Source organism: Bradyrhizobium sp. AS23.2 (genome assembly GCF_001908185.1).
GTDB lineage: Bacteria > Pseudomonadota > Alphaproteobacteria > Rhizobiales > Xanthobacteraceae > Bradyrhizobium.
The window spans coordinates 1-57,671 of record NZ_LGHM01000006.1 but is presented as its reverse complement, the minus strand read 5'-3'; the positions used below and the strand labels follow the sequence as shown (position 1 = coordinate 57,671).

Sequence of the window (57,671 nt, the reverse complement as noted above, 5' to 3'; positions counted from 1 at the left end):
GAACATCGGGATGACGCCGAAGGTGTAGTCCGTGACCGTGCGCATCGAGGTCTGGCCGACCAGCTTCAGCGCCGGCGTCGTGCCGACGATATAGGAGAAGCCGGACACGCCGACGAGGCCCATGGCCATGCCGACGGGCACGCGCAGCAGCATGAGGGCAAACAGGGAAACGAAGCCGATAACGGCGACGGCATCGGTGCTCATGATTACTCCGTCGCCTTCAGCTTGGGGTCGTGCATGTCTTCCGGGTGGAAGATCAGCCGGTAGGTGCGGATCGCGATCAGCAGCACGGCGGAGACGTCGCCGATCCAGGCGATCGCGAAGAACGGCCAGGTCGGCATGTGCATGTCGAAGGTCTGGACGTTGTCGTTGTAGGTTCCGCGCACCTTGTCGAACAGCGTCCAGGTCTGCACCGTGACGACGAACAGCAGCACCAGTGTCGCGAACACGTCGATCCAGCGCTGATAGCGCGGCCCGACATTGCCCCAGACCAGGTCGACCGTGATGTGGGTGCCGCGATAGGAGGTCGCCGCGATGCCCCAGAAAATGAGGATGCCGAGCAGCATACGGCCGATGTCGAAACTGTCGGGGATCGAATAGTTCAGCGTATTGCGCAGCAGCACCGACAGAAAAATGTCGAGTGCGACAATGCCGACGAAGCCGGCCGCGATCCACTCGATCGTGTCGATGACGCGATCCATCCAGGAGCGCTTCATGGGAGTTTCCTGCCTGATGTCATTCTCGCTCTCGATTCCAGCGGCGGTTCTTCGCCTCTCCCCGCGTGCGGGGAGAGGCCGGAATTCGCGCGCAGCGCGGATTCCGGGTGAGGGGGACTCTCCGCGCGTCGAACTGCCACCGCCCTTGCGGAGACTCCCCCCTCACCCCAACCCTCTCCCCGCAGGCGGGGAGAGGGAGAGGAAGCGTCGTGCGCACCTCATATCTCGGCCCGCTTGCAGAACAACGGCGGCGAGATGCTTCCCGCCGCCGTGTTTCCTTCGATGCGAGGCTACTCCGCCAGCGCGTTGTACTTCTTCAGCGAGGCCTTCAGATCCACGAGCGCGGCGTCCGGATCGGCGCCCGCTTTCTTGGCGCCGTCGGCCCAGGTCTTGACCAGCGGTTCGGCGGCCTTCTTCCAGGCGGCGGTCTGCTCCGGCGTCAGCTTGTAGACATCGTGGCCTGCCTCCGCCTTTATCTTGTCGATACCGGCATCCTCGAACTTGCCCCAGTGCTCGCCGACCACGCCGGCCATCTCGACCGAGCAGTTCTTGTCGATCGCGGCCTTCTGCTTGTCGGACATCGCGTTGTACTTGTCCTTGTTCATCACGAACACGAACGTCGTTGTGTAGAGCGGCGCCTCCATGTCGTACTTGGTCACCTTGTCGATGCCGAACAGCACCAGCGAGCCCCAGGGAAAAGTGACGCCGTCGGCGACGCCGCGCTCGATGATGTCGCGTACTTCGGGCGCGGAGGACTGCACATTGGTGCCGCCGAGCGAGGTGACGAAATTCGCCATGGTGGCGTGGGCCGGGCGGATCTTCAGGCCCTTCACGTCCTCCGGCATCACGATCTTCTTGGTGCGGGAGTGGAAGGAGGAGGGCGAGTGGACGAAGGCGAGGCAGTACTTGACGTCCTTCATCTCCTTCTCGGCATATTTGCGGTACCAGGCGTCCAAGCCCATCGAGCCGCCCTTGGCGTCCGAGATCAGGAACGGCAGCTCGCCGGCGCCGACGATCGGGAAGCGGCCGGGCTGGTAGCCGGGATTGACGTAGGTGACGTCGGCGATGCCGTCGCGTGCCATGTCGTAATGGTCGAAGGCCTTGCCGAGCTGCTGGGCCGGAAACACCTTGCCCTTGATGGTGCCGCCGGAATCCTTCTCCACCGCGGCCGCCCAGTCTTCCAGCGATTTTTGCAGCGGATGCGAGGCCGGCACCCAGTGCGAGATCTTCAGGTCGAAGGTCTTGTCCTGCGCGAACGCGGGCGTCACGCTTGCTGCCAGCAGCAAAGCCAGACAGGCTTTCCTCATCGGTCGTCTCTCCCTCTTTCTGACGGCGGGCTTCGATGGCCCGGTCTCGTTAGTTAACATGTTATATAATCGGCTGGCGGGTTCAAGCCGGAACCGGCGCGGCGCGCCACTGCCGTCATCTACGACAGCCATGGTGCATGGATTTGTCGCGCTGCGGCAGCGAGCACTCCCCTTTTGCCAAACCGTTATATGATATAATTATCCTGCGCGGGCCGACACGACAAGCGAGCCGCTACGAACCCTACAGGATCGGGAGGAGCAAGTATTGCGGACAAAAGTCGCAATCATCGGGGCCGGGCCGGCCGGATTGTTGCTTGGGCAACTGCTGCATCAATACGGCATCGACAACGTCATTCTTGAGCGGCAGAGCCCGGACTACGTGCTCGGGCGCATCCGCGCCGGCCTCCTGGAAGAGGGAACCGTCGCGCTGCTCGACCAGGTCGGCGCCGGCGCGCGTGCGCATGCCGAAGGTCTGGTTCATGAGGGCATCGAGCTCGCCTTTTCCGGCCGCCGTCATCGCATCGATATGAAAGGCGCGACCGGCAAGACGGTCATGATCTATGGCCAGACCGAGGTCACGCTCGACCTGATGAATGCGCGCAAGGCCGCCGGTCTCACCTCGATTTATGAAGCCAAGGACGTGCAGCCGCATGATTTCGACGGCAGTCACCCGCGCGTAACCTATGTCAAGGATGGTGTCACCCACGAGATCGATTGCGACTTCATCGCCGGCTGCGACGGCTTTCACGGCGTCAGCCGCGCCAGCGTCCCGGCGTCGGCGATCGAGGAGTTCGAGCGGGTCTATCCGTTCGGCTGGCTCGGTATTCTGTCCGAGACGCCGCCTGTCAGCCACGAGCTGATCTATTCCAACCACGCCCGCGGCTTTGCACTCTGCACCATGCGCTCGATGAAGCGCAGCCGGCATTACGTCCAGTGCTCGCTCGATGATCATGTCGACCAGTGGCCGGATGACCGCTTCTGGGACGAGTTGAAGCGCAGGCTCGACCAGGAGGCCGCCGACAGCCTCGTCACGGGTCCCTCGATCGAGAAGAGCATCGCGCCGCTGCGCAGCTTCGTCGCCGAGCCGATGCGCTTCGGCAGGATGTTCCTGTGCGGCGATGCCGCGCACATCGTGCCGCCGACCGGCGCCAAGGGGCTGAACTTAGCTGCGAGCGACGCGCATTACCTCGCGAGCGCCTTCCGCGAATTCTACGACGAGAAAACGAATGCCGGGATCGACGCCTATTCCGCCAAGGCGCTGGCGCGGGTCTGGAAGGCCGTGCGCTTCTCCTGGTGGATGACCTCGATGCTGCACAAATTCCCCGACACCGGCACCATCGGCGCGCGCATCCAGCTCGCCGAGCTCGACTACGTCACGCAATCACAGGCCGCAATGACATCGCTGTCGGAGAATTACGTGGGGCTGCCGTTCTAGGACGGTCTCGTAGGGTGGGCAAAGCGTAGCGTGCCCACCAACTTTCTGAATGGTGGAGAGACGGTGGGCACGGCGCTACGCGCCTTTGCCCACCCTACGGCATCGCGCGCCGCCTCCACACCGTCTTTGCGAGCGCAGCGAAGCAATCCAGACTGTCTCTGCGGAAAGACTCTGGATTGCTTCGTCGCTTCGCTCCTCGCAATGACGGGAGTGACCGTTTCAAACACCCGCGCAAATTCCGTTTAAAACTTTGTAGGCAGTGAAACTGTCATCCGCATCGCGTTCAATGCTGGCGACCAGCAACGCGAGACGCGCATGACCGACACCGACATCCCCGGCGGCTTCGAGCCGCTTTCCCGCAAGAGCCCCCTCACCGAACCCTGGGAGCCGCTCTACGCGAAGAAAACCGACAAGGCCGTCATCATCGGCCTGCGGCTGGCAAAGCCGCACACCAACGGCCGCGGCCTGATCCATGGCGGCCTCATTGCGGCGCTCTCCGACAACGCCATGGGCTATAGCTGCGCGCAGGCGACGAACTGGACCACATCATTCGTGACCATCTCGCTCACGGTCGATTTCGTCGGCTCCGCCGAGATCGGCCAGTGGCTCGCGATCGAGAGCGACGTCATCAAGACCGGCAAGACGATCTGTTTTGCGCAGAGCCTGATCAAGGCCGACGATGCTGTGATCGCGAGAGCCAGCGGAACCTTCCGGGTGGTGCCGAGAAAGGGATGATGCTTTCGTGCCCCGGACGCGCTGCAGCGCTTGCGCTGCTGCGCAGAGCCGGGGCCCATGCGTCGACGTGAGACCCAGCCGCCTTCTGGGTCCCGGCTCTGCGGAGCGGCATTCCATGCCGCGCCGCGTCCGGGACATGCACGACTACCCGAACCTCCACTGCGTCGTCTCCACCACGAGATCGATGAACGCGCGCACCTTGGCCGAGAGCAGGCGTGAGGTCGGGTAGACGATGTGGATCGGTAGCGCCGGCTGCTCGTATTCCGCCAGCAGGATCTTCAGCCGCCCGCGCTTCAAGCCCTCGGCGGCCTGATAGGCCAGCACGCGCGTCACGCCGCCGCCGGCCTCGGCATATTGCAGCGATGCATCGGCGCTGTTGCTGATGAATCGGGGAGAGGGCGTCACCTCGATGTCGCGGCCGTCCTGCACGAAGCGCCAGTTGGCGGATGGACCGAACTGGATCGTCTGATGCGCGCGCAGCGCTTCCGGCGTCTTCGGCTCGCCGTGACGCTTCAGATAGCCGGGCGCGGCCACCACGATCCGTCGCATCTCGCCGACCTGCCGCGCCACCAGCGAGGAATCGGGGAGATGGCCGATCCGCACTGCGGCGTCGACGGCGTCTTCCACCAGGTTCACCAGATGATCCGATAGCCTGAGTTCGCAGGCAACCTCGGGATAGCGCTTGAGATAGGCGGTCATGACCGGGCCGACATGGAGCCGGCCGAAGCCGACCGGCGCCGACACCACCAGGCGTCCGCTCGGCCGGTTGCGCTCCGCCCGCGCGGAGCCGTCGGCCTCCTCGACATCGGCGAGAATGCGCCGTGCGCGCTCAAGATACCGCGTGCCGACATCGGTCAGCGTCACCTGCCGGGTGGTCCGCTGCAGCAGCCGCGCGCCGAGATGCTCCTCCAGCGCTGCGATCAGCCGCGTCACGGCCGAAGCCGACAGGCGCAGCTTGCGGGCCGCCGGCGCAAAGCCGCGCAGATCGGCGACGGTGACGAAGACTTGCATGGCCTCAAGGCGATCCATGGACATTATTGCATATATCGCAATGATGAAGTGTCAAGACGGTCGATTGTTTTGAACGACGAAAGGTCCATTTTGGCGGGTGAAAGACGCAGCGAATGCGCCGGAATTCCAGGAGATATTCCGATGACGACAGCAGTCCGCACCTATGCCAGCGCTGTGGCCTTCACGCCCGCAGTGAAGGCGATCCAGGCGCGCAAGGGTTCGCGTGAGGCCTATGGCCGCGTCGAGCAGCGCGGCTGGCGCACCGAGGTCGACGATGACCTCGCCGCGCGCCTGGCCGATGCCAGCAGCTTCTATTTCGCCACGGCCTCCGCCGACGGCCAGCCCTATATCCAGCACCGCGGCGGGCCGAAGGGCTTTTTGAAGGTGCTGGACAAGCAGACGCTCGCCTTCGCGGATTACGCCGGCAACCAGCAATATCTGACGCAAGGCAATCTCTCGGAGAATCCCAAGGCGTACATCTTCGTGATGGACTACGCCCATCGCCGCCGGGTGAAGATCTGGGGAGAGGCGCGCGTGGTCGAGGACGACGAGGCGCTGACGCAGTCGCTGATGCCCAGGGGATATCGTGCGCGGTCCGAGCAGGTGATCGTGTTCAAGATCGCGGCCTGGGACACGAACTGCGCGCAGCATATTCCGCAGAAGTTCGATGCGGCGGATGTTGCGGCCGCGCTGGCAGCCCGGGACCAGCGCATCGCGGAGCTGGAGGCAGAAGTGGCGGCGCTGAAGGGCGAGAACGCGGCGACGTACTGACTTCAAGCGACGGAAAGTGCCACACGCCGGTGCGCGCCGCTCCATGCTTGGCCGGCGGGTGGATGGTCGCAAAAAATGGGACAGCCGTTAAGATTTCGGACCGCAATGGCGTCGCATTCGAGGCGAAGGATACATCCTCCGCAAAACGCGACCGTGTGCACAAGATCAGAGACGCGTGCGGATGCCGAAGGGCTGAAAATCGTGAAAGGGAGCCAGAGCCATGAAACCGTCGTCTCTGCTGGTTTCCGCTTTGGCCGCGGCTGCCCTCACCTCAGCCCATGCAACCGAGCGGCCCCAAGTCCGCGATATCATCACGTTGCAGGGCCAAACGCTCGTCTGCTTCGATCTGGAGAACACCAAGGAGCTGGAACGCACGCACGCCATGGAGGGCCTCTCGGCGGCGCTGCGTTTTGTCGACCGTCATCCCCTGCCGGACAAGCCCGCGGCGGGGACCGGCATGTTCACCAACGTCTGCAGCCGCTTCGGGCCAAGCGGAACGATGTACCGGGTCAAAAAGATCTACGACTGGACGAGCGGCGGGATGACGCTGTTCTGTATTGACCTGGCGACAAAATGGAATCTCGGCCCGCCAGCCGAGGAGAAAGGACCGCGGGCTGAGTCAGCCGACAATTGCTGGTGGGGGCGGCTCGATTATTGAGCAGATTACTTATTGAGCAGATTACTCACGATCCGCACTGGCGCGCTTGGGGCTAGTGTCCACTCCAGCATCCTCAGATTTCGCCAACAGCGGAGCCACGCCTGCGCGCAATAACATGATCAAACTGACCTGGATGAGTCCTTCCTGAACTTCAAGAAGTCAAATGGAGGAATTGAAATGTCGGTCCCTTGCAAGTTCGAACGCAGCCTCCTCAGCCACGAAGAATATGAGACGATCCGCCTCACGCACCACCCCGCCATCTATGGCGTCGAGGTGGTTGAGCTTGAGGCCATGCGCCCCCCGCTTGCGCAAGATGCACGATAAGGAGCGAACGTTCGACCGACAAAGGCGGCGAGAGAGGCGTGGAAAGGCTGAGACACGCGGAGCAAGCTTTCCAGGAACCGCCGAACATGCATCAGAGCGCAAGCAGGTTTTCGCCGCGGCGCTGAAGCGGCTGAACAAGGAGCTCAGGCGTCTTCGCGACCTGACAGTTCGGACCGCACATATCGAAGCGGCTCGGAAGGCTCTCGCGCTGCATCGCGCCACGAACTTCACAACTTATCCCCCTGCCGGCGCGACCGCGAACGAAGGCATGATGCCGAAGGCGAGCACACGTCGAAGAAAGATCATTACAGGCGCAAAAATCGGTCGAGTGTCCCAAGCGACGAAGGTCGCCCAGGCGGTGCGCGACGCGCGAGGTGCATGAGTGCGGCCTTGAGGCAATGGTCGCTACCTCGGCCATTGTCTCAACGCACGTGGTGGCTCCTAGAACGTTTTCGAGCGAAGTGGATACCGGTTCGCGTCAAGAAAACGCGTCAAAAAAGAATCTAGAGCCCCGTTCCGATTCCATCGGAACGGAAATGGCTCTAGCTTCGGCGAAATGCCTGCACTGTCGTTGATCCTCCCCCCGCTTCCCCCACGACGAGCGGCGGTAGCGGGCAGTCGAGCGTATCGCAAATGGCGCGGAGCAGCTCCGCTTCGCGGACGGTGACCTGCTGGTTTGCCAGGATGCAGGCCGCGCAGGCGACGACGATCCGGCGCTTGATGGCCGGGACGGATTGATTGAGCGTTTGCAGCGCCGCGTCGAACTCGGCGAGAGAGCATTCCTCTCGTGGCGGCAGACGGTGGGTGTGGTCACCGCCGATGTAGCTGCGCATGCCCGTATCGAAGGCCGGGGCGGCCTGGTCGCGTTCCGACTGACCTTCCCAGGCCAATAGCGCCAACACCGCCGCCACCGGGTGCGCCAGTTTTTCCGGCGAGTTGTGCACTGGGCGCGTCTTACGCTGCGGCAAGAACTGGGAGTCGAGATGGCGATGCAGCACACAGCGGAGGGTGTACTCGAACAGGCTTAGCCGCTGGTCGGCGATCATGAGCCTCTCGACTTCGGCGCGGAAAGACCGGTGCTGGCCGGGCGACATCTGCCGCAGGGCTGGCATGGCCAGGTCCAGAAGGGGCAGCCGGTGCGTGTCCGGCAGGGCCTGGACAGGGGCGAGCAGCCGCAAGGTTTCGGCGAAGTCGTGCGGCCCAGTGCCGGCCTTCAGCCGGGTCAGCTGGAGGTCCCGCAGGTCCGCCCGCCGGTCCAGGAGAAGGGCGTAGACCAGGGCGCGAGCACTGAATGGCTCTTGAGCGGCGACCCGGAGCACGTCGGGCATGCCGTCGCGCAGCGCGTTCGCGCGGCTGATTTCTTCCGGGTCGACCTGGCCGACCCGGGACGCCGCTTCGTCGGCAAACCTCAAAATCGGCAACGGCACCTGTGGCAACCCCGGTAACCTCGGCATCCCGGCGAACGGCGGGACACGGCTGCGGCGGGCACCTTCGAGTTCTTCCCGATCGACACTGACCGGCCGCACCTCCAGGAATTGGCCGTCGAACTGGGGATCGAGCCGGCGGATGCGCTCGACGAGGGGCGGGTGGGTGGCCAGCAGTCCGGCGAGCCCCCCGCCGGCGAAGGCGTTGGCGAAAAACATGTGGCCGACCTCGGCCGCCTGTGGGTTGGCGATGCGCGACCCCTCGGCCAGCCCGCCGATCTTCTTGAGCGCTCCGCCAATGCCATCGGGATTGCGCGTGAACTGGACGGCGCTGGCGTCGGCCAGGTACTCGCGCTGCCGAGACACCGCCGCCATGATCAGCCGACCGAAGAACGCTCCCACCAGGCCCAGCACAAACACGCCCAGGCCCAGCAGCATCAGGCCGCCACGGGAATCATTCCTTCCCGAAGAGCGTCCGGACGTGAACATGAGCATACGGCCCATGATGGACAACGCCATGATCCCGAAGATCAGGCCGATCAGCCGGATGTTGAGCCGCATGTCGCCGTTGAGGATGTGGCTGAACTCGTGGGCCACCACCCCCTGCAGCTCGTCGCGGGTCAAATAGTTGAGGCAGCCCTGGGAGACGGCGACCACGGCATCGCCCGGGGCGTAACCGGCCGCGAAGGCATTGATGCCGGGCTCCGCCAGAACATAGACGGGGGGCACCGGCACTCCCGCGGCAAGCGCCATTTCCTCGACGACGTTGAGCAGTCGCTTCTCCCGCGCGTCGGTGGTCGTGCCGGGCACCTCCACACCACCCAGCATCAGGGCGACGGCCTGGCCGCCGGACGAGAGCTGGGCCACCTTGAACACGCTCGCAGCCCCGACCACGAGGCCCACCCCCGGCGCCGCGAGCAGGAGCAGCTCCGGCTGCCACCAGGACACCGGCTCGGGGCCGCTATCCAAGCTGACCGCGACCAACAGCCCATACACCAGGGCGATCAGAATCAGGATCGCCAGGACGAAATAGACCACCAGCTGGAGGGTCTTGCGTCGGGCCGAATCCTGCTGCTGAAAGAAATTTGTGGCCATGGTCAGAGACGACTTTGCGAGCGTGGAACCGGAAGCACGGGACGCATCGGAACGGCGGACGTTCCGGGTTAGAACGACACCTTGGGCGCTGAGCGCTCGGTCTCTGGGGCTTCGAGCAGCGCCGCCTCCTTGAAGCCGAACACGCCGGCCACCGTGTTGGCCGGGAAGACCTCGCGCCGGATGTTGTAGGTGGCGGCGGCGTCGTTGAACGCTTGCCGGGCGAAGGCGATCTTGTTCTCGGTCGAGCTCAGCTCCTCCTGCAGGGCGAGCATGTTCTGGTTGGCCTTGAGGTCCGGGTACGCCTCGGACAGGGCAAAGAGCCGGCCCAGGATGCCGCCCAGCTGGGCCTCGGCCTGGTTATGCTCCCTCACGGCCGCCGGGTCGCTGGGGTTGGCGGCAACTTTCTGCTCGGCCGCCATCGCGGTGTTGCGGGCCTTGATGACGGCGTCGAGCGTCTCCCGCTCGTGGGCCATGTAGCCCTTGACGGCTTCTACCAGGTTCGGAATCAGCTCGTAGCGGCGTTTGAGTTGCACGTCGATCTGGGCGAAGGCGTTCTTGAAGCGGTTCGCGGCGACCACCAGTCCGTTGTAGATGCCCATGAGCCAGAGGGCGAACAGCAGCACGACGCCCAGAAGCACGATCAGCGCAATTGTGACGGGACTCATGAGCCATGACCTCCGACGAGAGGACTGTTGGTCTGGTCAATCGCACGATCACCGGCGCCACGCCGGCGCAACACTTGTCTGACGGAACCCGGCCGAAAACTTGGCAAAATCCCAAGGGCGACCGGTCGAGGACGGTACTATCTTTGTCGTGTGTCGCCGCTCTGCGCGCAGTTACCTACGAACTTTCTGGACGGGAGGCCGGCCTGCGCGGCAACCTACAATACACCAGTGCCTTCGTGCTGGAAACCAAGATAGCTTGCCGCGACCCGTTCGTTGGCCGCGATGTCACTGGCCTTGCCGCTCAGCACGAACTCGCCGAGTTCCATCACGTAGGCCTGGTCCGCGATCTTCAGCGCGGCCTGCGCATTCTGCTCGACCAGCAGCACGGAGACGCCGCTGGCGCGCAGTTCGGTGATGATCCGGAAAATGTCGGCGACGATGATGGGGGCGAGGCCGAGACTGGGCTCGTCCAGCATCAGCAATTTCGGCTCGCCCATCAGCGCGCGGCCCATCGCGAGCATCTGCTGCTCGCCGCCGGAGAGTGTGCCGGCGAGCTGCTTGCGTCGCTCCTTCAGCCGCGGAAACAGCGTGTAGACGCGCTCCATCGAGGCTTTCGCCTTGCTCCTCTCGATGCGGAAGGCACCAAGCTCGAGATTGTCCTCGACATTCATGGTCACGAACAGCTCGCGGTGCTCCGGCACGAGCCCGAGCCCCATCGCGACGCGATCCTCGATGTCGAGCCGCGCGAGATCCTGGCCGGCAAAAGCGACGCGGCCTTTCAGCGGCAAAATGCCCATGATGGCAGAGAGCAGCGTGGTCTTGCCTGCGCCGTTGGCGCCGACGATGGTGACGATCTCGTTTTGGCCGATCTCGAGCGAAACCGAGCGCACCGCCTCGACCTTGCCGTAGGCGACGTGGGCGTCGGTGACGGATAACAGCGCGCTCATGCCGCCACTCCGAGATAGGCCTTGATCACTTCGGGATTGGTCTTGATCGTGGCCGGCGTACCCTCCGCGATCTTGGTGCCGAAATCGAGCACTACGATGCGGTCAGCGAGGTTCATCACAAAGCCCATGTCGTGCTCGACCAGCAGCACGCTCATGCCGCCGTCGCGCAGCTCACGCAAAAGCGTCGCGAGCCGCTGCTTCTCCATGTGGCGCAGGCCCGCGGCCGGCTCGTCGAGCAGCAGCAGCGTCGGGTCGACGCACAGGGCGCGCGCGATCTCGACGATGCGCTGCTGGCCGAGCGAGAGACTGCCTGCGAGCTGATGCATCTGGTCGGCGAGGCCGACGCGCTCGATCTGGCGGGCGGCCTCGGCGAGCAGCTTGGCCTCATCAGTGCGGTCGAGCCGCAGCATCGAGGCGAGCGGCCCCGAATGGCCGCGCAGATGCGCGCCGATCGCGACATTCTCCAGCACGGTCATGTCAGGCACGAGCTTGACGTGCTGGAAGGTGCGCGAGATGCCGAGCTTGACGATCTCCTGCGGCGGCGCCTTGTCGACCTTCTTCCCGAGCACCGAGATCGAGCCTGAGGTCGCCGACAGCACGCCGGTGATGAGGTTGAACGTCGTGCTCTTGCCGGCGCCGTTCGGCCCGATCAGCGCGACGATCTCGCGGGCCTGGACGTCGAAGGAGACGTTGTTGACCGCAACCACGCCGCCGAACTGCTTTCGCGCCTTCTCCACCTGGAGCAGCACGCCGGACTGGCCTGCCGGGCGGCTGCGCTGCTCCAGCTTCAGCGAGGTGTCCGGCTTCTTGCCACTGGTGCGCTCGGGCAGGAACGACATCAGCCATGGCCAGACGCCGCCGGGCGCGAGCTGCAACAGCGCCACCAGCATGATGCCGAACACGATGGTCTCGACCTGGCCGGAGCCGGGCAGGATCAGCGGCAGGTAGCTTTGCAGCACCTCCTTGAGGATCACGACGATCGCCGCGCCCAGCACGCCGCCCCAGACATAGCCGGCGCCGCCGACCACCGCGATGAAGAGATATTCGATGCCGGCGTGCGCGCCGAACGGCGTCGGGGTCACCGCGCGCTGAAGATGCGCGTAGAGCCAGCCGGAGAGGCCGGCGAGCACCGCGGCATGGATGAACACCAGGAGCTTTGCGCGCGGCGTGTGCACGCCGAACGCCTCGGCCGCGACATGGCCGCGCCGGAGCGCGCGGATGGCGCGGCCGGTGCGGGAATCCAGCAGGTTCATCGTGAGCAGGGCCGAGACGAGCACGGCGACCCAGATCGCGTAATAGATCGAGCCGGGCGAGAGCATCTTGAACGAGCCGATCGACAGCGGCGGGATCGCCGAGATGCCGTCGTTTCTCCCCAAAAATTCCAGCTTGCTGAAGAGGTAGAACAGGCCGAGCCCCCAGGCGAGCGTGCCGAGCGGCAGATAATGGCCGGAGAGGCGGACGGTGATCAGGCCGAGCAGCACCGCGAACAGGCCGCTGACCGCGAGCGACAGCGGCAGCGTCAGCCAGGGCGACAGGCCGTAGGCCGTCGACAGCACCGCGGTGGTATAGGCGCCGAAGCCGACGAAAGCTGCCTGTCCAAAAGAGGTCAGCCCGCCGACGCCGGTGAGCAGCACGAGGCCCATCGCGACGAGAGCCGCGAGGCCGATATTGTCGAGCAGCACGATCCAGAACGGCGGCACGCCCGGTACGAACGGGATCGCTGCCATCAGAAGCGCGAAGATGAGGATGGGAAGCCGGCTCTGCATCGCGCGTCAGTCCTTCTCTTCCTCGACCGCGGGCGCGGCGAGCGAGCGCAGCAGCAGCACGGGGATCAAGAGCATGAAAACGATGACCTCCTTGTAATTGGAGGCATAGAAGGACGAGAACGCCTCGACGATGCCTACGACGAGCGCCGCGACGGCGGTTAAGGGGTAGCTGACGAGTCCGCCGATGATAGCAGCGACAAAACCCTTCAGGCCGATCAGGAAGCCGGAGTCATAGTAGAGCGTCGTGATCGGCACGATCATGATGCCCGACAGCGCGCCGATGACGGACGCCAGCAGGAACGCGATCTGCCCCGACAACGTGGTGCGGATGCCGGCCAGCCGCGCGCCGAGCCGGTTCACGGCGGTCGCACGCAGCGCCTTGCCGTAGAGCGTCAGCCCGAAGAACAGCCAGAGCCCGACGATGAAGGCGATCGTGATGGCGTAGACCGTGATGCTCTGGCCGGTGAAGCGCAGCGAGCCCGCGGTGAAGGCGGTGGACAGCACGGCCGGTCCGCGCTGGCCTTCGGCGCCGAAGAACAAGAGGCCCAGTCCCTGGAGCGCGAGGTGGACGCCGACCGAGGCGATCAGCAGCACCAGCACGGAGGTGTGCGCCAGCGGCTGGAACGCGATGCGGTAGAGATACAGGCCGATCATCGCGACGATCACCAGCGACAGCGCGATGCAGATCGCCACCGGCGGCTTCTGGGCGGCGAAGTAAATGGTCAGCGCCAGTACGATGGCCGGCAGCACGATGTTGGTGAGGAAGCTGCGCACGATCAGCCGTGTGTGCATCGCCTTGCGCGCCACGAACAGGTCGAACGCGAAGGCGCCGATGCCGAGGGCGAGGGCGAGTTTTGCCGTCCCCGGCATCTGGCCCGCGGCCAGCGAGGCATAGGTCAGCGCGCCATAGGTGACGAATTCGCCCTGGGGGATGAGGATCACGCGGGTGACGGCGAACACCAGCACCAGCGCCAGGCCGAGCAACGCGTAGATCGCGCCATTGGTGATGCCGTCCTGCAGCAGGAACAGCATGATGGTGGTGTTCAAGACCGGACGCTCCCCTCAAAGATCCGGGCCGGTCTCCGCGGTTGCGGTGGACGGTCCGCTCACAGCCATTGAAAAACGCTGACGATATTTGATATGGTCAATAACAATTATCAAATATAATCTCAAGGGTGATGGGCGACCCATCCCGAGCTTAGCGGGATTACGAGCACGAGGCGATGACCGTTTCCAAAGCCGCTGAAAAGTCCTCCGAAAAGCCCGGCGACGCGGCCAAGGGCCGCAAGGACGCGACGGAGGCGCAGCCTGAGGCGCTTCAGCTCGGCGAGCTCTCGGAACAGCTCGGTTACGTGCTGAAGCGGGCGCAGCTCAAGGTGTTCGAGAACTTTCTGCGCTGCATGGCCTCGCTCCAGCTCACGCCCGCACAGTTCTCCGTGCTGCTGCTGGTCGAGAAGAATCCGGGCCGCAACCAGACCGAGGTCGCTTCGACGCTCGGCATCCTGCGCCCGAACTTCGTGGCCATGCTCGACAATCTCGAGAGCCGAGACCTTTGCGCGCGGATCCGCTCCACCAACGACCGCCGCTCGCACATCCTGGTGCTGACCGACAAGGGCAAGGCCGTGCTGGCCCGTGCCAAGAAGCTCGTCGCCACCAAGCACGAGGCGCGGCTGAACGATCTGCTCGGGCAGGCCAACCGCGAAGCCCTGATCGAGATGCTCTCGAAGATCGCCAACGAGTTTTGAGGACAGTCATTCTTAGGTGCGCGCGAGCGCGAGCCCGGAAGCTCGCGCCGACGAGCCTGATGGCGGAGTGCGAGGGCGTGAGTTCCGAGGACGTCGAACGGAATGATGCGTCGCATATAGAAAACGATGCTTGAAACGTCATTTCGCGCGCCCTAAGCTTGGTAAATCAATCACTGTAACTGCCACGGACATTCGCCCCGTGATCACCGCCGCGCAGCTTCGAGCCGCCCGTGCCTTGCTCAGGATTGACCAGCGCGAACTCGCGCAGCGCTGTTCGCTGTCGCTGCCAACGATCCAGCGCATGGAGGCCTCCGAAGGGGTGATCCGCGGCAATGTCGATTCCCTGGTGAAGCTGGTCGAGGCGCTGTCGGTTGCCGGCATCGAGCTGATCGCCGAGGGGGCGGCGTCGAGCTCCGGGGGCCGCGGTGTGCGGCTGAAGTCTCCACCCCCGAGCGCAGGCGGCCAATAGCGATGGCGACGCGCGCGCAAATCATGATCGAGGAGCGGCCATGATCGCCGTGGCGCTATGGTCGGTGGCGGCTCTGCTGGCGCTGGCGCCTGCGGGAGTCGTGCTGTCGACGCGCCCGCGCGGCTCGACCATCCTTTATGGCGGATGCCTGATCGCCACATCGACGCTATGTGTCACGGCGCTGTCCGATCTGCTCTATTTCCCCCATCTGACGCCGACCGCGACACTGCCGATCGGCCTGCCTTGGCTCGGTGCCCATTTCCGGCTCGATGCACTGTCCGCCTTCTTCCTCGTCGTCGTCAATCTCGGCGGCGCCGCTGCGAGCCTGTTCGCGCTCGGCTACGGCCAGCACGAGGACTCCCCCGGCCGCGTGCTGCCGTTCTATCCTGCCTATCTCGCAGGGATGAACGTCGTCGTGCTGGCAAACGATGCCTTCAGCTTCCTGGTCGCCTGGGAATTCATGTCGGTGACCTCCTGGGCGATGGTGGTGTCGCATCACCGGGAGGACGGGAATGTCCGCGCCGGCTATGTCTATCTTCTGATGGCAAGTTTCGGCACGCTGGCGCTGCTGCTCGCCTTCGGCCTGCTCGCGAGCGGCGCCGGTTACGATTTCGATGCGATCCGAGCCTCGCATCCTTCCGCTGCGCTGACCGGCATGGTGGTGATCCTCACGCTGCTGGGCGCCGGCTCCAAGGCTGGCCTGGTGCCGCTGCACGCTTGGCTGCCGCTTGCCCATCCCGCCGCGCCCAGCCACGTCTCCGGCCTCATGAGCGGCGTCATGACCAAGGTCGCCGTCTACGGCTTCGTGCGTATCGTCTTTGATCTTCTGCCCGAACCGGTGTGGTGGTGGAGCATTGTGGTGCTCTTGGTCGGCGGGCCGACCGCGACGCTGGGTGTGCTCTATGCGCTCATGCAGCGCGACATCAAGCGCGTGCTCGCTTATTCGACCATCGAGAATATCGGCATCATCTTCACCGGCCTCGGGCTGGCGCTCGCCTTCAAGGCGCAGGGGCTCGATTGGGTGGCCGCGCTCGCCTTCACTGCGGCGCTGCTGCACGTCTTCAATCACGCGCTGTTCAAGAGCCTGTTGTTCTTCGGCGCTGGCGCGGTGCTGGAAGTCACCGGCGAGCGCGACATGGAGAAGCTCGGCGGGCTGATCCATCGCATGCCGAAGACGGCGTTCGCAGTGCTGGTCGGCTGCGTCGCGATCTCGGCATTGCCGCCGTTCAACGGCTTCGTTTCGGAATGGCTGACCTTTCAGGCCATCCTGCTCTCACCGCAACTGCCGAACTGGGGATTGAAGCTGATCATCCCGGCGGTGGGCGGACTGCTGGCGCTCGCCGCTGCCTTCGCCGCGGCGTGTTTCGTCAAACTCTACGGCATCAGCTTCCTCGGCCGTCCCCGTTCGGATGTCGCAGCGTCCGCGCACGAGACGGATCGCTTCTCGCTCTCCGCGATGTTCGCGCTAGCCGCTCTCTGCCTCGTCGCCGGCATCCTGCCCGGCCTCTTCATCGACGCGCTTGCGCCGGTGAGCAAGGCCATGGTCGGCAACGTCATGCCGCACCAGACCGGACTGGAGTGGATGACTATCGTGCCGATCGCGGAGAGTCGCAGCTCCTATAACGGCCTCTTGGTGTTTCTGTTCGCGGCGCTCAGCGGCATGGCCGCATCCTCCGCCATTCATCGCCTGGCGTCCGATCGCTTGCGTCGCGCACCGGCCTGGGATTGCGGCTATCCGGATCCGAACCCCGCGATCCAGTACTCCGCCTCCAGCTTCTCGCAGCCGATCCGCCGCGTGTTCGGCAGCGTGATCTTCGCTGCGCACGAGATCGGCGAGATGCCGCAGCCCTTGTCGCCCGCGCCGGCCCGGCTCACCGTCGACATGCGCGACCTGATCTGGGATGCGCTCTACGCGCCGATCGCCAAGGTGATCGGCGTCGCGACCGAGCGCATCAATATGCTGCAGTTCCTCACCATCCGCCGCTATCTGACGCTCGTCTTCGCCGCGTTGATCGTGCTGCTCTTGGTGGTGGCGCTATGACCGCGCTTCGCGACATCCTCTCGCAAGGCGTCCAGATGAGCCTCGTGCTGCTGCTTGCGCCATTGCTCACCGGCTTCGTCCGCAAGGTGAAGGCGCGGCTGTTGCGCCGGCGCGGTCCGCCGCTCTTGCAGCCCTATCGCGATCTCATCCGCCTGATGCGCAAGGACGTCGTGCTGGCGGATAACGCCTCCTGGCTGTTCCGCGTCATTCCCTATCTGATGTTCGCAGGCACCTGGGTCGCGGCCTCGCTGGTGCCGACCTTCGGCAACGGGCTCTTGTTCTCCTGGACCGCCGACCTCATCGCCATCATCGCACTGCTCGGCAGCGCGCGTTTCTTCCAGGCGCTCGCCGGCATGGACGTCGGCACCGCCTTCGGCGGCATCGGCTCCAGTCGCGAGGTGATGATCGCCTCGCTCGCCGAGCCTGCGATGCTGATCACCGTCTTCTCCGTCGCGATGATCGCGGGCTCGACCCAGCTCTCCTACGTCGCCGAATTCATGGGATCGGACGCGGTCGGCCTGCGCGTGTCGCTTGGCATGGCCTTCGTCGCGCTGACCATCGTGGCGCTGGCGGAGAATGCCCGCATCCCCGTCGACAATCCGGCCACCCATCTCGAACTCACCATGGTGCACGAGGCCATGGTACTGGAATATTCGGGGCGGCATCTCGCGCTGGTCGACCTGTCGTCGCAGCTCAAGCTCCTGCTCTATGTTTCACTGATCGCCTGCGTGTTCCTGCCCTGGGGCACGGCGACAGCGGATGCAAGCGTTGCGAGGTTGGGCCTCGGTGCGCTGCTCTATCTCGGCAAGCTCGCGGTCCTCGGCTTCCTGCTCGCCCTCTTCGAGACGTCGATCGCCAAGATGCGGGTATTCAGGATCCCCGAGTTCCTCGGCGCGGCGCTGATGTTGGCGCTGCTTGCCACCCTGTTGCGCTTCGTGTCCGGGAGCCTCTAGCGATGAGCAGCCTGCAATTCGACATCGCCCATCTGCTCGCCGGCTCCCTCGTGCTGGCGAGTTTCATGATGCTCTACCAGGACCGGCTCTATGCGCTCCTGAACGTCTATGCGCTGCACGCCGGCGTGCTGGCGCTGTCGGTCGCCTGGCAGGCCTATGTGCAGCACGCGCCACATCTCTACGTGACGGCGCTGATCGCACTGGTCTTCAAGGCCATCATCATCCCGGTGGCGCTGCACCGGATCATCAAGCGGCTCGGCATCCACCGCGAGATCGAGAACGTGATCGGCATCGGGCTGACCATGATGGCCGGCATCGGCCTCGTCGCGTTGTCGATGGTGGTGATGCTGCGCGTGACCCCGGGCGCCGACGCGCTGGCGCGTGAAGACCTTGCCTTCGCGCTGTCGGTGGTGCTGCTCGGGCTCCTGATCATGGTGACGCGACGCAACGCCGTGAGCCAAGTCGTCGGCTTCATGTCGCTGGAGAACGGGTTGGTGCTGGCGGCAACCGGAGCCAAGGGCATGCCGCTGGTGGTCGAGATCAGCGTCGCCTTCTCGGTGCTGATCGCCTTCATCGTGATCGGCATCTTCCTGTTCCGCATCCGCGAGCGTTTTGACAGCGTGGACGTGCAGGCACTCGATCGCTTCAGGGGAGAGCGGCGATGACGATCGATGCGCTCGGTGCGATCCTGCTGATCCCGGCCATCTCGGCCACGCTGCTCGCGATCCTGCCCGGCTACCTGCTGACGGCGAAGCTCAACGTCGTTGCGGCGCTCGCGACCTTCCTCACCTCGCTGTTGCTGTTCGTGATCGAGCCGACGTCGGGGCAATATCTGCTGCTTGACGACCTCAACAAGGTCTTCATCGTGCTGACGACCTTCGTCGGCTTCACGACATCGGTGTTCAGCGCGAGCTACATCCACCACGAGATCGAGATCGGGCGGCTGACGCCGGCCTTCCTGCGCTTCTATCATGCGATGTACCAGATACTGATGTTCGCGATGAACCTCGCGCTCATCGCCAACAATATCGGCCTGATGTGGGTCGCGGTCGAGATGGCGACGCTGACGACCGTGCTGATGGTCGGCATCTACCGCACCCATGAGGCGCTGGAAGCCGCCTGGAAATATTTCATCCTCGGTAGCGTCGGCATCGCGCTCGCGCTGTTCGGCACGATCCTGGTCTATATGGCGGCGCGCCCCGTGGTGGGCGAGGGGATGGACGGCATGGTGTGGACGGTGCTGGTGAAGCACGCCGCACAGTTCGACCCGGCGTTGCTCAACGTCGCCTTCGTCTTCCTCCTGCTCGGCTACGGCACCAAGGTCGGCCTCGCACCGCTGCACGCCTGGCTGCCGGATGCGCATGCCGAGGGCCCGACGCCGATCTCGGCGGTGCTGTCCGGCCTGTTGCTCAATGTCGCGCTCTATGCGCTCCTGCGCTTCAAGATGATGCTCGCGGTCAACTCGGCGGCGATCACGCCGGGTCCGCTGATGGTGACCATGGGCCTGATCTCGGTGATCTTCGCCGCGCTGATGCTGTACCGGCGCCGCGACATCAAACGGATGTTCGCCTATTCCTCGATCGAGCATATGGGCATCATCGTCTTCGCCTTCGGCATGGGCGGGCCGCTCGCGAATTTCGCAGGGCTGTTGCACATGACCATGCATTCGCTGACCAAGTCGGCAATCTTCTTCGCGGTGGGCCATATCGCACAGGTCAAGGGCACACAGAAGATCGCCGATATCGGTGGGCTCACGGCGACCAACCCCGCGCTCGGCTGGGGCCTGATGCTCGGCGTCGTCGCCATCGTCGGGCTGCCGCCGCTCGGCATCTTCATGAGCGAGTTTCTAGTAGTGAGCTCGACCTTCGCCCGCGCGCCCTGGCTGACGGTGATCCTGGTGCTCGGCATCATCATCGCGCTCGGCGGGCTGTTCTTGCGGATCGGCCCGGTGATGTTCGGCGAGCCCAAGGGCAAGACCGCGCCCGCGGAAGCCTCCTACGTGCCGATGTTCACGCACCTCGGATTGGTGCTGATGGCCGGCATCTATCTGCCGCCGGTGCTGGTCACCAGCTTCCAGAACGTCGCGAAGCTCCTGGGGTAAGCGATGGGCATCCTCGACAGCATCCCCCATGTCACTGCGGAGATGCCGCACCGGCCCTGGCCGCGCGCGGTCGTGACGGAGGCGGGCTGGCAGGCGGCGATCGAACGACTGGTCGAGGGAGGCCTCACACTGCTTGGCTTCTGGGGCGAGCCGACCGCGGTGCATATGGCGATGCTCGATGGAGTCTCGGCCGAGATCGCGGTCGTCACCTACGAGTGTGGGGCCGGCACATTTCCAAGCGTCGCCAGCCGTCATCCGCCGGCGCTTCGGCTGGAGCGGACCATCCATGATCTGTTCGGGCTTGTTCCTGCCGTCGCTGACGATCTGCGGCCATGGCTCGATCACTATGCCTGGGGCAAACCCTATCCGCTCTCCGGCCGCAACGCATCGCGCGACGTGCGGCCATACCAGTTCCTGCCGGCCGAGGGCGAGGCGTTGCACCAGGTGGCGGTCGGCCCGGTCCATGCCGGGATCATCGAGCCCGGCCATTTCCGCTTCACCGCCAATGGCGAGCATGTGGTGCGGCTGGAGCAGTGGCTCGGCTACACCCACAAGGGCATCGAGTCGCTGATGCAGGGCGCGAGCCTCGAGGCTGCGGCAAAGCTCGCCAACCGCACCTCCGGCGACAGCGCCGTCGCCTATGCCTTCGCCTTTGCTTGTGCCGTGGAATCGGCGCTGCAGATCGAGGTTCCGAGGCAAGCGACCCTTTTGCGAGCGCTGATGGCGGAGCTAGAGCGGCTCGCCAATCATTTGGGCGACATCGGCGCCATCTGCAACGACGCTTCGTTCGCGCTGATGCATGCCCAGACCGGCATTTTGCGTGAGCGCTGTTTGCGCGCTGCGAATGTCGCGTTCGGCCATCGCCTGATGATGGACGTCATCGTGCCCGGTGGTGTGACGCGAGGCATCGCGCCGGACGGCGTTTCCGCGCTACGCGCGCTGCTCGCGGAGCTACGAAAGGTCTTTCCGCGCTTGATCGAGCTCTATGACAACACGGCGTCCTTGCAGGACCGCACCGTCACCACGGGCATCGTGAAGGCGGAGTATGCGCGCCAGTTTGGCGCCGGCGGTTATGTCGGCCGCGCCTCGGGCCGCGATTTTGATGCGCGGCGGGCGATTGCCTATGCGCCTTACGATTCGTTGTCGTTCGAGGTGCCGGTACTGCAGGCCGGTGACGTGAACGCGCGGGTCTGGATCCGGATCCGCGAGGTCGAGCAGAGCGTCGAGTTGATCGAGCAGATCCTCCATCAACTTGGGCCGGGAGGGCTCGAAACTGCGCTGCCTCCCAGGATCGGCCGCGGTGCCTGTGAAGGCATGGCGCTCACCGAGACCTTCCGCGGCGACGTTCTGGTGTGGCTGCGGCTCGATGGCGAGTTGCGCGTCGAACGCTGCCACCTGCGCGATGCGTCGTGGTTCCAGTGGCCGCTGCTGGAAACCGCGATCGAGGGCAACATCATTGCCGACTTCCCGCTCTGCAATAAGTCGTTCAACTGTTCCTATTCTGGCGCGGACCTCTAAGCCATGCGCAAGACCCTGCTCGAAAGCCTCACCCACGGTTCGCTGACGGAGCCCGCGCCGGCGCCGGACGTTTCTGCGCTGGCGGAGCTTGCAACGAAAGTCAACCGCGCCGCCCAGGCCAGGCTTGGGCGTTCTCTTGCCATTCGCGAGGTCGATGCCGGGTCCTGCAACGGCTGCGAGCTGGAGATCCACGCGCTGTCCAACGCCTTCTACGACATCGAACGTTTCGGCCTGCGCTTCGTCGCCTCGCCGCGCCATGCCGACGTGCTGCTGGTCACGGGTCCCGTGACGAAGAACATGCGACAGGCGCTGGAGCGGACGTACAACGCGACGCCCTCTCCGAAATGGGTCGTCGCGGTTGGCGGATGCGCGATCGATGGCGGCATTTTCAGAGGCAGCTACGCCTGCGTCGGTGGCGTATCCGAGACCGTTCCGGTGGATTTGCACATCAACGGCTGCCCGCCGTCGCCGACGGACTTGTTGAAGGGCCTGCTCGCGCTGCTGGAGCACGTCAGCAGGAAGGGGTGAGCCCACACATCCCGTCATTGCGAGGAGCTCGTGACAAAATTGCGAAGCAATTTTGCACTGAAGCGACGAAGCAATCCAGACTCTATCCGCGAACGCAGTCTGGATTGCTTCGCTTCGCTCGCAATGACGAGGGAGAGCCCGTCGCCCTAATCCACCAAAATTACCCTGATGTCGTTCACGTTCGTCAGCGTCGGGCCCGGCAGCAGCAAGTCTCCCGTTGCCTCAAAGAAGGCGGACGCGTCGTTGTTGTCGAGATAGGCCTGCGGCTGAAGCCCCTGCGCCTTCATCTTCGCGAACGTTGCCGCGTCGATCAGCGCGCCGGCGGGGTCGGTGGGGTTGCCGGCGCCGCCGTCGGCGCCGTCGGTGTCGCCGGCAAGGGCGGCGATGCCTGCCGTGTCCTTCAACAGGCCGGCGAGCGCCAGCGCGTATTCCTGGTTCGGCCCGCCGCGGCCATTGCCGCGCACGGTGACCGTGAGCTCGCCGCCGGAGAGGATTGCGACGCGCCTGCCTTGCGCGCGCGCCTCGAGCGCCAGCCTGGCGTGATCGGCAGCGACCTCGCGGGCCTCGCCCTCGAGATCGGCGCCGAGATCGATCGTCTCGTAGCCGGCGTCCTTGGCGAGCTTCACCGCGGCGTCGAGCGATTGCTTGGGACGCGCGATCAGTTCGAAATGCGCGCGCGCAAAGGCGGCATCGCCCGGCTTGCAGCTCTCGTTGGCGGGATCGTCGAGCGCGCGCCTCACGGCATCATCGATGTCGAGCCTGTACTTGGCGACGATGGCACGCGCGTCCGCAAGCGTGGTCGGATCGGGCACGGTGGGACCGGAGGCGATCGCGGAAGGATCGTCATGCGGCACGTCGGAGATCGCGAGCGTCACGATCTCGGCGGCGTTCCTGCCGGCGCGCGCCAGACGCCCGCCTTTGATCCGCGACAGATGTTTTCTGACGATGTTCATCTCGCCGATCGGCGCGCCCGAGCGCAGCAGCGCCTTGTTGACCGCCTGCTTCTGCGCGAAGCTGACGCCCTCCACGGGCGCGATCCAGTTCGCCGAGCCGCCGCCGGTGAGCAGCACCAGGAGAAGATCGTCGGGGCCGGCCTCGCCTGCGAGCGCGAGCGTGTCGGCCGCGCCCCTCAAGCCGGCTTCATCCGGCACGGGATGGCCGGCCTCGACCACGCGGATGCGGCGCGTCGGCACGCCGTAGCCGTGGCGGGTGGTGGCGATGCCGACCAGCCGCTCCGGCGCGAGCTTTAGCGTGTCGAGATAATGCCGCTCCGCAGCCGCCGCCATTGCGCCCGCGCCCTTGCCGGCGGCGAGGCAGATCACGCGTCCCCTGGGGGCGGGCCGCAGATGCGGCGCCAGCACCACATTGGGATGGGCGGCGGCAACGGCGGCGTCGTAGAGCGCGCGGAGCAGGGGACGTCGGTCGGTCATGACGGAGGCCTTCGTTAAACTCTTGGGCAGAATCTCGGGCAGGGCGAAGCGGCGGCGATGAAACCGCCGTTTATCTGCCTACCGCATCATGCGCCAAAGCGTAAGCGGGCTTTACCATCATTCGATTATGCAATCGCGTAATCATGATCGGCGCGCAAGCAAAAGCCCCCTGCGCAAGCTCCGCAGGGGGCTTTCGTCCTCGCTATTTCGGGCGGCTAGCCGCCGGCGTCGGCGCTGATCACGTCGCCGAACAGTTCCCAGCGCTCGCCCTTGAACTTCTCAAGCCGGAGCTGGCTGATAGGCGCAAAGTCGTTCGGCCCGGTGTTGATCTGGATGCCGGGCAGCAGCGCTTCGGTGCGGAAGTCCTTCAGGCTGGCGGCCTGCTTCATGACGTTCTCGCGCGTGAGATTATCGCCGCATTGCTTCAGCACCTGGACCAGCGTCTGCGCCACGGCGAAGCCAACGATGGTGCCCTTGTCGAGCTTGTCACCTTCCGGGAAGTACTTGTCCATGAAGGCGAGAAACTGCTTCATGCCGGGATCGTTGCTCCATTCCGGATCCGACACGTCCTTGAGATAGTCGGCCGAGACGATGTCCTGCCCGTTCTCGAAGCCCGCGGGCTTCATGACGCTGCCGACGGAGGCCGAGACGTTGTTGAGGAAGTGCAGCGGCTTCCAGCCGATCTCCGCGACTTTCTTGATCGCCTGCGCCGCGAATTTCGGCGTCGTGATGTTCATGAAGACATCAGCGCCCGTCGACCTCAGCTTGACGATGTGGCTGTCGATGGTCGGCTCGGAGGTCTCGTAGCTCTCCTCCATGACGATCATCGAGGCGGCCTTCGAGCCAAGGCCGTCCTTCAGTCCCTTGAGATAGTCCTTGCCGTAATCGTCGTTCTGATAGAGCACGGCGATCTTGGCGTCCGGCTTGTTCTTGAGCAGCCACTTCGCGTAGATCTGCGTCTCGCTCTGATAGTTGGGCTGCCAGCCCATGGTCCACGGGAAGTTCTGCGGATCGTTCCACTTGGTGGCGCCGGTCGCGACGAAGAGCTGCGGCACCTTCTTCGTGTTCATGTATTTGTGGATCGCCGAGTTCGACGGCGTGCCGAGCGAGTTGAAGATGAAAAGCACTTCGTCGCTCTCGACCAGCTTGCGCGCCTGCTCCACGGCCTTCGGCGGCGAGTAGGCGTCGTCATAGGAAACGAAGTTGATCTTGCGGCCGTTGATGCCGCCTTCGTCGTTGATCTTCTTGAAATAGGCGGCTTCGGTCCGCCCGATGATGCCGTAGGCGGAAGCCGGTCCGCTGTAGGGCATGATGTTGCCGATCTTGATCTCGGCGTCGGTCGCGCCGGTATCGTATTTCTTCTGGGCTGAGGCAGTGGAGGTCGAGGCTGCAATGAGCGCGAGCGCCAGTGACGCGGCCGCAAGCTTGCCGGTGACAGCGGGCATTCCTATCTCCCTGTTTTCTTGGTGTGTGTCTGCGTTTCCTTTTCTTGTCTTGATTGTTTTTGGCGACGCCCGCGCAATTCAATACGATTTGTCTGGCTGCTTCAAGAAAAAGCCCCTGCGACCAAGTCGCGGGGGCTGCTTCTTTAGTAGGTTTATGCCCGCGCGGCGGTGGTCGCGGGGGCCTTTGCCACTCTGCCGAAGGCGCCGTTAACCACCGACGTCGCCGCTGATCACGTCGCCGAACAGCTCCCAGGTGTTGCCCTTGAGCCGCTGGAGTTGCAACTGCGAAATCGGGGCAAAGTCCGTCGGGCTGGTATTGATCTTCACCCCGGGCAACAGGCCCGCAACCACGTAGTCTTGCACGCTTGCCGCCTGCTTCATGACGTTCGCACGCGTCAGGTCGTCGCCGCACTGCTTGAGCACGTGAACCATGGTTTGCGCGACGGCGTAGCCATAGATCACGAAGGCATCGCTGCGGTTGGCCTCGGGATAATATTTGTCGAGGAATGCATTCCAGGCCTTGATATCCGGATCATCCTTCCATTGCGGATCCGTCGGGTCCTTCAGATAGGCAGACGAGATGATGCCTTGCGCGTTATCGAACCCTGCCGGGTGGATCGTGGCGCTGATCGACGAACTGACGCTGTTGAGGAAGTGAGCCGGCTTCCACCCGATTTCCGCGGCCTTCTTGATCGCCTGGGCCGCGAACTTCGGAATCGAGATATCGACGAACACGTCGGCGCCGGATGCTTTCAGGTTGACGATGTGGGAGTCGATGGTCGGCTCGGTCGTCTCGTAGCTCTCTTCCGCGACGATCATCGAGGCGGCCTTGGAGCCCAGCCCGTCCTTCAGGCCCTTCAGATAGTCTTTCCCGTAGTCATCGTTCTGGTAGAGCACGGCGATCTTGGCGTTCGGCGTGTTCTTCAGGATGTATTTCGCGTAGATCTGCGTCTCGCTCTGGTAGCTCGGCTGCCAGCCCATGGTCCACGGGAAATCCTTGGGATCGTTCCACTTGGTGGCGCCGGTCGCCACGAAGAGTTGCGGTACCTTCTTGGTGTTCATGTATTTTTGGATCGCCGAGTTCGGCGGCGTGCCGAGCGAGTTGAAGATGAGCAGGACTTCATCGCTCTCGACCAGCTTGCGCGCCTGCTCGACGGTCTTCGGCGGTGAGTAGCCGTCGTCGTTGGAGATGAAATTGATCTTGCGGCCGTTGATGCCGCCTTCCGCGTTGATCTTGTTGAAGTAGGCCGCTTCCGTCTTGCCGATCACGCTGTAGGAGGAAGCCGGTCCGCTGTACGGCATGATGTTGCCGATCTTGATTTCGGTATCGGTTGCGCCGGGGTCGTATTTCTTCTGCGCAAGCGCTGCCGTAGACACGGTGGCAGCCAGCAGGAGAGCCGCCGAAAATGCTGCCGCCCGCACGTGGATGGAATGCATGTTGGTCTCCCTTGATTCGGTTGAATGTGTCGCTTTTGCTGATTGGGAGCTCTTTGCGGCTCCTCGCACATTCAATGCTCTTCCCGGATCGCCAGCAAGCAACGCGCCCGCGAGAAGGCGATACCGAGAACCCGCCTTTAGTCGAATGGGGCTGAGCGAGACCGAAGGCGCCGGGACCCCATTGTCAGGCTTGACGAAGCCATGGGTGACGGCCATGCCGCCGCAGCGAGTTCAGTTCTTGCCTTGCAGCAACCCTTTCAGGCGGCGATGAATTCCTTGCCGGACCACGAGATTGGCGCTGCTGCAGGATGGGTCAGCGAAGGTTGACGCCATCGCTCGCATCGATTTCTGATTGCGAGACGCGGAAGGATCCTAGTGGTTCAGATCGCTCGAGATGATGTCGCCGAACAGCTCCCATTGCCTGCCCTTGAACCGCATCATCTGGAGCTGCTCGATCGGGGCGAAATTGTCCGGCGCGGTGTTGATGGTGATGCCAGGCAGCAGCAAGTCGGGCGCGAAATCCTTCATGCTGGCGGCTTGCTTCATCACGTTCTCGCGGGTGAGGTCGTCGCCGCACATCTGCAGCACCTTCACCATGGTCTGTGCCGCCGCATAGCCGAACGCCACGCCGGCATCGAGCTTGTTGGCCTTGGGATTGTATTGCGCGATGAAGTTGTAGAACTTCTTCATGCCGTCATCGGCGTTCCATTGCGGGTCCGAGGCGTCCTTGATGTAGGTGGCCGACAGGATTCCTTGCGAGATCTCGAAGCCCGCCGGTTCGATCACGCCGCCGACCGAGGCCGAGACGTTTGAGATGATGCGGACCGGATGCCAGTTGATCTCGGCGGCCTTCTTGATTGCCTGCGCGGCGAATTTCGGCGTGGTGATGCTGATGAAGACGTCGGCGCCCGCGGCCTTCAGCTTCACGACGTGATCGTCGATGGCCGGCTCCGAGGTATCGTAGCTTTCCTCCAGCACGATCATCGAGGCCTTGGCGCCGAGGCCGTCCTTCAGCCCCTTCAGGTAGTCCTTGCCGAAATCATCGTTCTGGTAGAGCACGCCGATCTTCGCGTCCGGCTTCTCCTTCATGATGTACTTGGCGTAGATGCGTGCCTCGCTCGCGTAGTTCGGCTGCCAGCCCATCGTCCAGGGAAATTGCTTGGGATCGTTCCATTTGGAGGCGCCGCTGGCCACGAACAATTGCGGGACCTTCTTCTCGTTCATGTATTTGCGGATCGCGCTGTTGGTGGAGGTGCCGAGCGAGCCGAAGATCAGCAGCACTCCATCGCTCTCGACCAGCTTCCGCGCCTGCTCCACGGTCTTCGGCGGCGAATAGGCATCGTCATAGGAGAGGAACTTGATCTTGCGGCCGTTGATGCCACCCTCGGCATTGATCTTGTTAAAATAGGCTGCCTCTGCCTCGCCGATCACGGCATAGGCGGAGGCCGGACCGCTATAGGGCATGATGTTGCCGAGCTTGATCTCGGTATCTGAAGCGCCGCTGTCGTATTTCTTTTGCGCCAGTGCCGGGCTGCTCATCGCAGTGCACAACGCGAGTGCGGCCGAAAGGGCCGCAACCTGAAATCGAACGGCAGTCATAGTACTCCCACCCTGGCTGGACCGGCGCCGCATTGAACAAGATTGACGGCGGACGTCAACAAAAAGCCCCCCGCGGTCACCCGCGGGGGCTTGTCGACTTGGATTACCCTTGGACTATTACGTCAACGCGTCACTCGGAGGCGACGTCGCCGCTGATGATCTCGCCGAAGAGTTCCCACTTCTCGCCCTTGAAGCGCTGCATCTGGAGCTGGGAAATCGGGGCGAAGTCGGTGGCGCTGGTATTGATCTTGACGCCGGGCAGCAAGGTGTCCGGAACAAAATCCTTCAATGAAGCGGCCTGCTTCATGAGATTGGCACGGGTGAGATCGTCACCGCACATTTCCAGGACCTTGGCGAGCGTCGATGCTGCTCCATAGCCGTAGACCATGCCGGTATCGGTCTTGTCGGAACCCGGCAGGTACTTGTCGACGAACTCGTTCCACTTCTTCATGCCGGGGTCGTTGTTCCACTGCGGGTCCGTCGAGTCCTTGGCATAGGCCGCCGAAAGCACGTTCTGCGAGGCCTCGAAGCCGGCCGGCTTCATCACGCTGCCGACCGAGATCGACACGTTGGTGAGGATCTGGAGCGGCTTCCAGTTGAGCTCGGCGGTCTTCTTGATGGTCTGGGCCGCGAACTTCGGCGTCGTATAGATCAGCAGCACGTCGGGATTGGCGGCCTTGATCTTGACGATATGACCATCGATCGAGGGCTCGGAGATCTCATAGCTCTCTTCCATGATGATCATGGACGAGGCCTTGGCACCGAGTCCGTCCTTGGTGCCCTTGAGGTAATCTTTGCCGAAATCGTCGTTCTGATAGAGGATCGCGATCTTGGCGTTCGGCTTTTCCTTCATCAGCCATTTCGCGTAGATCTGCGCTTCGCTCTGGTAGGAGGGCTGCCAGCCCATGGTCCAGGGGAAGTTCTTCGGGTCGTTCCACTTGGTGGCGCCGGTGGCGACGAAGAGGTGCGGGATCTTCTTGGCGTTCAGGTATTTCTGGATCGCGGTGTTCGAGGCCGTGCCGAGCGGATTGTACACGGCCAGCACCTCGTCGCTCTCGACGAGCTTGCGGACCTGCTCGACGGCCTTCGGCGGCGAATAGGCGTCGTCATAGGTGATGAAGTTGATCTTGCGGCCATTGATGCCGCCCTTGTCGTTGATCATCTTGAAGTAGGCTTCTTCGGTCTTGCCGATGATGCCATAGGCCGACGCCGGACCGCTGTACGGCATGATGTTGCCGATCTTGATCTCGGTATCCGACGCGCCGGTGTCGTACTTCTTCTGGGCGAGGGCAGCACTGGTGGCGACCGTGGCGACCGCCGTCGCGAGCGCGGCGGTTCGCAGTGTTCTTCCGAAAAGCAATTGGGTCTCCTTGGTTAAACAACAGTCTTGGCGATAGTCTTATGAGAGTTTTCAGCTCTTTCGGAGCTTGCCGGCGAGTTGCTGGCCCAGGATTGCAACCTGCCTTGCGCCATGCGGCACGAGGTAGATGACGAGGAACAGGAGCACGCCGAACACCGCACCGGAGAGGCCTTTGGAGATGCCCTCCGCGATGTTCGGGACGAAGATGATGAAGGCGGCACCGACGATCGAGCCGGGCAACCAGCCCACGCCGCCGACGACCATGCCGAGGAACAGCGAGATCGCGAGTGTGATGGTGTAGCTGTCGGGCGCGACGAACTGCACCGCGATGGCGCCGAGCGAGCCGGCGATGCCGGTGATCGCAGCCGACACACCGAAGGCCAGCGTCTTGTACAGCGCGACATCAACGCCCATGGCGGAGGCCGCGATCTCGTTGTCGCGGATCGCCATGAAGGCGCGGCCCGAACGGGAGCGCAACAGGTTCACCGAGAAGATGTAGATCGCAAGCGTCACGACGAGGGTGAAGTAGTAGAGCCACATGTCCTGCGACATCGGCAGCCCGAACGGCGCGTCCGGCTTGGTGACGACGAGACCCTGCACGCCACCGGTCCAGTGCTCCAGGAAGTTCAGCTTGAGGAGCTGCGGCATCGCGGTGGCAAGCGCAAAGGTCGCAAGCGCGAGGTAAACGCCGGAGAGCCGCAGCGCGGGCTGCCCGAACAGGAAGCCGAAGGCGAAGCAGACCACCCCGGCAATCGGCAGTGTCAGCGCGTAATTGACGTTGAACTGCTCCATCAGCACCGCCGTCGTATAGGCGCCGACGGCATAGAAGGCACTCTGACCCAGCGAGAACTGGCCCGAGCCTCCGGTCAGGATGTTGAGCGCCAGCACAGCGAGCCCGTAGATCAGGAGCATCGTCATCTGGAAGATGATGAAGTTCTTGACGAAGACGGGGGGCGATGAGCAGCGCGGCGAGCACCACCAGCGAGGTGCCCGTGCCCAGCGTCATGGCTCGCTTCGGAACGGCCTCGACCGCCTCGTGGCCCTCGGCGACGACTTCTTCTGCTGCGCTCATGATCAAACTCGCTTGACGATGTGCCGGCCGAACAGGCCAGCGGGTTTGACGACCAGGACGGAGATGATCAGCGCGAGCGCGATCGGGAGTTTCAGTTCATTGCCTACGCCGGGGATGTAGGTTCCGGCGAGGTTCTCGAAGATGCCGACCAGGAAGCCGCCGACCACGGCGCCGAACGGGCTGGTCAGTCCGCCGAGCACCGCTGCGGCGAAGCCGTAGATCAGCACGCCGCCCATCATGTTGGGCTCGAGGAACACGACCGGAGCGATCAGCATGCCGGCGATCGAGCCGATCGCGGTAGCCATGCCCCAGCCGAGGGCGATCATCCAGCTCGTGTTGATGCCGACCAGCCGGGCTGATTCAGGCACCGATGCGGCCGCCCGCATGGCAAGGCCGATCCGTGTGTACTGGAAGAAGAAATACAGCCCAAGCAGCAGCAGCACGGTGACGCCGACCATGCCGGCCTGGTGGGTCGAGATCAGCTGGCTGCCCAGGAACGGCGCGGAGCCGAACGGGGTCGGATACTGCTTGATGGTGAAGTCCCAGATCAGGCCGGCCGACGAGTTGATGATCGCGAACAGGGCGATGAACCCGGCGACGTTGGTCAGGATCGGTGCCTTCGCCAAGGGCTTGAACAGGATGCGCTCGATCGCGATGCCGGCGACAAAGGAAAATGCCAGCGTGATCACGAACGCGGCCCAATAGGGGACGCCCCACTGCATCAACTGCCAGGAGATGAAGGTCGAGAACATCGCCATCTCGCCCTGCGCGAAGTTGAGATGGTCGATCGCCTGGTAGATCATGACCACCGCCAGCGCCATGCAGGCGTAGATCGCGCCGGTGGCAATCCCAGCCAGGACTTGGTTGGTGAAAAGCTCCATCGTGCCGGCTCCTCAGTAACCCAGATAGGATTTGCGGATTTCTTCGTTGTTCGCGATGTCCTTGGCGTTGCCCGACATCACGATGCGTCCGGTCTCGATCACATAGGCCTGGTCGGCGAGCTCGAGCGCGAGCTGGGCGTTCTGCTCGACCACCAGGATCGACACCTTGTCCTCGCGGTTGATCTTGCCGAGGATGCCGAACAGGTCGCGCACCACCAGCGGCGCGAGGCCGAAGGAGGGCTCGTCCAGCAGCATCAGCCGCGGCCGCAGCATCAGGGCGCGGGCGACCGCGAGCATCTGCTGCTCGCCGCCGGAGAGCGTACCGGCCTGCTGGGTGTGCCGCTGCTTGAGCACCGGGAAATGCGCATACATGCGCTCGATGTCGGAGACGATCCCGGCGCTGTCCTTGCGGGTGATGGCGCCGAGCTGGAGGTTCTCCTCCACCGTCATGGTGGTGAAGGTGCCGCGGCCCTGCGGCACATGGGCAATGCCGAACCGCACGATGTTCTCGGTCGAGCGGTTGTTCAGCGGCTTGCCGTCGAATTCGATCGCACCGGTGGAGCGCACCATGTTGCAGATCGCGCGCAGCGTGGTGGTCTTGCCGGCGCCGTTGGCACCTAACAGCGTCGTCAGCGAGCCCTCGTTGAGCGAGAAGGACAGGCCGTGGAGCGCCTGGACCTGGCCGTAATAGGCGCGCAGGTCCTTGACGTTGAGCAGTGTCGTCATTGGTCCTTGCTCCCGAGATAGGCCTTGATGACGTCGGGATCCGCCTGCACCTGGGCGGGCGTGCCTTCCGCGAGCTTCTTGCCGAAATTCAGCGCGACGACGTGATCGGCGATCGACATCACGAGACCCATGTGGTGCTCGACCAGGAGCACGGTCATGTGGCGGTCGTCGCGGATGCGGCGGATGAGGTCGCCGAGCACGTAGACTTCCTCGTGGTTGAGGCCGCCGGCCGGCTCGTCGAGCAGTAGTATCTTCGGGTCGGCCGCGAGCGCCCGCGCCAGTTCGACGCGCTTCTGCGTGCCGAAGGGCAGGCCGGAGACGACGGTGTGGGCGACGTCCTCGAGGTCGAGATAGGCGAGGATCTCGTGCACCTTCTTGTTCACGTCGCTCTCGCTGCGGCGGATCCACGCCAGGCGCAGCGAGTCGCTGATGATGTCGCTGGAGGTGCGGGCATGGGTGCCGACGCGGACGTTGTCCATCACCGAGAGGTTCGGAAACAGCGCCACGTTCTGGAAGGTGCGGCCAATGCCGATCTCGGCAATCCGGTGCGGCGGACGCGACAGGATGCTCACGCCCTCCATCAGGATGTCGCCCGACGACGGCTGATAGAGCCGCGAGAGACAGTTGAAGAGCGTTGTCTTGCCGGCGCCGTTGGGACCGATCAATCCGAGGATCTGGCCCTTATGCATGTCGAAGGACACGCCGTTGAGCGCAACGATGCCGCCGAACACGACGCTGACGTCGCGAACCGCGAGCAGGGGCGATGTCCCCCGCGCGAGCTGTGCCTGCGTCATCTCGTCTCGCCCACACCGTTCAGTGGGCGAAGGGGCGATGCGAACCGCTCCCGGTTATGACAATGGCTATCTGAACCCCTCGGCCACACGCGCAACTTTTCCTCCTGATTTCAGCTTTTTGCTGACTTCTTTTTTGGATTGCGGCATCAGCCCCCCGAGCGCCGCTTCGATGTTCCTTACCATCGCCAGCAGACGCGGTCCAATGTCGTTGATCAAACGCTCTTCCGTGAAGCGGAACGCGGGGGGCGCCGCAATTGAATGCGTAAGGTCCGGTTCCGTCGTTGAGCTTGAGTGCGACGCCGGCGGCGCCGATATCGTCGTGCCAGTCGCCGACGGAAATCGCAAAACCGTATTTCGCGACGGTCTCGCCGGACCGCTCCAGTCCATCGCGCATCTTCGGCCAGCGGCTGCCGTAATGTTCGCGCAAAATGCGGGACACTTCGGCGCGGTCCTCGTCGTCGAGCGCCCAGAAATAGGCGCGGCCCATCGCACTGGTTGCAATCGGCACGCGGGAGCCGACGTCAAGTTGAACGCCGACGGTCTCGCTGCCACGGCTTTGCCCAAAATAGATCATGCTGTGACGGTCGCGGCCGCCGACGGCGACCGCGCCGCCGGTGGCGCGCATCATTTCCTCGCGGAACGGCTCGGACAAATGCCGAACGCCGAGATTGGCCAATGCCGCGTAACCGAGCGCCATTGCCGCCGGCGCAAGCTGATATTTCTCGAAGCGGGGAACCGGAGTCAGATAACCGAGCTTGGTCAACGTATAGGTCAGCCGCGAAACCGTCGGCTTCGGCAGGTTGGTGCGCGCCGCGATCTCCTGATTGCCGAGAAGTCCGTCGCTGGGCTGGAATGCGCGCAATACGTCTAGTCCGCGGGAAAGCGCGACGACGAAATTCCGATCGGTCGCGGTCTTCTTTCCTGTACGCTTCATCCCTGATCTGCTCTTGCGCGGAGTCGTTGACAACGTCCGTGCTTCAAAATAACCCTGCCGTCAAGATGCGGAATTAAATTCCGCACCGCGAAATCGAACAAAAGTAAATCCCCACCAAGGAGGGAAGCCGTGAGCGAAGTGGTCAAGCTTGAGCGTCATGACGAAGTCGGGATCGTCACGGTCAATAGTCCTCCGGTCAATGCGCTGAGTGCCGCAGTCCGCGGTGGTATTCTGGAGTGCATGAAGGCGGCGATTGCCGATCCCGCGATCAAGGGCATCGTGCTGACCTGTGCCGGCCGCACCTTCATTGCCGGTGCCGACATCACCGAGTTCGGCAAGCCGCCGAAGCCGCCGGGCCTGAACGAAGTGCTGGCCGAGATGGAGAATTCGCCGAAGCCGATCGTGGCCGCGATCCACGGCACGGCGCTCGGCGGCGGCCTCGAGGTCGCGCTCGCCTGTCATTTCCGCGTCGCCGTGAAAGAGGCCAGGCTCGGCCTGCCCGAGGTGAAGCTCGGTCTGCTGCCGGGTGCCGGCGGCACCCAGCGCCTGCCGCGCGCAGTCGGGCCGGAACTCGCCGTCAAGATGATCGTCGGCGGCGATCCGATCGGCGCCGCTGAAGCGCTCAAGAACGGCCTGATCGAGGAGATCGTCGAAGGTCCGGCCTCCGGCGGCGAAGCCTTCGTCCGCAAGCTGATCGCCGAGAAGCGCCCGTTGCGCCGTCTGCGCGACGACGATTCCAAGCTCGCAGCTGCGAAGGCCGACCGTTCGATCTTCACCAATGCGGTTGCTGCGATAACCAAGAAGTCGCGGGGACTGGAAGCGCCGTTCGCGGCCGCCGACGCCGTCGGCGCGGCCATCGACCTGCCGTTCGACGAAGGTCTGAAGAAGGAACGCGAGGGCTTCCTCAAGCTCGTCGCCAGCGACCAGTCCAAGGCCCAGCGCTATGCCTTCTTCGCCGAGCGCGAAGCCAACAAGATCGCGGGCGTACCCGACGGCACCAAGTCGCGTCCGGTCAACCGTGTTGCCATTCTCGGCGCCGGCACAATGGGCGGCGGCATCGCGATGTCCTTTGCCAATGCCGGCGTTCCCGTCACCCTGATCGAGACGGGCGAAGAGCAGCTCAAGCGCGGCATGGGCATCATGCAGAAGAACTGGGAAGCAACCGCGGCGCGCGGCGGCATTCCGGCCGACGCGCCCGCCAAGCGCATGGCGCTGATCAACGGCGTCGTCGGCATCGAGAATGTCGGCGATGCCGACCTCGTCATCGAGGCCGTGTTCGAGACCATGGCGGTGAAGAAGGAGGTGTTCGGCAAGCTCGACCAGTTCGCCAAGCCGGGCGCCGTGCTCGCCTCCAACACCTCGTATCTGAACATCGATGAGATCGCGAAGTCGACCAAGCGTCCGCAGGACGTGCTCGGCATGCACTTCTTCTCGCCGGCCAATGTCATGAAGCTGTGCGAGATCGTGCGCGCCGACAAGACCGCGCCTGACGCGCTCGTCACCGCCGTCACCATCGCGCGCAAGATCGCCAAGGTGCCGGCTGTGGTCGGCGTCTGTGACGGCTTCGTCGGCAACCGCATGCTGTCGCAGCGCGGCAAGCAGTCCGAAAAGCTATTGTTCGAAGGCGCGCTGCCGCAGCAGGTCGACGCCGTCGTGACCAAGTTCGGCATGCCGATGGGGCCGTTCGCGATGGGCGACCTCGCCGGCCTCGACATCGGCTGGCGCTCGCGCAAGGATCGCGGCATCAAGTCCGAGATCGCGGACGCGCTCTGCGAAGCCGGCCGCTTCGGCCAGAAGACCGGCAAGGGCTACTACAAGTATGAAGCAGGCTCCCGCGCGCCGCTGCCCGATCCGGAGGTCGAGAAGCTGATCGACGAGACGCTGCTGCGTCTTGGCCGCAAGAAGCGCATCGTCAGCGACGACGAGATCCTCGAGCGCATGATGTACCCGATGATCAACGAGGGCGCGAAGATCCTCGAAGAGGGCATCGCGGCGCGTCCCTCCGACATCGACGTGGTCTGGCTCTACGGCTATGGCTGGCCGATCTATCGCGGCGGCCCGATGTTCTGGGCCGACACCGTCGGCCTCAAGCACATCGCCGATCGTCTGTCGTTCTACGCCAAGGAGACCAACGACCCGAGCCTCGAGCCCGCGCCGCTGCTGAAGAAGCTTGCTGCGGAGGGCAAGACGTTTGCTTCGCTCGCGGCTGCGTCGAAAGCGGCTTGATGGCCGCTGCCACCTCTATGGGCGTCATTCCCCGTTGCGCAATTGCGCAACGTGGATGGCCCGCAGGGCCAGACCCGGAATCCATTTCGCCTTTGAGCGTGCGGCCTGATGGATTCCGGGCTCGCGACGGAGCCTGTCATCGGGCCGCGCTTTGCGCGGACCCGTTGGTCGCCCCCCGGAAATGACGACTGATCGTGGTGTAGAAGATGACCCATCCCGGCGAACAGTTTTATCCCGAGGGCGTGCGTTGGGACGACGCCATCGCCCAGCGCACGCTCCCTGACCTCTTGTCGAAGGCTGCCGCCGATTTCGGTCCGCGCACCGCGCTCGAATTCCGCGATCGGCCGATCACCTACACCGAGCTCGCCGCGATGGCCGAGCGCGCGGCCGCGGCGTTCCTGCGCGCCGGCTGTGGCAAGAACAGCTCCGTCGCGCTGTTCCTCGGCAATACGCCGGACCACCCCGTCAATTTCTTCGGCGCGCTGAAGGCCGGCGCCCGCATTGCCCATCTCTCCCCGCTCGACGGCGAGATCGCGCTGACGCACAAGGTCTCCGACTCAGGCTCGCGGGTGCTGGTCACCTCGAACCTTGCGGCGCTGCTGCCGACCGCGCTGAAATTCCTGGCGAGGGGGCTGATCGACCGCCTCATCGTCTGCGAGGACGATAACTGGGGCAAGGTCGGCACGCCGCAGGCGGCGATCCCGAGCGATCCCCGCATCGTCACCTTCAAGGCCTTCGTCGAGGGCGCCACCACGCCGGCGCAGTGGCCGCAAGTGAGCGTCGACGACGTCGCGCTGCTGCAATATACCGGCGGCACCACCGGCCTGCCGAAGGGCGCGATGCTCACGCACGGCAATCTCACCTCGGCGGTGTCGATCTACGACGCCTGGGGCAAACCGGCGCGTGCGGCGCGCGGCGGCGTCGTCGAGCGCGTGATCTGCGTGCTGCCGCTGTTCCACATCTACGCGCTCACGGTCGTGTTGCTGTCCGCGCTCAGCCGCGGCAATCTGATCTCGATTCATCAGCGTTTCGACGTCGAAGCCGTGATGCGCGACATCGAGGTCAAGCGCGCCACCTATTTCCCGGGCGTGCCGACGATGTGGATCGCGATCGCGGCACTCCCCGATCTCGACACGCGCGACTTCTCCTCGCTCAACGCCATAGGCTCCGGCGGAGCGCCGCTGCCGGTGGAGATTGCGAGCTTCTTCGAGCGCAAGGTCGGCAAGAAGCTCAAGAGCGGCTGGGGCATGACCGAGACCTGCTCGTCCGGCACCGGCCATCCGCCCGTAGGTCCCGAAAAGCCGGGCTCGATCGGCCTGATGCTGCCCGGTATCGAGCTCGACGTCGTCTCGCTGGAAAATCCCGCCAAGGTGCTGCCGCCGGGCGAAGTCGGCGAGATCCGCATCAAGGGCCCGAACGTCACCAAGGGCTACTGGAACAAGCCGAAGGAATCGGCGGAGTCCTTTTCCGACGGGCGCTTCCTCACCGGCGACATCGGCTATGTCGATACCGACGGCTACTTCTTCCTGGTCGACCGCAAGAAGGACATGATCATCTCCGGCGGCTTCAACGTCTATCCGCAGATGATCGAGCAGGCGATCTACACCATCCCCGGCGTGCACGAGGTGATCGTGCTCGGCATTGCCGACCAGTATCGCGGCGAGGCCGCCAAGGCCTTCATCAAGCTGAAGCCGGACGCAAGGCCGTTCTCGCTCGACGAGCTGCGCGCGCAGCTCACCGGCAAGGTCGGCAAGCACGAATTGCCGGCGGCGGTCGAGTTCGTCGACGAGCTGCCGCGCACGCCGGTCGGAAAGCTGTCGCGCCACGAATTGCGCCAGCAGCAGAAACCGGCACAATCCACGCAACCAGGAGGTCGCTCTTGACCGACGCCGTCATCGTTTCCACCGCCCGCACCCCGATCGGCAAGGCCTATCGCGGCGCGCTCAACGCCACCGAGGGCGCAACGCTGCTCGGCCACGCCATCGGCGAGGCCGTTGCCCGCGCCAAGGTCGATCCGAAGGAGATCGAGGACGTCGTGATGGGCGCAGCGCTACAGCAGGGCGCAACCGGCGGCAACATCGCGCGCAAGGCGCTGCTGCGCGCGGGCCTTCCCGTCACCGTCGCCGGCACCACCATCGACCGCCAGTGCGCCTCGGGCCTGCAGGCGATCGCGCTCGCCGCGCGTTCGGTGATCTTCGACGGCGTCGAGATCGCGGTCGGCGGCGGCGGCGAGTCGATCTCGCTGGTTCAGAACGACAAGATGAACGGCTTCCACGCCCAGGATCCGGCGCTGCTCAAGATCAAGGGCGAGGTCTACATGCCCATGATCGACACGGCCGAGATCGTCGCCAAGCGCTACGGTATCTCGCGTGAGAAGCAGGACGAGTATTCGCTGGAGAGCCAGCGCCGCACCGCGGCTGCGCAGCAGGGCGGCAAGTTCAAGGATGAGCTGGCGCCGATCACCACGCAGATGGCGGTCACGGACAAGGCGACCGGCGCCGTCTCATTCAAGGACGTGACGCTGTCGCAGGACGAAGGCCCGCGCCCCGAGACCACGGCCGAGGGCCTCGCCGGCCTCAAGCCCGTGCGCGGCGAAGGGTTCAGCATCACCGCCGGCAATGCCAGCCAGCTCTCCGACGGCGCCAGCGCCTCGGTGATCATGAGCGACAAGGAAGCTGCCAAGCGCGGCCTCAAGCCGCTCGGCATCTTCCGCGGCTTCGTCTCCGCCGGCTGCGAGCCGGACGAGATGGGCATCGGCCCGGTCTTCGCCGTGCCGCGCCTGCTCAAGCGTCACGGCCTCACGGTCGACGACATCGGCCTCTGGGAGCTGAACGAAGCCTTCGCGGTGCAGGTGCTGTATTGCCGCGACAAGCTCGGCATCGACCCCGAGAAGATCAACGTCGACGGAGGTGCGATCGCGGTCGGCCATCCCTACGGCATGTCGGGCGCGCGCCTCACCGGCCACGCTTTGATCGAGGGCCGCCGCCGCAAGGCGAAGTACGCGGTGGTCACCATGTGCGTCGGCGGCGGCATGGGCGCGGCCGGGCTGTTCGAGGTGTTGCAGTAACGCTTTTCGTCATTCCGGGGGCGCCGCAAAGCGGCGAGCCCGGAATCCATAACCACGGATCGGGGATATGGATTCCGGGCCTGCACCTAACGGCGCATCCCGGAATGACGGCGGAATTTGGTAAGACTAAAATTAGTTCACAGGAGGATCCGATGGATCTCGCATTCACGAAAGAAGAGCAGGCGTTTCGCGAGGAAGTGCGATCATTCTTCCGCGACAACGTGCCGCCGGACACGCGGCGCAAGCTGGTCGAGGGTCGCCACCTCTCGAAGGACGAGATGGTGACGTGGTGGCGCATCCTCAACAAGAAGGGCTGGGGCGTCAGCCACTGGCCGAAGCAATATGGCGGCACCGGGTGGACCTCGGTGCAGCACTACATCTTCAACGAGGAACTGCAGTCCTATCCGGCGCCGCAGCCGCTCGCCTTCGGCGTCAGCATGGTCGGCCCGGTCATCTACACATTCGGCAACGAGGAGCAGAAGAAGAAGTATCTGCCGCGCATCGCCAATGTCGACGACTGGTGGTGCCAGGGCTTCTCGGAGCCGGGCTCGGGTTCGGACCTCGCTTCGCTCAAGACCAAGGCCGAGCGCAAGGGCGACAAGTGGATCATCAACGGCCAGAAGACCTGGACCACGCTGGCCCAGCACGCCGACATGATCTTCTGCCTCTGCCGTACCGATCCGTCCGCCAAGAAGCAGATGGGCATCTCCTTCATCGTCTTCAGCATGAAGTCGAAGGGCGTCACGGTGCGCCCGATCCAGACCATCGACGGCGGTCATGAGGTGAACGAGGTCTTCTTCGACGATGTCGAGGTGCCCGTCGAGAACCTGATCGGCGAGGAGAACAAGGGCTGGGATTACGCAAAGTTCCTGCTCGGCAATGAGCGCACCGGCATCGCCCGCGTCGGCGTCTCCAAGGAGCGGCTGCGCCGCATCCGCGATCTCGCCGGCAAGGTCGAGTCCGGCGGCAAGCCGATCATCCAGGACTCCGCCTTCCGCGAAAAGCTCGCCGCCTGCGAGATCGAGCTGAAGGCGCTCGAGCTCACCCAGCTTCGCGTCGTCGCCGACGAAGGCAAGCACGGCAAGGGCAAGCCCAATCCGGCCTCCTCGGTGCTGAAGATCAAGGGCTCCGAGATCCAGCAGACCACCACCGAGCTGCTCATGGAAGTGATCGGCCCGTTCGCCGCGCCCTACGACGTGCACGGCGATGATGGCTCGAACGAAGCCATGGAGTGGACCGCCCAGATCGCGCCGAGCTATTTCAACAACCGCAAGGTCTCGATCTACGGCGGCTCCAACGAGATCCAGCGCAACATCATCGCCAAGGCGGTGCTGGGGCTGTGATCGACTGAACAAAGGACGCTGTCGTCCCCCGCGAAGGCGGGGGACCCAGTACGCCGCGGCGGTCGTGAGTACGACAGGCGGTTGCGTTTACTGGATCCCCGCCTTCGCGGGGATGACGTCTGAGGATGAGGCGACGGCAGGGAAAATGACCGTCGAATTTGGAGAGAAACATGGATTTTGATCTGTCCGAGGAGCAGAGGCTTCTCAAGGAAAGCATCGACGGCCTGCTGACCGATTCCTACGATTTCGAGCAGCGCAAGAAGTACATGAAGGAGAAGGGCGGCTGGAGCCAGGTCGTCTGGGGCAAGCTCGCCGAGCAGGGCCTTCTGGGCCTGCCCTTCGCGGAGGCCGATGGCGGCTTCGGCGGCGGCGGCGTCGAGACCATGATCGTGATGGAAGCGCTCGGCAAGGCGCTGGTGCTCGAGCCCTATTTGGCAACGGTCGTGATCGGCGGCGGCTTCCTGCGTCACGCCGGCTCCGATGCGCAGAAGGCGGCCCACGTGCCCGGCATCATCGACGGCAGCAAGACGCTCGCCTTCGCCCAGCTCGAGAAGAACTCGCGCTACGATCTGTTCGATGTCACCACGGCGGCGAAGAAGAAGGGCAACGGCTGGGTCATCGACGGCGAAAAGTTCGTCGTGCTCAACGGCGAGAACGCCGAGACCCTGATCGTCACCGCCCGCACCAAGGGCGATCGCCGCGACAAGACCGGCATCGGCGTGTTCCTGGTGCCGGCGAACGCCAAGGGCGTGACCAAGAAGTCGTATCCGACCCAGGATGGCCTGCACGCCGCCGACATCACCTTCACCGGTGTCGAGGTGGGCGCGGATGCCGCGATCGGCAACCCCGAGGACGGCCTCGCGCTGATCGAGCGCGTCGTCGATGAGGCCCGCGTCGCGCTTTGCGCCGAGGCGGTCGGCCTGATGGACGAGTCGCTCAAGACCACGGTCGAGTACATCAAGACGCGCAAGCAGTTCGGCGTCGCGATCGGCTCGTTCCAGTCGCTGCAGCACCGCGCTTCCGACATGTTCGTCGCCGCCGAGCAGGCGAGATCGATGTCGATGTTCGCGACCATGGCCAACGATTTCGAGAGCGCCAAGGAGCGCTCGAACGCGATCGCCGCGGCCAAGGTGCAGATCGGCAAGTCGCTGAAGTTCGTCGGCCAGCAGTCGATCCAGCTCCACGGCGGCATCGGCATGACCATGGAGGCGAAGATCGGCCACTACTTCAAGCGCCTGACCATGATCGAGAACAGCTTCGGTGACACCGAGTACCACCAGCGCCGCGTCGCGGATGCCGGCGGGTTGATCTGAGTCGCAACTGTCATCCCGGGGCATCGCGAAGCGATGAGCCCGGGATCTCGCCACCACCGTCATTGCGAGGAGCGTAGCGACGAAGCAATCCAGACTTTCTCCGCGGAAAGATTCTGGATTGCTTCGCTTCGCTCGCAATGACGGAGTCCGCCGAACCAGGGAGGCCCAACAACAATGAAAAACACCCCGTTCGATCTCACCGGAAAAGTCGCCGTCGTCACCGGCTCCAGCCGCGGCATCGGCCGCTCCTCGGCCGAATTGCTGGCAAAGCTTGGCGCCAAGGTCGTGGTCTCATCGCGGAAAGCCGACGCCTGCAAGGAAGTCGCAGACGGCATCAATGCGGCCGGCGGCGATGCCATCGTCATTCCCTGCAACATCGCGCGCAAAAACGAGGTCGAGGCGCTGATCTCGGGCGCGACGAAGCACTACGGCAAGATCGACATCCTCGTCTGCAACGCCGCGGTGAACCCGTACTACGGCCCGCTGCTCGACATCACCGACGAGGCCTTCGACAAGATCATGGGCTCGAACGTCAAGAGCAACATCTGGCTCTCCGCGCTGACGATCCCGCAAATGGCCGAGCGCGGAGGCGGCTCCGTCGTCATCATCTCCTCGATCGGCGGCCTGCGCGGCTCGACCGTGATCGGCGCCTACGGCATCTCCAAGGCGGCCGACTTCGCACTGTGCCGCTCGCTCGCCGGCGAATGGGGCCCGAAAGGCGTCCGCGTCAACTGCATCGCGCCCGGTCTCGTCAAAACCGATTTCGCCCGCGCGCTCTGGGAAGACGAAGCCAACCTCAAGCGCCGCACCGCCACGACCCCGCTCCGCCGCATCGGCGAACCCGACGAAATCGCCGGCGCCGTCGCCTACCTCGCCTCCGACGCCTCGAGCTTCATGACCGGGCAGACCATCGTCATCGACGGCGGCGTCACCACCGCGGCGGTGTAGGTGGTCTACTCCCTCGCCCCGCTCTTGCGGGGAGAGGGTTGGGGTGAGGGGCCGTCTCCGCGGGCGCCGTTGGAGATGAGTTCGCGGAGAGTCCCCCTCACCCGGAATTCAAGCTGCGCTTGAATTCCGACCTCTCCCCGCAAGCGGGGCGAGGTGAACGAAGGCGATGCGGGTGGTATTGACCTTCCGGCCCTAATCCGCTCCCTTTGGCGCGACACAATGACCCATTACGGGAAAACGCCAAGGTAGCTTCATGTCTTTCGTCCTCGCCATCGACCAGGGCACCACGTCCTCGCGGGCCATCGTCTTCCGCAGCGACATCTCGATCGCCGCCAGCGCGCAAGCCGAGTTTCCGCAGCATTTTCCGGCCTCAGGCTGGGTCGAGCACGAGCCGGAGGACATCTGGACCTCGACCGTGACGGTCTGCCGCGAAGCGATCGCGAAGGCGGGGATCACCGCGAAGGATATCGCCGCGATCGGCATCACCAACCAGCGCGAGACCACCGTGGTGTGGGATCGCGCCACGGGCCAGGCCGTGCACCGCGCCATCGTCTGGCAGGACCGCCGCACCGCCGACGTCTGCGCCAGGCTGAAAGCCGACGGCCGGGAGCCGGTGATCTCGCAGAAGACCGGCCTGATCATCGATCCCTATTTCTCCGGCACCAAGGTCGCCTGGATCCTCGATCAGGTCCCCGGCGCGCGGGCGCGTGCCTCGCGTGGCGAACTGATGTTCGGCACCGTCGATTGCTACCTGCTCTGGCGCCTCACCGGCGGCAAGGTGCACGCCACCGACGCCACCAACGCCTCGCGAACGCTGCTGTTCAACATCCACACCGGCCAGTGGGACGACGAGCTGCTGGAGATCATCGGCGTGCCGCGTTCGATGCTGCCCGAGGTGAAGGATTCCTCCGCCCGCTTCGGCGAGAGCGAGCCGGATCTGTTCGGCGGCCCCATTGCGATCTCCGGCATCGCCGGCGACCAGCAGGCCGCGACCATCGGCCAGGCCTGCTTCCGCCCCGGCATGATCAAATCGACCTACGGCACCGGCTGCTTCGCGCTGCTCAACACCGGCACCACGCCTGTCGTCTCCAAAAACAAGCTGCTGACCACCGTCGCCTATCAGCTCGACGGAAAACGCACCTATGCGCTCGAAGGCTCGATCTTCGTCGCAGGCAGCGCGGTGCAGTGGCTGCGCGACGGCCTCGGCATCATCAAGCACGCGGCCGAGACCGGCCCGCTCGCCGACCAGTCCGATTCCATGCAGAGCGTCTATCTCGTGCCGTCCTTCGTCGGCATGGGGGCACCCTACTGGAATCCTCGCGTGCGCGGCGCGCTGTTCGGCCTCACCCGCAACACCGGCCCCGCCGAGCTCGCTCATGCCGCGCTGGAGAGCGTGTGTTACCAGACCTACGACCTGCGCGAGGCGATGCGCGCCGACTGGCCCGGTGAGAAGGCGGAGAACGTGCTCCGCGTCGACGGTGGCATGACCGCGTCCGACTGGACCATGCAGCGCCTCGCCGATCTGCTCAACGCGCCCGTCGACCGCCCCGTGATCCAGGAGACCACGGCATTGGGGGCCGCCTACCTCGCCGGCCTCCAGGCCGGCGTCTATCCCGAGCCGACGAAGTTTGCCGACAACTGGCGCCTGGAGCACCGCTTCAAGCCGAACATGAGCCAGGCGACAAGGGAGCGGAAGCTCGCAGGCTGGGAGCGCGCGGTGAAGGGCGTGCTGGCGAGCGACGAGGGGGAATAGCAGGCGCGCATGACGCGCCCCAATCAATAACAACGGGAGAAACGACAATGAACACGGATTTCAACCGGGTCATCCAAAAGCTCTTCGGCGCAGCGATCTGCGCCGCACTGCTCACCTCGACGGCCATCGCGCGCGAGAAGGCGAACCCGCTCGGAAGCGCACGGCAGATCAAGACTGATGTTGCCGGTCTCAACGGCCCCGCCCAAATCCTGGTCGATGTCTGGGGCATTCCGCACATCTATGCCGGCAACGAGCACGACCTCTTCTTCCTGCAAGGCTTCAACGCTGCGCGTGACCGGCTCTGGCAGATCGATCTCTGGCGCAAGCGCGGCCTCGGCTTGCTCGCCAGGGATTTCGGCCCGGCCTATGCCGAGCAGGACAAGGCGCTGCGGCTCTTCCTCTATCGCGGCGACATGAATGCGGAGTGGGCGGCCTATGGCCCCAAGGCGAAGACCTATGCGGAGGCCTTCGTCGCCGGCATCAATGCCTATGTCGCCGATGTCCGCGCGGGCAAGCGCGCATTGCCGATCGAGTTCAGGATTGCCGGCACCATGCCCGATCCCTGGACGGCGGAGGACGTCGTCCGCATCCGCAGCCACGGGCTGACGCGCAACGTTGCCTCGGAGGTCAAGCGCTCGCTGGTCGCCTGCGCGGCCGGCCTCGAGGCCGATCGGTTTCGCGTCAAGCTCGAGCCGGCCTGGACGACGAAAGTTCCGGACGGCCTCGATCCCTGCAGCGTGCCGAAGGCGGTGCTCGCGGCCTATGACCTCGCGACGCGCCCGGTGGCCTTCGCGCAGCCGAAGGACCGTCAGGCCGCGCTCGCGCATGATCCTGACAAATACCTCACCGAGGCCGACCAGCAGCGCGACACCATCGGCTCGAACAACTGGGTGATCGCGGCCTCGCGCACCGCGACGGGTCGCCCGATCCTTGCCAACGATCCGCATCGCGAGCACAGCGTGCCATCGCTGCGCTACATCGTCGGGCTCAACGCGCCGGGCCTCTCCGTGATCGGCGCGGGCGAGCCGGCGCTGCCCGGCATCTCGATCGGCCATAATGGCACAATCGCCTTCGGCCTCACCATCTTCAACGTCGACCAGGAAGACCTCTACGTCTACGAGCTCAATCCTGAGAATCCCAACCAGTACCGCTTTGGCAATGGCTGGGAGGACATGCGCATCGTCCACGAGAAAGAGCAGGTGAAGGGCGAGGCCGATCGCGACCTCGCGCTGAAATTCACCCGGCACGGCCCGGTGATCTATGTCGATGAGGGCAACAAGCGTGCCTTCGCCGTACGTTCGATCTGGTTCGAGCCCGGCACCTCTGCCTATTTCGGCTCGTCGGATTACATGACCGCGAAGGACTGGAACGGTTTTCTCGCGGCCATGCGCCGTTGGGGCGCGCCGTCGGAGAACCAGGTCTATGCCGACACGCGCGGCAATATCGGCTGGGTTGCCGCCGGCAAGACTCCGCGCCGCGCCAACTATGACGGCCTGATGCCGGTGCCCGGCGACGGCCGCTATGAATGGAACGGCTTCCTTTCGCTCGACGAGTTGCCGAAGGCCTATCAGCCGAAGCAGGGTTTTCTCGCCACGGCCAACCAGATGAACCTTCCGGCCGATTACCCCGTCAGCGAACGCAAGGTTGGCTTCGAATGGTCCGACAGCGCGCGATGGCAGCGGATCACCGAGGTGCTCGCTGCGAACAGCAAGGTGACGCTCGCCGACGCGATGGACCTGCAGAACGACGACACCGCGATGCTCGGCCGGCGACTGGTCAAGCTGTTGCAGCCGCTGTCCTCCGACGATGCCAACGTGAAGAAGGGCCTCGAGCTGCTCAAGCCATGGGACGCGCGCGATGCCGCCGACAGCGCCGCGGCCGCCGTGTTCGAGGTCTGGATCGCCAATCATCTCGGTCCGGTGCTCTTGAAGACCACGGCGCCCAAGGCGGCGGGCCTGATCGCGCCCGAAGCGTCCAGCATTTCGGCGATCGTCGCCTATCTCGAAGCTCCGGACGCAGCGCTCGGCTCCGATCCGGCCGCCGCACGCGACCAGGTGCTGCGTGAGAGCCTGGGAGCTGCGGTTGCCGACGTCGCAGGCAAGCTCGGTGTCGACTCCTCCACCTGGCGCTGGGGCCGCTTGCATGTCGCCAAATTCGACCACGCGCTGATGCCGCTCGCCGACAAGGCGACATCAGCGCAATTGTCGGTCGGTCCGCTCGCCTTTGGCGGTGCCGCCAATGTGCCACGCGCCGCCACCTACCGCCGCTCCGACTATCAGCTCATCTCCGGCGCCTCGTTTCGCATGGTGCTCGATGTCGGCAATTGGGATGCGAGCCGCACCATCAACACGCCGGGCCAATCGGGCGATCCCTTCAGCGGCCACTATCGCGACCTCGCGCCGCTGTGGGCGACGGGGCAATATGTCCCGCTGCTCTATAGCCTCCCGGCGGTCGAAGCTGCGACCGCCGAGGCGATCACCTTGATGCCGAAGTGATCGGCGCCGAAAACTCCGCTTCACCTCGCCCCGCTTGCGGGGAGAGGTCGGAACGCATCGCTAGATGCGTTCCGGCTGAGGGGGTACAGGTCTATAGGGGCGCATTCCCGCTTCGATCAGCGCCCTGACTCCACTGAGAGGCTGCCATGATCCTCCCCGACGGCTATTCCGACATTCCTGCCGGCAAGATTGCAGCGGTCGTCACGCATCTGGAGATGACCGCGCGTCCGGCGCGCCGTGACGATCCCCCGGGCGCGTGGTCCTTGCGCAAGGTCGAGCCGCCCGCGCTCGATTGGTATCGCGATCTTTACCGCCGCGTCGGCGAGGAGTGGCTGTGGTTCACCCGGGTCGGGATCGATGACGCCGATCTCGCCGGGCGGATCCACGCGCCCGGCGTCGAGCTCTACGGGCTGGTCGTTGACGGCCAAGATGAAGGCCTGCTGGAACTCGATTTCAGTGTGCCTGGCGAATGCCAGCTGCTCTATTTCGGCGTCACCGCAAAATTCATCGGCACCGGCGCCGCCCGATTCCTGATGAATCGTGCGCTGGAGATCGCCTGGTCGCGGGACGTCAGCCGTTTCTGGGTGCACACCTGCACCTTCGATCATCCGTCAGCCGTCGCGTTCTATCAGCGCTCCGGCTTCCGCGCGTTCCGCCGCCAGATCGAGATTGCAGACGACCCGCGTATTGATGGAACGGCACCGCGGACAGCGGCGAATCATGTACCGATCGTTGAATAGTAGGTACTAAGGCGTATACTTATAAATCCGGGATTGTCCGCTTCCAGGGGCAGGGCAGACATGGCCTGACCGGCCGGGAACGTCTGCAAATCCAGCCGGTTGCGCGTGGGAACCATCCAAGCCGGATAACGTTTCTACGTTAGAGTGGAGGTCCCTCATGAGTAACGAGCGGAACAGCCACCGTAACGCCGTCGTGCTTTTCGCCGCCTCGATGATAATCGCAATACTCGCGGCGCTCGCCACCACGCTTGAGCGGGTCGACACAAGGACGGCTAACAACGAGACTCCGCCCGGTGCGACGGGCCTCGCTAGGCCACATCCGCCATTGGACCGCGCACCAGGCCAGCCGGTGTTGGGCAACGGGGCGGCCAGAAATCCTGCCGGCCGGTGATCCCCCGGGGATAAAATTCCCTAGGGGCACATCCGAGGAGCAACAACATGACCCCACACAACCTCGAGGAATTTTCCACCAGGTTGATCGACTGGCGTCCCGTCGTGATCATGGGCAACACGATGCCGCCCCGAGATCCTGATGAAGACGAAGCGGACGAGGACGAAGAGGACGAAGAAGAGGACCGCGCAGACGAACTGCCGGTCGTGCGCGAGCCGGACGAAGAGTAAGCAGGATGCTTCTAGAACCAGGATCGGCATAGTCTCAGTTTCGGAGAGTGTGGTCCGCAGCGGACATGCGGCGCGCTTACTGCGTCCGGTGGTTTCCAAGGTTCCTTCGAAATCCCGGGAGCTCCGGTCGGACCTCGAATGGACGGCGGTCCTAGGCGGGAGCAACCTCTCGGCGTTCACCGGTGCAGGAGACGAGGATGCCCCTCATATGGCTTGGTGCGCTCCTTGTTTCGTCAGCGTGCTCCAGATGACGTTTCAGCCGATCTGCCGCGAACAGCGAATTTGGACCGCCGAAAAGTACGCCGCGTCGATTGGAGTTTCGCGGAAGCGACTCTCACCGCAGCTCTACAGCGTATCTGGCGTCTTGAGTTCGTGGCGAACCAGCTCTTCCTTCAGCTGTCGCTCTGCTTCCAAATAGAACTCTTGGTCTCGCCCCTCCGGCATTCCGGCTTGCTGCCAGAGCTCATATGCGCGTTGCTCAATGTCGTTTTGAGACGGAAGATCTACCATGTGCGTTACTCCCGATGAGACCAACGGCAGGCTCTTGAGGGCCTGACCGGACTTTCCGAGCGCGAAGTTCGCAGTCGCTGTCTTCAGCGATGATGCCCAGGTTCAGTCAACTCCAACTGCGAGCCCGCTTGCGTCCTGGCGCTCAAGTCAGGTGTCTCACGCCGTGGGGTAGCTGGTATCGATCTCCGTCCTTTGTCAACCAACCGCCCTCGACCATACGAAGCGCGAAAGACTTGGTGCAAACCGGATGGCTGATTCCGGGGATGTGAAGCATGGTGTTCAGCCGGACTAATTAGCCATAAAGCTGCGCCTGCCGCAGCGCATTACGCATTCCTCTCGAAAGAACCATCGTAACGTCGTCTCGAGCGGTAGCCGGAGAGAACGCTCCCTTGGGCGGGAAGCGATCTAGGCACTAAGCCACTCGTGGTGCCGGAACGTTGCGAGGCGGCGATCCTCCTGCCACAGCTCAACGTCATGGTCGCCGGCTAGAGACCGGGCGCCTCGTTCGGCGTCCTATCCATCCTTGCCGAGCAGATCGACACGCTCTGGTGCGCTGCAGCTATCATCCGAACACGAACAACGTGATCGACCGACGTGCCGATCATGCAGCGGCGAAACACCGGAACAGAAGTTTTGTTTAGTTCGTTTAGTGTCTAACGAAGGAGAAAGACTATGCTTGCTAACAGGCTTATGATCTTGGGTGCGGTGCTAGCCTCCAGTGCCAGCGCCGTGTATGCGGCTCCCTGCAATATGGCGAGCCGCGATGCAGGATCGGGGAATGTCCCAGGCTATACCGGACAAACCACTGGTTCCACAGCAACTGATTCCAGCCAACATCCGCCGACATCTGCGATGAACAAAGCCTCCGAGAATGTTGCAACATCGTCGCAGGACGCTCAACGCCAGATGCAGAGCGAGCCTACAGCTGCCGAGCAATCAAAGAAGATCGAGCCCGCACCCTCCTCGCAGTCACCGGATCGGACGGCAGGCACGGTCGAGCAGACCCGTCCCGCGCCCACTGAACACTCAAAGAAAATGACGGCCGGTGAGGCCGAGCAAGCACCGTCCGAGCAAAAGGTGGGGCAGGACTGCGATTAAGCGCGGGGACAATGATTTCGATTTGCGGTTAGGGGGCCGAAAGGTCCCCTTTGAGAGACCAATCGCGCTCCCGCCAGATACCAGGAGGAGCGTGCCATCGCCCCTCCTCATTTCGATTCTTATTCAATCCAAGCACGCATCTGCCTTGGCGTTGGGACCTTCGGCGCAGCGCTGCTCGTTGCTGTGGCGATGACGAGCATCTATTTCGTGCGGTAAGGCCGCGAGCGGCCTGCCTGAGACCACTTAAGTTTTTATTCTGGCGTCGCTCCGGTTCCGGGTGCATACTGGTTCCATCACCGCACACGGCACCATTGCTTCGATCGGTGATCAGAACGCCGGTTGCGCTCCTGCCCAATTCACGTAGGGAAAGGAGAGTGCCATGAAACGACGCTCGCAATCCCACACATTTGACGACAATCTGAACGCGGAGAGAGCCCGCATTATAGCGGAACTGGAAAACACACGGCCAGGACCGCAGCGTGATCTTCTAGAAAGCAAACTGCGCCAGCTCGAAACCGTTTCTCATATAGACGGGTGGCTGACTTCGCCGGGCCTGCAACCCCCCGAAGAATAAGGCCGCCTCAGTTGGTGACCTCTCATTTTGCAGGGGGGGCGGTAGATGCAAGAGTACCGCGCATTTATCATGGGCCTCGACGGACGTATCGAGCTTCGCATCGATCAAATGTGCGAGGACGAAACCATTCGGCCGATTGCGCAAATTTCTTGGCAACGGGTGCGACCAGGTCAGTGATTTTGACCGGATCGGTTTCCTTAGCGGTGATTGCCCGGAGATCGTTTACATACTGTTCGAGGGTGTACGATACCGGCATTGCATCAACCTCCCTTAGGCTTGGGGATGGCCACTGCAATTGAGGCCTTCTATGCAGCGTTCTCGCGCCTAGCACTTTTTGAGCCAGCGCGTTGTTCGGCTCGGGGCCGATAGGAGACATCCCATCCGCGACGATTCTGGCCACTCTCGCCTTCAGCATCAAGGAGTCTGAAAGAAGTCGAAGGCGTTGAGGAGGTTGTTAGCCGCGGCGTCTCGACTACCGAGAGGCGCCACGTTCCAGCGAGTTTCGATCAGCTTCAAGATCGAAACGGTCTCATACGTCGTGTGATCAACAAACCCGCGTTTGGCAAAGGGCGAAATGATAACCGCCGGAATGCGAACCCCTGGACCCCAGCGATCGCCGGGCGGTGGCGGAACGTGATCCCAACGTCCGCCGCCCTCGTCATAAGTGACGATAATCACGCTGTCCTTCCAAAAGACACTTTCCTGCACCGCGTTGACCAAACTTGCCACGTGCTGCTCCCCTCGCAGCAAGTCCGAATAGCCAGGATGTTCGTTGTCGGCGCCGATCGGCTTGATAAAGACCACGGCCGGCAGGTTGCCAGCCCGCAGGGCCGCAAGGAAATCCTCGGTGTCCTTCAGGTGCTCGGTCCGGGCAGCCTTCCCTTCGGCATAGGGGGCGAAGTAGTTGAACGGCTGATGATGAAATTGGAACAGTGCGTCGGGATGGCCTGCAACGGCGTCTTTCCAGCCGCCCGAGTACCAAGCCCAAGAGATGCCCTTCTCGCTTAGCCGATCACCAATCGTCGGCAGATCCAGCAACGGTATGAGCTGGCCCGGATCCTCGATGTTTCCGGGATAAGGTCGGTTAGCGGGGTAGACCGTGTGGACCACGTAGCCGTCTGGAGTGACCGATCCGTCCTTAACCACGATGCCCTGTGCGTCCATTTGAATTCTCAAATTCGCCGGTGCGTTCGACCAACTGGGGGTGCAAGCGCAGATCAACCAAAGATGATTGATCATCGAGCCATCGAATGCCGAGTGGAAGAAACGATCGGCCAGAGTGTACTGCTGAGCCAAGCGACCAATAGGCAAGTCGGTCGCATCATAGTAGCTCATCGCCAATCCGCCGTTCTCGCTCCAGGCGACGAACCCATCCATTCGGCCGCCGTTGATTTGGCGCTTCTCCTGCTGCGCCCGGTTGACGATGTCGCCAACTTTCTGATGCGGCGGAACATACTGGGCGATGTCATACGGCGCGACGGGTAGGTCCGTCGGAAACCGGGAATCCGGGATTGGCGGCTTCTTCGACGTATCGAGTGGCTGTGGAAGTGTCAGGTAGGGCGTACCGTCTTTTTTGATCTGCCGAATGCGTTCACCCGCATTGGCGAGGCCATCTGCGCCGGGGAACTTGCCGTACAGACCGTCGAAGCTCCAATTCTCCTGATAGATCACGATAACATGCTGAATTCTCTCTAACCCAGCGGACTGGGCAGCCACTCGCCCTGCGGAAAAGAGAACACACAACAGTACCACGACGGCAATAGCTTGTGCCTTTCGTGCAGGCGGCGCGCGCGCAATGAAGCTTAACATGTGATCCTCCCTTGAAGCGCTCCTATTCGAGTTCACGAACTAGTTGCTGTTGTAGATCGGACAGCAACCGCGAGCGGCAATAGGGCATTGCCGAGTTCGAGAGTCATCGGCTTACGGTGCACCTTCGCGCGACCCCACCCGTGACGTTCATCGTCACGCCCGGAAGATCCAAATATATCACCTACGTGCCCGCTGATTGGATCGGGTTAAAGGTCATGGACCCGTCATGCAGTCGAAGTTTGACAATCAATCGCCTGCGGTCCCTCCATTCACTCGTGGGTCGACTGCCCGTGAAAGATCGGACCCGATCAGCGGTTCGCGAGCTTGTTGTACTCCGCGGTCGACGCTACGGCGCTCAAATTTCGGAGAAAAGAATTCCATCAAACACCGCTTCTGAGACTGCGAAGAGGATACAGAGCTTCGGTGCCGCGTGATCTGAGAAGTAGATTCTCCGCCATCCGCCGAAGTTCGCGTTTTTACACAGCCAGGGTCATTCGCTGCGGACCTAAAGCGGCCCCGCGGTCCTCCATGGCCGCAAGCCTCTGAAAGCAGACACGATCTGCGCGTCATAACGCATGCTCGGTGCCCTCACAGCCCGAGGAGTACGATCATGCCTGACGAATGCAGCTTCTCCACTAAATCTCGTCGCACACCCTGGAACAAGGGCAAGCTGATCGGAGCCAAACCTCCGCTGCGGCCAAACCAAGTCTGGTCGATCCGAACCCGGCTCCTGATCGAAAGACGGACCCGCGATCTTGCCCTTTTCAACCTTGCGATCGACAGCAAGTTGCGTGGCTGCGACGTCGTCGCCTTGAGGGTCGAAGATGTCGCTCCGAATGGCTATGCGGTCGATCGTGCGACCGTCCGGCAGAAGAAGACCGGGAGAAAGGTCAAGTTCGAGTTGACGGATCAAACGCGGCAAGCCGTTGACGACTTCTTGAAGGAAGCCGGCAAGAGGCCAGGTGAGTATTTGTTCACTGGGCGCCGGGGGGGCGCGGTCGGGCGATGACAACCCGCCAATATGCTCGCCTTCTTGCGGACTGGGTGGCAAGCATCGGGCTTGACCCAAGGGTATTTGGCACCCACTCGCTGCGCCGAACCAAGGCAACGCTGATCTACCGCCGCACGGGGAATTTGCGAGCCGTGCAGCTGTTGCGCGGCCACACGAAGATCGAAAGCACGGTCCGCTATCACGGCATCGAGGTTGACGACGCGCTCGCGATTGCCGAACAAGTTGAGGTCTGAATCACCAGGGCAGAGCGGACATGCTCTGCCCATCGGCCAGCGGCCGCTTCGGGCCAATAGGCGACACCAAGGATTTGCGATCGATCCGGCGACCGGAGTCGGACCTCTGGAACTTCCAGGATCAAAGGCTGTTGTAGCGCACAGAGGGCCTCATGCATGGACATGGTCACGCGCGCTCGCGGTTCGGATGTCGTCCCATCGGGACAAGTTTCTCCAGTGAACTCACACAACGAGTGGGGCACGCTGGAGGAAGTGATCGTCGGAAGGCTTGAGGGTGCGGTTATCCCGTCCGATCATCCGGTTGTCACCTGCAACATTCCCGGCATGGCAGCGCGTGCTCAGTCGCTGCTCGCAGGCTTTCGTTACCCAAGGATCCTGGTCGAACCAGCGCAGCGTGAGCTTGATGGCTTTGTTGCGCTGCTACAGTCGCTGGGCATCGTCGTAAGACGGCCGGACGCTGTCGACCACAGGAAGCGCTTCAGCACGCCGGAATGGTCCTCGCGCGGCTTCTGCAATTCCTGCCCGCGCGACAGCATGCTCGTGGTCGGCGACGAGATCATCGAAACCCCAATGGTTTGGCCCTGTCGCTACTTCGAGACGCACTCCTATCGTCCGATCCTGAAGGACTATTTCCAACGTGGCGCGCGGTGGACGAGCGCGCCCAGACCGCAACTGGCGGACGAACTGTTCGACCCTGAATTTCGCGTTCCGAAGAAAGGCGAGCCGATCTCATACATTCTCACCGAATTCGAACCGGTCTTTGATGCTGCCGACTTCTTTCGCTGCGGGCGCGACCTGTTCGTGACCCGCAGCAACGTCACCAATGCGTCTGGTATTGAATGGCTGCGTCGCCACCTTGGCGACGGCTATCGCATCCATGAGATCGAGAGCCGCTGTCCCAATCCAATGCACATCGACACCACCATATTGCCGCTTGGGCCCGGCAAGATCCTGATCAATCCCGAGTACATAGACGTCGACCATCTTCCGGCCGTCTTGAAAGGATGGGACATCCTCGTGGCCCCCGAGTCCGACCCGATCACCGATCCTGTGCTGAGGATCACTTCGCTATGCGGGAAATGGCTCAACATGAACGTATTGATGGTGGATGAGAAGCGCGTCATCGTAGATCCACATCATACCGCAACGATGCGTGCGTTTGAGAATTGGGGATTCGAGCCGATTCCCTGCGAGTTCTTACACTATGCGGCATTTGGTGGCGCCTTCCATTGCGCCACGCTCGACGTCCGGCGGCGCGGCACGTTGGAGAGCTATTTTTGAGCCGACTTCCAACAGGTTCTCGTCGCACCGTTCCGCCTAAGTGGTGATTTTCAGTCCGATCATGCCCAAGAGAATAAAGCCGATACAAGCAAGCCTAAGCAACGTTGGGGGCTCGTCAAATAGATAGATGCCGAGCGCGGTGGTGCCAACAGTGCCAATGCCCGTCCACACCGCATAGGCCGTACCGACCGGCAGCGACTTAAGGGCGATGCCAAGGAACCCAATACTGGCCGCCATAGCGACGACTGTGGCGATTGTTGGTAAAAGGCGTGCGAAGCCTTCCGTGAATTTGAGGCCGATCGCCCAGGCGATTTCGCACAGGCCAGCAATGAGCAGGAAGAGCCAAGCCATGGGAATGCCCCAAAAACACTTGAACAACGAGCAATCTCTCTCAGGGTTTACTCCAAATCAATGCTTTGAAAATCTGTAGTAGGATCGGGCTAGGGCTGAGCATTGCCCTACGCCGTCTTGGTCGTCTTGTGTAGCTTCAACCTCCGCACTGCTAACGGCGTAAGAGGCGGCTTAGAGTCAAATGCGGCAGTCAGCCCAACGATCCTGTGGCGTCCGCTTTCCCGCAACCAGCCGACATGGCAGCGGCTGTTGCGCTGTTGAGCTCAGGGCCAGAAGCTGACTCAGAAGGGACGACTTGAATTGCCTCCTTGTCCTCAGTTGCAGACCGAGGACGGAGGACTGAGTTACTGGACCTCGGCGATCTTCGGTCCAGATGACAGCATCTGCGCGTTAGTTGCCGAGGGCCGGTTCGACGGCGACGCCGGGTCCGGCGATCGGAAAGCGGCGTCGGGCGGCGCTCCCTGGGATGGTCGACGGGCAGCGGTTGCCGGAAGCACGATCACCTTCGCTCCGACTTTCACCCGCTCATAGAGGTCCACGACGTCCTCATTGGTCAGCCGGATACAGCCGGACGAAACCCGCTTCCCGATCGTATCGGGATTGTTGGTGCCGTGAATTCGATATTCGGTCTCGCCCAGATACATCGCCCGGGCGCCGAGCGGATTACCGGGGCCACCTGCCATAAACCGCGGCAGATAAGGCTGACGCGAGACCATCTCCGCAGGCGGATGCCAATCCGGCCATTCTGCTTTACGGGCCACAGTCTGTTCACCGGACCATGTGAAACCTTCGCGGCCAACACCGATGCCGTAGCGCAGGGCTCGCGTGTCGTTCAGAACGAAATAAAGGAATGTGTTTTTGGTATCGATGATCACGGTGCCCGGCGTCTGGCGGCTGGTGTAGTCAACCACCTGCCGAACGAATGCTCCGGGACCGTCAGCGGCTTTTGGTGGTTCGACCAGAGGCGCCGGGGCCGGAATCGGAGCCGGAGGTGATGCACGAGCAGGAGCTGACACGTAAACCGGAGTTGACGACGCCATGGCTTGGTGCGCGGACGGCTTCCCTATCGGCTGCACGCTCGCCGGGCGAGACAGCAAACTGTACCCCAATGCGGCGACGGCCACGGCGCCAATTGCAACTCTCCCGACCATTGGTAGTGCGAGCGTCTCTGCCTTTCCACGTTTGGCCCGCTTACTCATATCTTTCCCCAGGTCACCATGCCTGGAAGAGGTACCCAGTAAAATTTAAGAAACTTCGAAGCGATTTCGCTCAGACTGGAACCGTTAGCGGTGGTTAACGCCGCACTCTTGTTCGGCAACATAAAAATTGGGAGTACCGCTTGATATTTAGCTCGCGACGTGGACGACGCGCTTCTCATCGCGGAACGAGTCGAGGTCTGAATCGCCTGGCGGAGCGGGCACGCTCCGCTCTTTCGTTAACGGCGGCTTTGGGTCACAAGCGCCGGTCGAAGGTCATGGCAGAGTGGTCCGCTCAGCTCCGGAGAACCGACCTAACCTAGCGGTCGAACGGCTTCGCATTTGGGCCATAAGCGGCCGTCGTCCAGTCGGAAATGGAGAAGACCAATCGTAGCAGTCGTCGCTGCTGCACACTCGCCACTGAACAAACTCATCGCCGCCGGTTCACGAGCCACAGCGCGCCCGACGATCCCGCGAGCGCGACGACCATCATGAGGGCGAGCGCGACAGACATCACGCCACCTCCCGCGGCCGCCAGCGAGCTGCTGCCCCCGCCCGCGAGCATCAGGAGTGGAATCGCCACAAGCGGGCCGCCGAACTGGGCGGCAAAGAAGGCACCGAGAAACGAGACGACGATGTTCGCGATCCAGCCGAGCACACCCCGTTTCTTCGTCCATGCCTCGTGGACGGCGATAGCCAGTGCGGCGACAAACGTAGCCGCCGCGATCACCAGCCCCCCACCGACGGCGTCCATCGGAATCGTACCGGTCATTTGCAGAACCACGATGCCGATCACGGCAATCTGCACGATGATGTATGGCATGAGGTTCGCCCCTGCTGCTCTGTCGGAGGCAACCAATACCGCTGGTGCTTGCGCAGTGCGCAGGCTCGCCTCCTCTCGCGATTAGTTGCTGGGGCCCCTTGTCTGGTTCATCCCTTGGAGCCTGAACGTCGTCCAAACCCGCAGGTCTGCTTTGGGTCCCTTAGCTGACCTCGACCGAGCGCGGAGCGATAGTCCGCTTTCAGGGTAGGAGCGGACCGAGGCTGGGGCCGATCCCGACTTCGGATTGTGACCCTGGCTGTGTGAAAACGCGCAGGATCGAAACACGACTAGAATTACATTCTTCAGTTCGCCGTTTAGGTTGAAGGCACTTGCGAGCCTGGGCGCTAGAACGATCTTGGACGAATAAGTTCTTCTATCGCGCTCAAGCGTC

Annotated in this window: 48 protein-coding genes and 3 pseudogenes (1 of these 51 running past the window's edge); 27 read left to right on the top strand and 24 right to left on the bottom strand. The window is 63.5% G+C overall.

Translation table 11 applies throughout. From position 1 onward, the window contains the following. From AC630_RS00955 to AC630_RS00945, 3 genes are all read right to left on the bottom strand, one after another. A protein-coding gene (locus AC630_RS00955) for a TRAP transporter large permease (protein WP_074116637.1) crosses the window boundary here: on the bottom strand, window positions 1–204 show its start. Its footprint begins 1,116 nt before the window's first position; only the first 204 of its 1,320 coding nucleotides appear in the window; its start codon is at window positions 202–204; its stop codon lies off the left edge, out of view. A 2-nt stretch (window positions 205–206) separates the two neighbouring features. Beyond that, window positions 207–716: a TRAP transporter small permease gene (locus tag AC630_RS00950; protein WP_074116636.1), complete on the bottom strand. Its 510-nt coding sequence runs from the start codon at window positions 714–716 to the stop codon at window positions 207–209. Between the two features lie 290 nt (window positions 717–1,006). Further along, window positions 1,007–2,023: a TRAP transporter substrate-binding protein gene (locus AC630_RS00945; protein ID WP_074116635.1), complete on the bottom strand. Its 1,017-nt coding sequence runs from the start codon at window positions 2,021–2,023 to the stop codon at window positions 1,007–1,009. Between the two features lie 265 nt (window positions 2,024–2,288). On the opposite strand from AC630_RS00945, the gene pobA reads away from it, so the two are divergent. Then, on the top strand, window positions 2,289–3,458 hold the full coding sequence (pobA, locus tag AC630_RS00940) for a 4-hydroxybenzoate 3-monooxygenase (protein WP_074116634.1): 1,170 nt from the start codon (window positions 2,289–2,291) through the stop codon (window positions 3,456–3,458). A 315-nt stretch (window positions 3,459–3,773) separates the two neighbouring features. Continuing rightward, window positions 3,774–4,193, top strand: a complete 420-nt coding sequence (locus tag AC630_RS00935) for a PaaI family thioesterase (protein ID WP_074116633.1) — start codon at window positions 3,774–3,776, stop codon at window positions 4,191–4,193. Window positions 4,194–4,337: 144 nt separating this feature from the next. On the opposite strand, the gene AC630_RS00930 is transcribed toward AC630_RS00935, so the two are convergent. Continuing rightward, a complete protein-coding gene (locus AC630_RS00930; RefSeq protein WP_074116632.1) occupies window positions 4,338–5,222 on the bottom strand; it encodes a LysR family transcriptional regulator in 885 nt (294 codons plus the stop codon). A 123-nt stretch (window positions 5,223–5,345) separates the two neighbouring features. Here AC630_RS00930 and AC630_RS00925 point away from each other — a divergent pair, with 123 nt between their 5' ends. The 3 genes from AC630_RS00925 (at window position 5,346) to AC630_RS00915 (ending at window position 7,339) form a co-directional block, all read left to right on the top strand. Next, a complete protein-coding gene (locus AC630_RS00925; protein ID WP_074116631.1) occupies window positions 5,346–5,975 on the top strand; it encodes a pyridoxamine 5'-phosphate oxidase family protein in 630 nt (209 codons plus the stop codon). Window positions 5,976–6,195: 220 nt separating this feature from the next. After that, on the top strand, window positions 6,196–6,633 hold the full coding sequence (locus AC630_RS00920) for a hypothetical protein (RefSeq protein ID WP_074116630.1): 438 nt from the start codon (window positions 6,196–6,198) through the stop codon (window positions 6,631–6,633). A gap of 304 nt (window positions 6,634–6,937) precedes the next feature. Further along, on the top strand, window positions 6,938–7,339 hold the full coding sequence (locus AC630_RS00915; RefSeq protein WP_245330216.1) for a hypothetical protein: 402 nt from the start codon (window positions 6,938–6,940) through the stop codon (window positions 7,337–7,339). Window positions 7,340–7,499: 160 nt separating this feature from the next. Here AC630_RS00915 and AC630_RS00910 read toward each other — a convergent pair whose 3' ends face one another. The 5 genes from AC630_RS00910 to AC630_RS00890 all read right to left on the bottom strand — a co-directional run bounded on the left by AC630_RS00910 (window position 7,500) and on the right by AC630_RS00890 (window position 13,901). Continuing rightward, window positions 7,500–9,476, bottom strand: a complete 1,977-nt coding sequence (locus AC630_RS00910) for a M48 family metallopeptidase (protein WP_074116629.1) — start codon at window positions 9,474–9,476, stop codon at window positions 7,500–7,502. Between the two features lie 68 nt (window positions 9,477–9,544). Then, entirely contained in the window at window positions 9,545–10,141 is a 597-nt protein-coding gene (locus AC630_RS00905) for a LemA family protein (RefSeq protein WP_074116628.1), read from the bottom strand. 215 nt (window positions 10,142–10,356) lie between these two features. Continuing rightward, window positions 10,357–11,088, bottom strand: a complete 732-nt coding sequence (locus AC630_RS00900) for an ABC transporter ATP-binding protein (protein WP_074116627.1) — start codon at window positions 11,086–11,088, stop codon at window positions 10,357–10,359. After that, window positions 11,085–12,854, bottom strand: coding sequence for a branched-chain amino acid ABC transporter ATP-binding protein/permease (locus AC630_RS00895; RefSeq protein ID WP_074116626.1), 1,770 nt, complete (start codon window positions 12,852–12,854; stop codon window positions 11,085–11,087). Before AC630_RS00895 ends, AC630_RS00900 begins: the two co-directional genes overlap by 4 nt. Window positions 12,855–12,860: 6 nt before the next feature. Further along, the gene (locus AC630_RS00890) at window positions 12,861–13,901 is read right to left on the bottom strand and encodes a branched-chain amino acid ABC transporter permease (protein WP_074116625.1); all 1,041 of its coding nucleotides are present in this window, start codon (window positions 13,899–13,901) and stop codon (window positions 12,861–12,863) included. A gap of 176 nt (window positions 13,902–14,077) precedes the next feature. Here AC630_RS00890 and AC630_RS00885 point away from each other — a divergent pair, with 176 nt between their 5' ends. The 8 genes from AC630_RS00885 to AC630_RS00850 all read left to right on the top strand — a co-directional run bounded on the left by AC630_RS00885 (window position 14,078) and on the right by AC630_RS00850 (window position 22,209). Further along, window positions 14,078–14,599, top strand: coding sequence for a MarR family winged helix-turn-helix transcriptional regulator (locus tag AC630_RS00885; RefSeq protein ID WP_074116624.1), 522 nt, complete (start codon window positions 14,078–14,080; stop codon window positions 14,597–14,599). Between the two features lie 199 nt (window positions 14,600–14,798). Further along, entirely contained in the window at window positions 14,799–15,068 is a 270-nt protein-coding gene (locus tag AC630_RS00880; protein ID WP_074116623.1) for a helix-turn-helix domain-containing protein, read from the top strand. Between the two features lie 40 nt (window positions 15,069–15,108). Further along, a complete protein-coding gene (gene hyfB, locus AC630_RS00875) occupies window positions 15,109–17,109 on the top strand; it encodes a hydrogenase 4 subunit B (RefSeq protein ID WP_074116622.1) in 2,001 nt (666 codons plus the stop codon). Beyond that, on the top strand, window positions 17,106–18,062 hold the full coding sequence (locus AC630_RS00870; RefSeq protein ID WP_074116621.1) for a respiratory chain complex I subunit 1 family protein: 957 nt from the start codon (window positions 17,106–17,108) through the stop codon (window positions 18,060–18,062). Before hyfB ends, AC630_RS00870 begins: the two co-directional genes overlap by 4 nt. Before the next feature lie 2 nt (window positions 18,063–18,064). Next, window positions 18,065–18,727, top strand: coding sequence for a hydrogenase-4 component E (locus tag AC630_RS00865; protein WP_074116620.1), 663 nt, complete (start codon window positions 18,065–18,067; stop codon window positions 18,725–18,727). Further along, window positions 18,724–20,163 carry a hydrogenase 4 subunit F gene (locus AC630_RS00860; RefSeq protein WP_074116619.1) on the top strand — a complete coding sequence of 480 codons (1,440 nt, stop codon included), beginning with the start codon at window positions 18,724–18,726 and terminating at the stop codon, window positions 20,161–20,163. The genes AC630_RS00865 and AC630_RS00860 overlap by 4 nt, the downstream gene beginning before the upstream one ends. 3 nt (window positions 20,164–20,166) lie before the next feature. After that, window positions 20,167–21,681 carry a hydrogenase large subunit gene (locus tag AC630_RS00855; protein WP_074116618.1) on the top strand — a complete coding sequence of 505 codons (1,515 nt, stop codon included), beginning with the start codon at window positions 20,167–20,169 and terminating at the stop codon, window positions 21,679–21,681. Window positions 21,682–21,684: 3 nt separating this feature from the next. Continuing rightward, window positions 21,685–22,209: an NADH-quinone oxidoreductase subunit B family protein gene (locus tag AC630_RS00850; protein ID WP_074116617.1), complete on the top strand. Its 525-nt coding sequence runs from the start codon at window positions 21,685–21,687 to the stop codon at window positions 22,207–22,209. Between the two features lie 146 nt (window positions 22,210–22,355). Here the strand turns inward: AC630_RS00850 and AC630_RS00845 are convergent, their stop codons facing one another. From AC630_RS00845 to AC630_RS00800, 10 genes and pseudogenes are all read right to left on the bottom strand, one after another. Continuing rightward, a complete protein-coding gene (locus AC630_RS00845; RefSeq protein ID WP_074116616.1) occupies window positions 22,356–23,639 on the bottom strand; it encodes a glycerate kinase type-2 family protein in 1,284 nt (427 codons plus the stop codon). A gap of 215 nt (window positions 23,640–23,854) precedes the next feature. Continuing rightward, complete coding sequence (locus AC630_RS00840; RefSeq protein WP_074116615.1) at window positions 23,855–25,084, bottom strand: ABC transporter substrate-binding protein; 1,230 nt, start codon at window positions 25,082–25,084, stop codon at window positions 23,855–23,857. Window positions 25,085–25,291: 207 nt separating this feature from the next. Next, on the bottom strand, window positions 25,292–26,521 hold the full coding sequence (locus AC630_RS00835) for an ABC transporter substrate-binding protein (protein ID WP_074116614.1): 1,230 nt from the start codon (window positions 26,519–26,521) through the stop codon (window positions 25,292–25,294). A gap of 372 nt (window positions 26,522–26,893) precedes the next feature. Continuing rightward, window positions 26,894–28,120 carry an ABC transporter substrate-binding protein gene (locus tag AC630_RS00830; protein WP_074116613.1) on the bottom strand — a complete coding sequence of 409 codons (1,227 nt, stop codon included), beginning with the start codon at window positions 28,118–28,120 and terminating at the stop codon, window positions 26,894–26,896. Window positions 28,121–28,250: 130 nt separating this feature from the next. Further along, complete coding sequence (locus tag AC630_RS00825) at window positions 28,251–29,480, bottom strand: ABC transporter substrate-binding protein (RefSeq protein WP_074116612.1); 1,230 nt, start codon at window positions 29,478–29,480, stop codon at window positions 28,251–28,253. Window positions 29,481–29,531: 51 nt separating this feature from the next. Beyond that, window positions 29,532–30,552, bottom strand: a pseudogene (locus AC630_RS00820) (branched-chain amino acid ABC transporter permease). Between the two features lie 2 nt (window positions 30,553–30,554). Continuing rightward, window positions 30,555–31,433, bottom strand: coding sequence for a branched-chain amino acid ABC transporter permease (locus AC630_RS00815; RefSeq protein WP_074116611.1), 879 nt, complete (start codon window positions 31,431–31,433; stop codon window positions 30,555–30,557). 12 nt (window positions 31,434–31,445) lie between these two features. Continuing rightward, window positions 31,446–32,159: an ABC transporter ATP-binding protein gene (locus AC630_RS00810; protein WP_074116610.1), complete on the bottom strand. Its 714-nt coding sequence runs from the start codon at window positions 32,157–32,159 to the stop codon at window positions 31,446–31,448. Then, window positions 32,156–32,953: an ABC transporter ATP-binding protein gene (locus tag AC630_RS00805; protein ID WP_074116609.1), complete on the bottom strand. Its 798-nt coding sequence runs from the start codon at window positions 32,951–32,953 to the stop codon at window positions 32,156–32,158. The genes AC630_RS00810 and AC630_RS00805 overlap by 4 nt, the downstream gene beginning before the upstream one ends. Window positions 32,954–33,019: 66 nt before the next feature. Next, window positions 33,020–33,887, bottom strand: a pseudogene (locus AC630_RS00800) (IclR family transcriptional regulator). Window positions 33,888–34,016: 129 nt separating this feature from the next. On the opposite strand from AC630_RS00800, the gene AC630_RS00795 reads away from it, so the two are divergent. The 10 genes from AC630_RS00795 (at window position 34,017) to AC630_RS00750 (ending at window position 48,393) form a co-directional block, all read left to right on the top strand. Further along, window positions 34,017–36,113, top strand: coding sequence for a 3-hydroxyacyl-CoA dehydrogenase NAD-binding domain-containing protein (locus tag AC630_RS00795; RefSeq protein ID WP_074116608.1), 2,097 nt, complete (start codon window positions 34,017–34,019; stop codon window positions 36,111–36,113). A 206-nt stretch (window positions 36,114–36,319) separates the two neighbouring features. Then, window positions 36,320–37,996 (top strand): dicarboxylate--CoA ligase PimA, encoded by a 1,677-nt coding sequence (gene pimA / locus AC630_RS00790; protein WP_074116607.1) that lies wholly within the window; start codon window positions 36,320–36,322, stop codon window positions 37,994–37,996. Next, window positions 37,993–39,180, top strand: a complete 1,188-nt coding sequence (locus tag AC630_RS00785) for an acetyl-CoA C-acyltransferase (protein WP_074116606.1) — start codon at window positions 37,993–37,995, stop codon at window positions 39,178–39,180. Before pimA ends, AC630_RS00785 begins: the two co-directional genes overlap by 4 nt. A 152-nt stretch (window positions 39,181–39,332) precedes the next feature. Beyond that, window positions 39,333–40,523 (top strand): pimeloyl-CoA dehydrogenase large subunit, encoded by a 1,191-nt coding sequence (gene pimC, locus AC630_RS00780; protein ID WP_074116605.1) that lies wholly within the window; start codon window positions 39,333–39,335, stop codon window positions 40,521–40,523. Window positions 40,524–40,693: 170 nt separating this feature from the next. Continuing rightward, on the top strand, window positions 40,694–41,836 hold the full coding sequence (gene pimD, locus AC630_RS00775; RefSeq protein ID WP_074116604.1) for a pimeloyl-CoA dehydrogenase small subunit: 1,143 nt from the start codon (window positions 40,694–40,696) through the stop codon (window positions 41,834–41,836). A gap of 174 nt (window positions 41,837–42,010) precedes the next feature. Further along, window positions 42,011–42,784: an SDR family NAD(P)-dependent oxidoreductase gene (locus tag AC630_RS00770; RefSeq protein ID WP_074116603.1), complete on the top strand. Its 774-nt coding sequence runs from the start codon at window positions 42,011–42,013 to the stop codon at window positions 42,782–42,784. Window positions 42,785–43,037: 253 nt separating this feature from the next. Next, a complete protein-coding gene (gene glpK / locus AC630_RS00765) occupies window positions 43,038–44,537 on the top strand; it encodes a glycerol kinase GlpK (protein ID WP_074116602.1) in 1,500 nt (499 codons plus the stop codon). Between the two features lie 47 nt (window positions 44,538–44,584). Beyond that, window positions 44,585–47,032, top strand: a complete 2,448-nt coding sequence (locus tag AC630_RS00760; RefSeq protein ID WP_074116601.1) for a penicillin acylase family protein — start codon at window positions 44,585–44,587, stop codon at window positions 47,030–47,032. Window positions 47,033–47,178: 146 nt separating this feature from the next. Continuing rightward, window positions 47,179–47,772, top strand: coding sequence for a GNAT family N-acetyltransferase (locus AC630_RS00755; RefSeq protein ID WP_074116600.1), 594 nt, complete (start codon window positions 47,179–47,181; stop codon window positions 47,770–47,772). Between the two features lie 438 nt (window positions 47,773–48,210). Then, window positions 48,211–48,393 carry a hypothetical protein gene (locus AC630_RS00750; RefSeq protein ID WP_074116599.1) on the top strand — a complete coding sequence of 61 codons (183 nt, stop codon included), beginning with the start codon at window positions 48,211–48,213 and terminating at the stop codon, window positions 48,391–48,393. Between the two features lie 345 nt (window positions 48,394–48,738). Here AC630_RS00750 and AC630_RS00745 read toward each other — a convergent pair whose 3' ends face one another. Continuing rightward, the gene (locus AC630_RS00745; RefSeq protein ID WP_074116598.1) at window positions 48,739–48,903 is read right to left on the bottom strand and encodes a DUF2934 domain-containing protein; all 165 of its coding nucleotides are present in this window, start codon (window positions 48,901–48,903) and stop codon (window positions 48,739–48,741) included. Window positions 48,904–49,755: 852 nt separating this feature from the next. On the opposite strand from AC630_RS00745, the gene AC630_RS46140 reads away from it, so the two are divergent. Next, a complete protein-coding gene (locus AC630_RS46140) occupies window positions 49,756–50,001 on the top strand; it encodes a hypothetical protein (RefSeq protein ID WP_074116597.1) in 246 nt (81 codons plus the stop codon). 379 nt (window positions 50,002–50,380) lie between these two features. Further along, complete coding sequence (locus AC630_RS00730) at window positions 50,381–50,575, top strand: hypothetical protein (RefSeq protein WP_074116596.1); 195 nt, start codon at window positions 50,381–50,383, stop codon at window positions 50,573–50,575. A gap of 414 nt (window positions 50,576–50,989) precedes the next feature. On the opposite strand, the gene AC630_RS00725 is transcribed toward AC630_RS00730, so the two are convergent. Next, window positions 50,990–52,384 carry an alkaline phosphatase family protein gene (locus AC630_RS00725; protein WP_074116595.1) on the bottom strand — a complete coding sequence of 465 codons (1,395 nt, stop codon included), beginning with the start codon at window positions 52,382–52,384 and terminating at the stop codon, window positions 50,990–50,992. 610 nt (window positions 52,385–52,994) lie between these two features. Here AC630_RS00725 and AC630_RS00720 point away from each other — a divergent pair. Both AC630_RS00720 and AC630_RS00715 read left to right on the top strand, forming a co-directional pair. Further along, window positions 52,995–53,629: pseudogene (locus AC630_RS00720) on the top strand (tyrosine-type recombinase/integrase). 156 nt (window positions 53,630–53,785) lie between these two features. Next, window positions 53,786–54,910, top strand: coding sequence for an amidinotransferase (locus AC630_RS00715; RefSeq protein WP_208866941.1), 1,125 nt, complete (start codon window positions 53,786–53,788; stop codon window positions 54,908–54,910). 36 nt (window positions 54,911–54,946) lie between these two features. Here the strand turns inward: AC630_RS00715 and sugE are convergent, their stop codons facing one another. From sugE to AC630_RS00700, 3 genes are all read right to left on the bottom strand, one after another. After that, window positions 54,947–55,261: a quaternary ammonium compound efflux SMR transporter SugE gene (gene sugE, locus AC630_RS00710; RefSeq protein ID WP_074116594.1), complete on the bottom strand. Its 315-nt coding sequence runs from the start codon at window positions 55,259–55,261 to the stop codon at window positions 54,947–54,949. 344 nt (window positions 55,262–55,605) lie between these two features. After that, window positions 55,606–56,460 (bottom strand): L,D-transpeptidase, encoded by an 855-nt coding sequence (locus AC630_RS00705; protein ID WP_074116593.1) that lies wholly within the window; start codon window positions 56,458–56,460, stop codon window positions 55,606–55,608. Between the two features lie 427 nt (window positions 56,461–56,887). Further along, window positions 56,888–57,280 carry a hypothetical protein gene (locus AC630_RS00700; protein WP_074116592.1) on the bottom strand — a complete coding sequence of 131 codons (393 nt, stop codon included), beginning with the start codon at window positions 57,278–57,280 and terminating at the stop codon, window positions 56,888–56,890. Window positions 57,281–57,671 lie beyond the last annotated feature (391 nt).

Bases quoted from the DNA above. Each gene is read 5' to 3' on its own strand.
- AC630_RS00950 (WP_074116636.1), bottom strand. From the start codon at position 716: ATGAAGCGCTCCTGGATGGATCGCGTCATCGACACGATCGAGTGGATC.
- AC630_RS00945 (WP_074116635.1), bottom strand. From the start codon at position 2,023: ATGAGGAAAGCCTGTCTGGCTTTGCTGCTGGCAGCAAGCGTGACGCCC.
- AC630_RS00935 (WP_074116633.1), top strand. From the start codon at position 3,774: ATGACCGACACCGACATCCCCGGCGGCTTCGAGCCGCTTTCCCGCAAG.
- AC630_RS00930 (WP_074116632.1), bottom strand. From the start codon at position 5,222: ATGGATCGCCTTGAGGCCATGCAAGTCTTCGTCACCGTCGCCGATCTG.
- AC630_RS00925 (WP_074116631.1), top strand. From the start codon at position 5,346: ATGACGACAGCAGTCCGCACCTATGCCAGCGCTGTGGCCTTCACGCCC.
- AC630_RS00920 (WP_074116630.1), top strand. From the start codon at position 6,196: ATGAAACCGTCGTCTCTGCTGGTTTCCGCTTTGGCCGCGGCTGCCCTC.
- AC630_RS00910 (WP_074116629.1), bottom strand. From the start codon at position 9,476: ATGGCCACAAATTTCTTTCAGCAGCAGGATTCGGCCCGACGCAAGACC.
- AC630_RS00905 (WP_074116628.1), bottom strand. From the start codon at position 10,141: ATGAGTCCCGTCACAATTGCGCTGATCGTGCTTCTGGGCGTCGTGCTG.
- AC630_RS00900 (WP_074116627.1), bottom strand. From the start codon at position 11,088: ATGAGCGCGCTGTTATCCGTCACCGACGCCCACGTCGCCTACGGCAAG.
- AC630_RS00895 (WP_074116626.1), bottom strand. From the start codon at position 12,854: ATGCAGAGCCGGCTTCCCATCCTCATCTTCGCGCTTCTGATGGCAGCG.
- AC630_RS00885 (WP_074116624.1), top strand. From the start codon at position 14,078: ATGACCGTTTCCAAAGCCGCTGAAAAGTCCTCCGAAAAGCCCGGCGAC.
- hyfB (WP_074116622.1), top strand. From the start codon at position 15,109: ATGATCGCCGTGGCGCTATGGTCGGTGGCGGCTCTGCTGGCGCTGGCG.
- AC630_RS00870 (WP_074116621.1), top strand. From the start codon at position 17,106: ATGACCGCGCTTCGCGACATCCTCTCGCAAGGCGTCCAGATGAGCCTC.
- AC630_RS00865 (WP_074116620.1), top strand. From the start codon at position 18,065: ATGAGCAGCCTGCAATTCGACATCGCCCATCTGCTCGCCGGCTCCCTC.
- AC630_RS00860 (WP_074116619.1), top strand. From the start codon at position 18,724: ATGACGATCGATGCGCTCGGTGCGATCCTGCTGATCCCGGCCATCTCG.
- AC630_RS00855 (WP_074116618.1), top strand. From the start codon at position 20,167: ATGGGCATCCTCGACAGCATCCCCCATGTCACTGCGGAGATGCCGCAC.
- AC630_RS00850 (WP_074116617.1), top strand. From the start codon at position 21,685: ATGCGCAAGACCCTGCTCGAAAGCCTCACCCACGGTTCGCTGACGGAG.
- AC630_RS00845 (WP_074116616.1), bottom strand. From the start codon at position 23,639: ATGACCGACCGACGTCCCCTGCTCCGCGCGCTCTACGACGCCGCCGTT.
- AC630_RS00840 (WP_074116615.1), bottom strand. From the start codon at position 25,084: ATGCCCGCTGTCACCGGCAAGCTTGCGGCCGCGTCACTGGCGCTCGCG.
- AC630_RS00835 (WP_074116614.1), bottom strand. From the start codon at position 26,521: ATGCATTCCATCCACGTGCGGGCGGCAGCATTTTCGGCGGCTCTCCTG.
- AC630_RS00830 (WP_074116613.1), bottom strand. From the start codon at position 28,120: ATGACTGCCGTTCGATTTCAGGTTGCGGCCCTTTCGGCCGCACTCGCG.
- AC630_RS00815 (WP_074116611.1), bottom strand. From the start codon at position 31,433: ATGGAGCTTTTCACCAACCAAGTCCTGGCTGGGATTGCCACCGGCGCG.
- AC630_RS00810 (WP_074116610.1), bottom strand. From the start codon at position 32,159: ATGACGACACTGCTCAACGTCAAGGACCTGCGCGCCTATTACGGCCAG.
- AC630_RS00805 (WP_074116609.1), bottom strand. From the start codon at position 32,953: ATGACGCAGGCACAGCTCGCGCGGGGGACATCGCCCCTGCTCGCGGTT.
- pimA (WP_074116607.1), top strand. From the start codon at position 36,320: ATGACCCATCCCGGCGAACAGTTTTATCCCGAGGGCGTGCGTTGGGAC.
- pimC (WP_074116605.1), top strand. From the start codon at position 39,333: ATGGATCTCGCATTCACGAAAGAAGAGCAGGCGTTTCGCGAGGAAGTG.
- pimD (WP_074116604.1), top strand. From the start codon at position 40,694: ATGGATTTTGATCTGTCCGAGGAGCAGAGGCTTCTCAAGGAAAGCATC.
- AC630_RS00770 (WP_074116603.1), top strand. From the start codon at position 42,011: ATGAAAAACACCCCGTTCGATCTCACCGGAAAAGTCGCCGTCGTCACC.
- glpK (WP_074116602.1), top strand. From the start codon at position 43,038: ATGTCTTTCGTCCTCGCCATCGACCAGGGCACCACGTCCTCGCGGGCC.
- AC630_RS00760 (WP_074116601.1), top strand. From the start codon at position 44,585: ATGAACACGGATTTCAACCGGGTCATCCAAAAGCTCTTCGGCGCAGCG.
- AC630_RS00755 (WP_074116600.1), top strand. From the start codon at position 47,179: ATGATCCTCCCCGACGGCTATTCCGACATTCCTGCCGGCAAGATTGCA.
- AC630_RS00750 (WP_074116599.1), top strand. From the start codon at position 48,211: ATGACCCCACACAACCTCGAGGAATTTTCCACCAGGTTGATCGACTGG.
- AC630_RS00745 (WP_074116598.1), bottom strand. From the start codon at position 48,903: ATGGTAGATCTTCCGTCTCAAAACGACATTGAGCAACGCGCATATGAG.
- AC630_RS46140 (WP_074116597.1), top strand. From the start codon at position 49,756: ATGAACAAAGCCTCCGAGAATGTTGCAACATCGTCGCAGGACGCTCAA.
- AC630_RS00730 (WP_074116596.1), top strand. From the start codon at position 50,381: ATGAAACGACGCTCGCAATCCCACACATTTGACGACAATCTGAACGCG.
- AC630_RS00725 (WP_074116595.1), bottom strand. From the start codon at position 52,384: ATGTTAAGCTTCATTGCGCGCGCGCCGCCTGCACGAAAGGCACAAGCT.
- AC630_RS00715 (WP_208866941.1), top strand. From the start codon at position 53,786: ATGGACATGGTCACGCGCGCTCGCGGTTCGGATGTCGTCCCATCGGGA.
- sugE (WP_074116594.1), bottom strand. From the start codon at position 55,261: ATGGCTTGGCTCTTCCTGCTCATTGCTGGCCTGTGCGAAATCGCCTGG.
- AC630_RS00705 (WP_074116593.1), bottom strand. From the start codon at position 56,460: ATGAGTAAGCGGGCCAAACGTGGAAAGGCAGAGACGCTCGCACTACCA.
- AC630_RS00700 (WP_074116592.1), bottom strand. From the start codon at position 57,280: ATGCCATACATCATCGTGCAGATTGCCGTGATCGGCATCGTGGTTCTG.